The following is a 57,671-nucleotide window of genomic DNA, read 5'->3' as shown; positions in this document are numbered from 1 at the left end:
CGCCAACGACGCCTCTACGTTGCACAACGGGAAGGTGCAGTACTCGGCGCTGCTGAACGAGCGCGGCGGCATCGTCGACGACTTGCTGATCTACCGGTTCGATCCCGATCATTACCTGTTGGTGGTCAATGCCTCCAACATCGAAAAAGACTGGGCGTGGATTACGCAGCACAATACGCAGGGCGTTAAACTTCACAATGCTTCCGACGACTACTCTCTCTTTGCGGTGCAGGGGCCCAAAGCCACCGCGACGTTGCAACCGTTGACGGACGTGGACCTGGATTCCATCGCGTATTACTCGTTTAAAGTGGCACCTTTTGCGGGCGTGGCTGACGTGATCATCTCGGCGACGGGCTACACGGGCGCAGGTGGTTTCGAGATTTACGTGCGCAACAAAGACGCCAAGGCGGTGTGGGATAAAATTATGGAAGTGGGGCTGGCGTTCGCCATTCAACCCATCGGGCTGGGGGCACGCGATACCCTGCGCATGGAAATGGGGTACTGCCTGTACGGCAACGACATTTCAGACGAAACCAATCCGTACGAAGCCGGGCTGGGCTGGATCACCAAACCGAACAAAGAAGGCGACTGCATTGCCGGGGAGCACCTGCGGACGTTCAAAACCGCTGGCACAGTGCGGAAACTGGTGGGCTTCACGATGCTCGACCGGGGCATTCCGCGAAGCCACTACCCGCTGGTCAATGCAGCCGGGGAGGTGATCGGAGAAGTGACGTCCGGCACGCAGTCGCCGAGTCTGAACGTGGGCATCGGCATGGGCTACGTGCAGAAAGCCTACGCCACACCCGGCACCGAAATTTTTGTTCAGATTCGCGACCGCAACCTGAAAGCGCAGGTCACGAAGTTCCCGTTTTACCAGCCTGCCTGATGCGTAAAATTGACGTTTGTCTTTCTCCTGAACTGGTCGGTAGTTTCGACCTCTCGGGCAAATTGGTGGTGGTCGTCGACATTCTGCGCGCCACTACGTGTATGGTAACGGCGCTGGCGCACGACGTCGCGCAGATTCTGCCGGTCGCGACGCTGGAAGAATGTCAACCTTACTGCCAGCGCGACGGCTTTGTGACCGCGGGTGAGCGCAACGGCATTCAACTGGCGTGGATGGACCTGGGCAATTCGCCTTTGGCGTATACTTCCGGCGACTACGCTGGCAAAACGGTGGTGATGTCGACCACCAACGGAACCCTGGCGCTGGACCGCTCCCGCGCGGCCGATCAGGTAATTGTCGGAGCCTTTGTCAACCTGAAGGCCGTTACCGAGTACGTTAAGGCGCAATCGCGCGACGTGCTGATCGTCTGTGCTGGTTGGAAAGGCATGGTGAATCTGGAAGACAGCCTGTTTGCCGGGGCGTTGGTCGACCGCGTGGAAGGAGAGTTTCAACACGAAACCGATGCACCGCTCGTGGTGCAACTTATGTACCGGCAGGCAGCGGCCGATCTGTCGGGGACGGTGTATCGCTCTGCGCACGTTCGTCGGCTGCACAACCTGGGTATCAAAGACGACATCGATTTCTGCCTCACGCCTAGCTTGTTTTCGTTGATTCCGGTTTTGCAAGGCGCGGCTTTGGTGCCACTTTCCGATTAGCCTTACGATTTGGAGTTAAAGAATAAAAGCGCTTAAGAAGCGAGTTGTATAACTGTGTAAATTATGTTAATTAACACATCACTCGATCACAAACCTGATACCAACTGATCAAGGTCATGGTCTGTGTGAGCACTCGTCAGTACGAGGCGCGTGATGAGCGGATCGGCGGTGGTAGGATAGTGGAAACTGGGAACGAGAATCTGGCGCGCGGCCAAGGCTGCCACCAACTCATGCTGGTTGAACGCGAAAACGGGAAGCGGCTCAGTATGGCGATAGACAAACGATGTCGGAGCGGATTCCATAAACCGGCGGACGTTGTCTTGCAGCCGAAGGCGTTGGTGCTGATACAGAGCTTTGCTTTGCAGAAAGGCGTGCAGCCAGGCCGGACCGAGGGGCGAGGCGCCGTTGTAAACCGGGTGTTGCCGCAATTGCTCCAGGTGATGACGCGGGCCTGCAATGACGCCACCGGGAAGGCCCAAGGCTTTGTTGAGTGAAGCGACCACCACCAGTTCGATGTGAGGCGGCATCGACAGCACCGAACCAATGCCCCCGCCGTCCGGTCCGAGGAGTCCGATGCCGTGCGAATCGTCCACCAGCAACGTAAACGTGCGGTCAGTCGGCAGATCAGCCAGCCAATCGAAGCGCACCTCACGGGCAAAAAGCGGATCGACCGAATTGCAGAGCAGTACCCAGTGCGACTGCGGTTGTTGGGCCAGCGCCTTGTGCAACTGACTGAGCCATTCGTCGAACAGCCCAGCCGAAGAGCGCGTCTCCAAGCGGTACAGCGCCGGGTGGGTGCCCGGTGTGTGCCCCAGAGGCATTTCTTCAAACAAGCGTAGGGCTAATTGTCCGGCCAGGGTCCCGGACGAGACCAGGCAGGCGTCTTCCTGATGCATCCAGTGGGCTAAACGTGCTTCGGCCTGTTCAAAAAGTGGGGAAATCGGCGTAGAGCGTCGCGAACGTCCGTGAGAAGCGCCCCAGCGCAACATTCCTTCCCGAAGCGATTCCAGAAAAGCGGGGTGATGCGAAATGCCCAGATAGGCGGTCCCACCAAAGTAAATCCATTCTTTACCGCCGATTAGGAGGCTCCGACCGAAATCTGCCTCTACTTCGTTTGAAACAGGGATTTGTGCCGTAAGTGGGGTTTTTGAGGTGGACAATTTCCGTTACGAGATTTCTTACTATTTTTCGCGAATTTAAAGTCAATATTTGGTTCTTTCTATCCTTACTAACCTTATCTACTGTGCTACTTAGTACCTTCGACTGGATCATCATCTTTGCCTTTTTTGTCATCTCTTTAGGAATTGGGTTGTACGCCGCCCGAACGGCCGGCAGCAGTGCGGCCGAATTTTTCCTTTCCGGACGGAACATGCCCTGGTGGCTGCTGGGCGTTTCGATGGTGGCCACAACGTTTTCGTGCGATACCCCCAACCTGGTGACCGACATTGTGCGGCAAAGCGGGGTGGCAGGCAACTGGGCGTGGTGGGCCTTTCTGCTCACCGGGATGCTCACCGTCTTTTTGTTTGCGAAACTGTGGCGGCGCTCCGACGTCATGACCGACCTGGAGTTTTACGAACTGCGCTACAGCGGCGAAATGGCGGCCTTTCTGCGCGGCTTCCGGGCCATTTACCTGGGCGTTTTCTTCAACGTGATTGTGATGGCGACGGTGTGTCTGGCCGTGATCAAAATCGGTGCGGTGATGCTCCAGTGGCCTGCCTGGCTGACGCTGGCGGTGGTCATGACCATCACCGCGATTTACAGCAGCATCGGGGGCCTGAAAGGTGTCTTGCTCACCGACTTCTTCCAGTTTTTTATGGCCATGATCGGCTCGATCGGTGCGGCCTTCATCCTGACGCAGCTTCCGGAAGTCGGCAGTGTGTCCGAAATGCTGTCGCATCCTCAGGTAATGCCGAAACTAAACATGCTGCCGGATTTTGCCGATACGGACGCATTACTTTCGCTTCTGATTTTGCCGTTGGCGGTGCAGTGGTGGAGCGTGTGGTATCCGGGGGCTGAGCCGGGTGGGGGAGGCTATATTGCCCAGCGCATGTTGTCGGCCAAGAACGAAAAAGGTGCCGTAGGGGCCACGCTGCTCTTTAACGCCACGCACTATGCCCTGCGTCCCTGGCCCTGGATTCTGGTGGCGCTTGCCTCGATCGTGGTATTCCCAACGGTCGAATCCATGCGGGAAGCCTTCCCGAACGTCAACCCCAATCTGGTGCAGAACGACTTTGCCTACCCGGCCATGTTGAGCTTTCTGCCGAGTGGATTTCTGGGCCTGGTGGTGGCCTCGCTGATTGCCGCCTTCATGTCGACCATTTCCACACAGGTCAACTGGGGTTCTTCTTACATCGTGAACGACTTCTACCAGCGGTTTGTCAATCCGCAGGCGACCGACAAGCAACTGGTGGCCGTAGGGCGTTGGTCTACGGTCCTGTTAGTTGTAGTGACCAGTTTGTTCGCCCTGTTGCTGAGCAATGCGCTGCAAGGCTTTAACATTCTGTTGCAGGTAGGGGCGGGAACCGGCCTGATTTTTATTCTGCGGTGGTTCTGGTGGCGCATCAATGCATACACAGAGCTGGCCGGGATGCTCATTTCGTTCGTAGTGGCGGTTTACCTGGAAGTATTGCATGCCGATTACCTGGGATTCCCGCCGCTTACTTTTACCGCTAAGCTGTTGCTCGGGGTGGGCATTACGACCGTGGGATGGATCATTGTTACGTACCTGACCCGGCCCACGGACCAGGAAACCTTGTTCAAGTTCTACCAGAAAGTGCATCCGGGTGGCCCGGGGTGGCAGCCGGTGCTCGATGCCGCGGCGCGCGAAGGCAAGTCGCTGGAACTGAATAGTCAACGGCCCTGGGATGTGCCGCGAGCACTTCTGTGCATGATGGTAGGCGCGTTTGCGATCTACAGCGCCCTGTTCGCAACCGGTAACTGGATCTACGGCAATTTTACGTTGGCATTAAGCTTAACCGTGGCTTGCGGGGCGTCTGTCTACTTGCTGATGCGCTTGTGGACGCGTTTGGAAATGGACCAGGAATCCGCATAAATTAAGAAAAGCGACTGGATCATAACTCAGTCGCTTTTCTTAATACAAGTAATGTTTTATAAATTTTTATAGTTATGTTTAATTAACAAAAACACAAAAAAGCAGCAGTCGGCGTCAACGTCTGTCATTAGGAAAAAGGGGAGGTGCAACCTTTTATCGCATTGATTAGGAAATATTTGGAACCATTCACTACTTTTGCGTCTTATTTTGAAGACACGCGGAAATTACTGAGAACGCATTACGATGTATCTGACAAAAGAAAAAAAACAAGAGCTGTTCGCTGCACACGGCATTCAGAAATCGGCTACCGATACCGGTTCTGCGGAATCGCAAATCGCCCTTTTCACTCACCGGATCAATTTCTTGACCGACCATCTGAAAGAGCACAAGAAAGATAACTCATCCCGTAGAGGGTTGCTGCAATTGGTAGGGAAACGCCGTCGCCTGCTGGATTACCTGCAACGCAAAGACATTGAGCGCTACCGTGCCGTCATTGCTGATTTGGGTATTCGTAAGTAAGCCTGAAGTTTTTAGAAAGGGAATTCTACAGGAGGATTCCCTTTTTTCGTCTCCTTCCACGACCGTTGCTACGCCATCGGATTCACCCTACCTAATCTTTTCTTACTTTATTCATTACCTCCGATTACATGTCTAAACCTATTATAAATAAAACCATCACCCTACAGGACGGCCGGACCATCACCATCGAAACCGGACGCCTGGCCCGCCAAGCCGACGGCTCCGTTGTGGTGCGCATGGGCAACACCATGTTACTGGCCACCGTGGTCGCCACGCAGGAAGCCCGCGAGGGTGCCGATTTTCTGCCCTTATCCGTCGACTATCAGGAGAAATTTGCTTCGGCCGGCCGCATCCCCGGAAGCTTCTTCAAACGGGAAGGACGCCTGTCTGAGCACGAAATTCTGATCTCTCGTCTGGTTGACCGGGCACTGCGACCGCTTTTCCCGGACGATTACCACGCCGACACACAAGTCAACATCTTCATGATTTCGGCCGATGCCGACGCTATGCCCGATGCCCTGGCGTGTCTGGCGGCCTCTGCGGCGCTGGCTGTATCGGATATTCCGTTCAACGGTCCGGTTTCGGAAGTGCGCGTCGCCAAAATCGACGGTGAACTGGTCATCAATCCCTCCACCAAGTCTGCCAAAGAAGCTACGCTCGACCTGATTGTCGCCGGGAATGCGAAAGACATCATGATGGTAGAAGGGGAGATGAGCGAAGTCAGCGAAGCCGAAATGGTCGAGGCCATCAAGTTTGCTCACAAAGCCATTCAGCAGCAGTGCGCTGCCCTCGTAGAGCTTGCGGAAGAAGCCGGCACCACCCAGAAGCGTGAGTACTCGCACGAAACCCACGACCTGGCACTGAAGGAGCGGCTGCACCAGACGTACTACGAACGCATGTACGAAGTTGCCAAGCGGGGCATCGCTAACAAGTCAGAGCGCTCAGAAGCATTCAAAGCCATTCAGGCCGAATACATCGACGCCCTGCCCGAAGACCACGAGGAAGACCTGTCGCTGGTAAAAAAATATTTCCACGACATCCAGAAAGAAGCCGTGCGCAACATGGTGTTGACGGAGCGTCATCGTCTGGACGGACGTCAGCTCGACGAAGTACGGCCCATCTGGACCGCCGTCGATTACCTGCCGTCAGCCCACGGCTCGTCGATCTTTACCCGGGGCGAAACCCAGTCGCTGACCAGCGTCACCCTCGGCACCAAGCTCGATGAACTGATGATCGACAGCCCGCTGCACCAGGGCTACAACAAGTTCTATCTGCATTACAACTTCCCGGCCTTCTCGACCGGCGAAGTGCGCCCTAACCGCGGTCCAGGCCGGCGCGAAGTGGGTCACGGCAACCTGGCGTACCGGGCTCTGAAGAAAGTGATGCCGACCGACGACGAAAATCCATACACCGTGCGTGTGGTTTCCGACATTCTGGAGTCCAATGGTTCGTCGTCGATGGCGACTGTTTGTGCGGGCTCGCTGGCGCTGATGGATGCCGGACTGCCGATCAAGAGCGGCGTTTCGGGCATTGCTATGGGCCTCATTATGAACAAAGAGGGCAAATACGCGGTGCTTTCCGACATTTTGGGCGACGAAGATCACCTCGGTGATATGGACTTCAAAGTCACCGGCACCGAAAAAGGACTGACGGCCTGCCAGATGGACCTGAAAGTAGACGGCTTGCCGTACGAAGTATTGAGCGAAGCCTTGGAACAGGCTCGGCGTGGTCGGGCGCACATCCTGGCCGAAATGAAGAAAACCCTGAGCGAGCCTCGCAGCGAAGTGAAGCCGCACGCACCGCGTTCGTTCACACTCCGCATCGACAAAGAACTGATCGGCGCCGTGATTGGCCCGGGCGGAAAAGTTGTTCAGGAGATCCAGCGCGAAACCGGAACCACCATCGTGATCGAAGAGGTGGACAACGCCGGGTTGGTCAACATCTTTGCGGTAGACCAGGAAGCGATGGACAAAGCGGTCAATTGGGTACGCCGTATTGCTGCCACACCGGTGGTCGGCGAAGTGTATGACGGTATCGTTAAATCGATTATGCCGTTTGGCGCATTCGTAGAATTTATGCCAAATCGGGACGGGTTGTTGCACATCTCAGAAATTGACTGGAAACGTCTGGAAAGCATGGACAACGTCTTCAAGGTAGGCGAGGAAGTAAAGGTTAAATTGATCGAAATCGACAAAAAGACCGGCAAGTTCCGCCTCTCACGCAAAGCGCTGCTGGAAAGGCCTGAGGGTCAGCCCAAAAGCAACGGAAAGCCGCAGGGCCACAAGCCACGTGAGTAATCCGTAGAAAATTCTGCAAATTAGGAGCTTGACTTACAAGCTCTTTTCTGAATCCGCACCGAAACCCCTACTTGTGTTTTGGTGCGGATTTGTTTTATCTCCGCAGTTTAGGGAACTTTGGTCATACTCGTTCAGGTTCAACCTGTTACAACCATAAGATAACCTCTCTTTGTATTGCCCCACTTTACATCCCCTTAACTCAGCATGAGACAGCTCAAAATCAGTAAGCAGATAACTAACCGAGAGAGTCAATCGCTCGACAAGTATCTGCAGGAGATTGGAAAAGTAGACCTGCTTACGCCTGATGAAGAAGTGGAGCTAGCCAAACGTATTCGGGAAGGTGACCAGCGGGCCCTGGAAAAACTAACCAAAGCGAACTTGCGCTTTGTGGTTTCCGTGGCCAAACAGTACCAAAACCAAGGTTTGTCGTTAGGAGACTTGATTAACGAAGGCAACCTGGGGCTGATCAAAGCAGCACAGCGTTTTGACGAAACCCGAGGCTTCAAGTTTATCTCCTACGCCGTCTGGTGGATACGGCAGTCCATCCTGCAAGCTCTGGCCGAACAATCACGGATCGTTCGTCTCCCTCTTAACCGCGTTGGCTCGCTCAACAAGATCTCCAAAACCTTTTCGGAATTGGAACAAAAATTCGAACGTGAACCTTCACCCGAAGAACTGGCCGAAGTTTTGGAAGTCACCACTTCTGAAATTGTCGACACGCTGAAGATCTCGGGCCGTCATGTTTCGATGGACGCCCCCTTTGTACAAGGGGAGGAAAACAGCCTGCTTGATGTTCTGGAAAACGACAGCGAAGCCACACCTGACTACGAGCTGATCAACGATTCTCTGCGTCGCGAAGTGCAACGCGCACTGGCGACCCTCACCACCCGCGAATCGGACGTGATTGCGCTCTATTTCGGTCTTAACGGCGGCCATGCCATGACGTTAGAGGAAATCGGGGAGAAATTCAACCTAACCCGCGAACGGGTTCGACAAATTAAGGAAAAGGCCATCCGGCGCTTGCGGCACACGTCGCGTAGCAAAGCCCTGAAGCCGTACCTGGGATAAAATATTTCGGTGATTTTCCGTTATAAAGGCCTTGGAGCACATGTGCTTCAGGGCCTTTCGCTTTTGAAAGGCGTTTCTAGCCAGCGCAGGCCGTAAACGAACCGGCATTCGGTATGAACTGTTTTAGAAACCAATGTTGTTTGTATTTTTGCCTCTTAATTACGCGATTTTATGACACAAGAACACCTTCAGTGTTTAATATTAGGGTCCGGACCAGCAGGCTATACGGCCGCGATCTATGCAGCCCGCGCCGGTCTGAAACCCGTCCTTTACCAGGGCGCTCAACCCGGAGGACAATTGACCATTACCAACGACGTAGAAAACTATCCGGGTTACCCGGAAGGCATACAAGGTCCGCAGATGATGATGGACTTCCAGAAGCAGGCCGAACGCTTCGGTACGGATGTACGCACCGGCATGGCGACAGCCGTTGATTTTTCGGGTCCGGTGCATCGGGTGACCATCGACGATCAGTATACGCTGACAGCCGATACAGTCATCGTTTCGACCGGTGCTTCTGCCAAGTGGCTGGGACTTTCGTCCGAAGAGCGGCTGAACGGCCGGGGTGTTTCTGCCTGTGCGGTCTGCGACGGCTTTTTCTTCCGGGGACAGGACGTAGCCATTGTCGGTGCGGGCGACACCGCCTGCGAAGAGGCCTCGTACCTGGCGAAACTCTGCCGCAAAGTGTACATGCTGGTCCGACGCGACGAAATGCGTGCCTCCCGCATCATGCAGGAGCGTGTGAAGCGTATGCCCAACATCGAAATTTTCTACAACACCGAAACGCTCGAAGTACTGGGCGACCATGAGGTGACCGGCGCCCGGATCATCAACAACCAGACGGGACACGAAAGCACGTTGGACATCACCGGCTTCTTTGTGGCCATCGGCCATAAGCCCAACACGGAACTTTTCGTGGGCAAGCTCGATATGGACGAAAACGGGTACCTGAAAACCGTAAAAGGAACGACGCTTACCAACGTGGAAGGCGTTTTTGCTTGTGGCGATGTGCAAGACCACGTGTACCGGCAGGCCGTAACGGCCGCAGGCACCGGGTGCATGGCTGCCCTCGACGCAGAACGTTTCCTCGTAGCTAAAGAGCTGGTATAGCGGATGCGTTGGTTGGTAATTATTCTCCTATTGGTTACCACCGGCAGTTGGGCGCAAAACCGACCTCGCGATTTTCGTGATGTAAAAGCGCCCCCCATCAAGACCTACACACTTCCCGATTCCATTGCAGAAATCGGAGATACCACTGAGGTGGTGGAAGAGGAGTTGGATGATGCTGGTGAAGCTTCTGAGGAACTGCAACGTGAACTCTCGATCGTCAGTGAGGATACCTCCACCATCGACGAGGGTTATACGGGCATGGTCGAGATCTCAGAAGAATTGCAAATCGACAGCGTGTGGGTAACCTTGACGGAGTATTACTCCGTGTGGGACTCACGCCGGATCAATCCGTACGACATTGATGCGACCAAGTTCCGGGATACGGTCGATATTGAGTTGATCGACACCACGACCAGTCGGCTGTGGGCCATGCCCATGATTCGGGATACCACCTACGTAACGTCGGGCTTCGGCATGCGCGGGTACCGCTGGCATTACGGCTCGGACCTGAAGCTCTCGACGGGCGACACGGTCGTCGCGGCGTTCGACGGCATTGTGCGCATCCGTAGCTACGACCCGCGCGGGTATGGCTATTACGTACTGGTGCGGCACTACAACGGGCTGGAAACCCTCTACGGTCACATGAGTAAAATCCTCGTGAAAGTAGGGGATTTGGTCAAAGCCGGGGAAACGCTCGGTCTGGGCGGCAGCACGGGGCGTAGTTCCGGTCCGCACCTGCATTACGAAGTGCGCTATCAGGGAAACGCCATCAATCCGGAGCAGTTGTACGACTTTTCGAACCGGCAGCTGCTATACAATCAATTTCAAATCACGAACAACCAGTTCTCGTACCTGAAAGAGGTGCGTAAACTGGCGTACCATCGGGTGCGCTCCGGCGACACCCTGTCGGGCATTGCACACAAGTACGGCACGTCCGTACGCACGCTCTGCCGACTGAACCGCATCACGCCGCGGACCATCTTACGGATTGGCCAGCGCATACGGGTGCGGTAAAGACTACATACCATGAAATTAGACATTCTTGTGATAGCCGCCCACCCAGACGATGCTGAGCTGTGTTGCGGAGGTACCATTCTGGCCCATGTGCAACAGGGCTACAAAGTCGGAATCATCGATCTGACCCGGGGCGAACTGGGCACACGGGGCACACCCGACCTGCGGGAGCGGGAAGCCGCCGAAGCGGCCCGCCTGATGGGCATTCAGGTGCGGGAAAATCTCTGCTTTGCCGACGGCTTTTTCCGGAACGATGAAGCCCACCAGCGCGCCCTGGCGCGGGCCATTCGCGAATACCAGCCCGACATCGTGCTGACCAACGCCGTACACGACCGGCACCCGGACCACGGCCGCGGGGCCGAACTGGTGAGCGATGCGTGCTTTGTTTCAGGCCTTCGCCGTGTCGAGACCGAGAGTCGCGGCCGCAAGCAAGCACCCTGGCGGCCCACTGCCGTCTACCACTTCATTCAGGATCGGCACATCGTGCCCGATTTCGTGATGGACGTCACCCCGTTCTGGGACCGGAAAATGGAGTGTTTGCGCGCGTATGCCAGCCAGTTCCATGATCCGAGCAGCAACGAACCGATCACACACATTTCGACCGCAGATTTCTTTCCGTTTATTGAGGCGCGTGCACGCGAGTTCGGCCACGCCATTGGGGTTACGTACGGCGAAGGCTTCACCAAAGAGCGGTACCTGGGCGTCAGCAACTTATTCCACCTGATTTAAGTCCTTAGGGCGCCAGCCGCTCTATCATCCAGTCGTCGGTCGCCTGCCGCGTATAGACAAAACGATCGTGCAGTCGTCCGACGCGTCCCTGCCAGAATTCAATCCGGTGGGGCTGCAGGCCGTAGCCTCCCCAGTGCGCCGGCCGCGGCAGCGTACCGTTGCTCACACGCGCTTCGGCTTCCTGCCGCCGTTGCTCCAGCACATCGCGATCGGGAATCGCCCGGCTTTGGGGAGAGGCCCACGCACCGATGCGGCTTTCGAGCGGGCGACTGGCGAAATAGGCATCCGACATGGCGTCCGGCACCTTCGCTACCGTGCCTTCCACCCGTACCTGCCGCTCCAACTGAGGCCAGAAAAAGACCAGACAGGCTTTGGGTAAGTGGGTCAGTTCCTGTCCTTTGCGGCTTTCGTAATTGGTGTAGAAGACGAAACCCTCGTGCGGATCGATGCCCTTCAGCAGAACGATCCGCGCATCGGGTGTGCCTTCCGGCGTCACGGTAGCCAGCGTCATCGCATTGGGTTCCAGCACCTGGGCGGCGACCGCCTGGCTCAGCCATTGCTCGAACATTTTAACTGGATCCGCCTGTAAATCAGCGCGTTCCAGAGTGCTTTTTTCGTAACTATTTCGCAGTGATGCAATTCCGTCTCGGTTCATATTCACGCATTAATCGATAAAATTAGGGGCTTCTTGCAGTTGCCCGAATTTATATACATTTACGTAGAGGCGATGGTTTCGCCCGCATTTTCTCTTCTCGCCCATGGAAAACGATAAATCCGAGAGCCTTCAGGGACATTTCCTGATCTCAGAACCTTTCCTGCCGGATCCCAACTTTGAACGCAGCGTAGTGCTGATCTGCGAACACAGTTCGATGGGGGCGTTCGGATTGATCCTCAACCGACCTACGGAGGTAAACCTATACGATGCTTTAGAAGAAGACGCACCGTTGCTCGGTACCAACGAGCATCCGTTGTTTGTGGGTGGCCCGGTGGAGCCTAACACGCTCCACTTTCTGCACGCGTACGGCAACGAAATTGAAGGCAGCATCGAAGTAGTGCCAGGCCTGTTTTGGGGTGGCGATTTCGAACAGATCAAAGAACTGCTGGTGCTACAACGGCTGGATTCCCACAACATACGTTTCTTTGTGGGGTATTCGGGTTGGGGCAGCGGGCAACTGGAGCGCGAACTGGCGGAAGAGTCGTGGATCACCACACCCGCCCAGGCTTCCGACGCCTTTCTGGACCCACCGGAAAAGCTGTGGCAACAAATTCTGCGCAACATGGGCGGAAAGTTCAGGGCCCTTTCCAATTACCCGCGTGACCCACGTTTGAACTGATTCCCTTAAAGTTGTATTTTTACTTTTCACCACCACGACCACCAGACCACTACACCATGAAAGAGGAAGACAAGATGGCTGCGAATGGTATTAACGAGCACCAGACCGTAGAAGAGATGGAAGAACCTACCGCAGACGCGCACTCCGCCAACACGCCACCGAACCCAGAACAACCCGCGGCTCCTGCAACGCCTGCGGCCCAAACCACCTCTACACCTGAAGCGACTACCGCCTCGGGACACGACTCGGCGGATGAGTCGGAACACGAGGAAGAACATCACGACGAGCACCACCACCACGATTACAGCCACTACTCGAAAGCCGAACTGGTCGCAGCCCTGGAAGCGCTTGTTAAAGAACCGGAGCAGCCCCATGCCAACGCCATGGCGCGCGACATTCACCATGCGTTTCAGGATGTATACGCCGAAGAGCGCCGCGAAGCTCTGGAGCAGTTTACGGCGGACGGGGGCGACGAGGGCGACTTCGATTTTCGCGAAGACGACCACACCCAACGCTTCAACACACTGTATCATCAGTTCCGCGAGCAGCGGCGGCGACAGGCACGCGAACAGGAACAGAAGAAAGAATCGAACCTGGAGCGTAAAAGCGCCCTGTTGGAGCGCCTGCGCGAATTTGTCGACAGCGAAGAAAACAACACCTCGCTCTCGAGTCTGAAGGCCATTCAGGACGAATGGCGCGAAGTGGGGCCCGTGCCCGGCATTGCCGCAGCCGACCTGTATGCCCGTTACCATGCGTTGCTGGATCGCTTCTATAACAACAGAAGTATTTACTTCGAGCTGAAGGAGCTGGACCGGCGCAAAAACCTGGAAGCGAAAAACGAGCTGGTCGAGCGCGCGCAGCAACTGTTGGACGTAAGTTCGGTGAACGACGCCATCCGCGAGCTGAACGAACTGCACGAAGAGTTCAAGGCCATTGGCCCGGTACCGCGCGAAGAACAGGAAGAGCTCTGGAACCGTTTCAAAGCCGTTTCCGATCAGATTCACGACCGCCGCCGGGCGTACGTCGATGGCCTGAAGCAACAGTTTCAGGAAAATCTGGAAGCCAAACTTCAATTGGTAGAGAAGGTCAAGCCTTATACCGAATTCGATTCGGACCGCATCGACGACTGGAATGAGAAATCGCAAGAGTTGCTCAAGCTACAGGAAGAGTGGAAACAGATCGGCGGTATGCCCCGCAGCCAGGCCCGCGAAGTTTCGCACGAGTTCTGGCAGGCCTTCAAGCAATTCTTTCACCACAAAAACCTGTTCTTCAAGCGGTTAGAAGGCGAACGTGAAGAAAATCTTCAACAAAAAATGGCGCTGATCGAGCGGGCGGAAGCGCTCCAGGAAAGCGACGATTGGAAGGCTGCCGCCGAAGAAATGAAGGAGATGCAGTCTCAGTGGCGCACCATTGGGCACGTGCCGCACAAATACCGGAAAGACGTCTACAAGCGCTTCAAGCACGCGGTCGATCACTTCTTCCAGCGGCGGCGCGCGCACTACAACGAAGTCGATCAGGAGTTTGTCACCAACTTACAACAGAAGGAAGCCATTATCGCTCAACTCGAAGCCCATGCTCAGCAGGGCGACGCGACGGTAGAGCAGCTTCTGGAATTGCAAGCGCAGTTTTCCGACATCGGCTACGTGCCCCGCAAAGACATCTCGCGCGTCCAGCAGAAGTATACGGAAGCGGTGCAGCACAGCGTAGAAAAATCCAACTTGATTGATGAGGATGAGAAGTCCCGCGTCCTGCTCGAAATTCAGGTCGCCGGCATCCGCAACAGCCCCGGAGCTCAGCAACGCCTCAGCCGTCAGGAGTCGGAAATTCGTCGCAAAATAACGGCTCTGGAGAACGATATCAGCCTTTGGAAGAACAACCTGGAGTTCTTTGCCAATTCGAAAACCGCTGATAAATTACGTGACGATTTTGGGTCGCGCATCGAGGGCGCACAAGAAAAGCTTCGTGCGCTGAAAGAGCAGCTCAAAATAATTAACAGCCTCTGAACCGTAGCAATACTTTGATAATGAAAGCCTTATCGTTTGTCTGATAAGGCTTTTTTTGCAAACTGGAGTGAACCCTTTGGTGAGGTTTTTATGTTTTGCTTCGGTTACCTATCTTTACGTTTAAAGTACAAATTATTGAGGTTATTACATCGTCTGATTTGGCGTGGAGGATTACTCGTTGTGCTAGCTTCCTTATCGGGGTGTTGGGTCACTTTTTCGCCCCCCCGATGCAAAATTGCTTCTTGTGAAACACGCATGATTCATACGCACAATGGCGAGCCTTTTCGCGGAATGCCCTGGTGGCATCCTAACCAAAATCCAAAAGTGGGGCAAGGGCACTCAAAGATTAAACACGATCGTGGACCACGCGACCGATAACGGAACCTCCTATATTTGCGCTCTGAGCAAGATTATATATCATGACTGAAGATCAGAACATCATCCCCATTAACATTGAGGATGAAATGCGCGGTGCATACATCGACTATTCCATGTCGGTGATTGTGTCGCGTGCGTTGCCCGACGTACGAGACGGTCTCAAGCCCGTGCATCGGCGCGTGCTGTACGGTATGTACGAACTGGGTGTCGCATACAACAAACCTTACAAAAAATCGGCCCGTATCGTCGGGGAAGTGCTGGGGAAATACCACCCGCACGGCGATTCCTCGGTGTACGACACCATGGTCCGCATGGCCCAGGAGTGGTCGTTGCGGTACCCGCTGGTCGACGGACAGGGCAACTTCGGTTCGCTCGACGGCGACTCTGCCGCCGCTATGCGTTATACGGAAGCCCGTCTGAAGCGCATTGCCGACGAGCTGCTGGCCGATATTCATAAAGAAACGGTTGATTTTCAACCCAACTTCGACGACTCCCTGCAAGAGCCGGTCGTGTTGCCGGGCCGCTTGCCCAACCTGTTGGTGAACGGGTCGTCGGGGATTGCCGTCGGAATGGCGACCAACATGCCGCCCCACAACCTTACGGAAGTGGTGGACGGCATTGTGGCTTACATCGACAACCGGGAAATTACCATTGCGGAGTTGATGCAGCACATCACGGCGCCTGACTTCCCGACCGGAGGGACCATCTACGGTACCCAGGGCGTACGTTCGGCGTTCGAAACCGGACGGGGACGCGTGGTGATTCGGGCCAATGCCACGTTCGAAACCACAAAAGACGGCCGCGAGCGGATTGTCTTCACCGACATCCCGTACATGGTGAACAAAGCTACCATGATCGAGAAGATCGCGCAGATGATCAACGAGAAGCGCATCGAGGGCATCACCGGCTTGCGCGACGAATCGGACCGCGACGGACTCCGGGTGGTGTTCGACCTGCGGCGCGATGCCATTCCGAATGTGGTTCTTAACAACCTGTACAAATACTCGGCCCTGCAATCGTCGTTCGGGGTCAACAACGTAGCGTTGGTGAAGGGGCGTCCCGTGACGCTGAACCTCAAAGACCAGATCCGCTATTTTGTGGATCACCGGCACGAGGTGGTGGTACGGCGCACGCGTTACGAACTGCGCGAAGCCGAGAAACGGGCGCACATCCTGGAAGGGCTGCTCATCGCCCTGGATCACCTGGACGAAGTTATCGCTTTGATTCGCGAATCACGCGATCCGGAAACGGCGCGTAATGGCCTGATCGATCGCTTCGGCCTGACCGAAATCCAGGCACGCGCCATTCTCGACATGCGACTGCAACGCCTGACCGGCCTGGAACGCGACAAAATCCAGAACGAGTACCAGGAAGTTAAAGCGCAGATCGATTACCTCAACAGCATCCTGAACGACGAAGGGTTGCGGATGAACATCATCAAGGAAGAGCTGAGCGAACTGAAAGAGCGCTACGGCGATGCCCGCCGCACGCAGATCGTCCATGCTTCCGACGAAATCACCATGGAAGACATGATTCCCGACGAGGACATGGTGATTACGATTTCGCACAACGGGTACATGAAGCGGACGCCGCTGACCGAATACCGCACACAGGGGCGGGGAGGGGTCGGCTCGCGCGCTACGGGTACCAAGACCGACGACTTTACCGAACACCTGTTTGTGGCGTCCAACCACAACTACCTGCTGATCTTCACCGAACTGGGGAAAGTGTTCTGGCTGAAAGTGTACGAGATTCCGGAGGGAAGTAAAACCGCTCAGGGACGCGCCATTCAGAACCTGATCAACATCGAACGCGAAGACAACATCCGGGCGGTGATCAACGTCAAGAACCTGAACGACGACGACTACATCAACAACAACTACTTGATTATGTGCACCGAACAGGGCACAATCAAGAAGACTTCGCTCGAAGCTTACTCACGGCCCCGCCAGGCGGGCATCATCGCCATCACGATCAATCCGGGCGACCGTCTGCTCAATGTGCAGCTCACCGACGGCAACAGCGAGATCGTCATTGCGAAACGCTCGGGGCGCGCCGTCCGTTTCCACGAAGAACAGGTCCGTCCGATGGGCCGTACGGCAGCGGGCGTGCGCGGCATCAACCTGGAAGGCGAAGACGATGTGGTGATCGGGATGGTCTGCTTTGCCGACCAGAGCAAAGGACAATTGCTGGTGGTGTCTGAAAAGGGCTACGGCAAGCGTTCGCCAATCGACGAGTACCGCATCACCAACCGGGGGACCAAAGGCGTCAAAACCCTGAATACCACCGAGAAAACGGGGGCGCTGGTCGCGATCAAAAACGTGAACGAAGAAGACGAGTTGATGATCATCAACCGGTCGGGCATTCTGATCCGCATGGCGGTTTCCGATGTACGGGTGATCGGTCGTGCTACGCAAGGTGTCCGGTTGATTCGCCTCGCGGATAACGATCAGATTTCGTCCGTAGAAAAGATAGAAAAGGAGCCTTCTGACGAAACCGATATCGGACCCGATGCCGAGGTAGAACCCGACACCAACGGATCAGAGGCCCCCAACGATAATTAATTAGAACAATCCAATCCAATTTGACCTATGAAAAAAGTGATGATTCTATGTTTCTTCCTGGCGGGAAACATGGCTATAGCACAGAATTCGGCAGTGACCAACGCCATCTTTTATCAAAACGATGGCCTGCTGGATAAAGCGAAAGAGAAGATCGATCAGGCGGCAGCGCACCCCAAGTCGATGGAAAAAGCCAAAACGTGGGTAACGCGCGGCAACATCTATGCAGACCTGATGGTGAACCCGCTTGAAAACTACAAGCAGCTGGGCGGCGACAGCGCGGGCCTGGTGGCGTATGATTCGTATCGCAAAGCCATTGAACTGGACAAAGAAGGTGGCAGCTACGCCCAACAGGCCGAGGAAGGATTGCAGAACCTCTGGGGAAATCTGCTGAACCAGGCGTTCGAATTCTACAACAACAAAGATTACGCAACGGCCCTGAACATGAGCCAGAAGGCCATGGAAATCAAGCCGGAAGACACCACGGCGGTGATTTACGCAGCGGCGTTTGCTGAAACCAAAGAAGACTTCGATCTGGCTGAAAGCTACTACAACAAGCTGCTGGAAATGGACTACAACAAGCCTGACGTTTACCAGCGGTTGCTGTATTACGCACAGCAGCGCGACGATAACGACAAGGCGCTGGAGTACGTTCAGCAAGCCCGTGCGCAGTATCCTGACGATAAGAACTTTATGCTCGAAGAGCTGAACCTGTACTTCAAAACAGGCAGAACTGCAGAAGCACGTACCAAACTGGAAGATGCCATCAAAGCCGACCCCAGCAATTCGGCACTGCACTTTAACCTGGCAGCACTGTATGATCAGGAAGCCAGCGCTGAAGGTACTTCGGACGACAAGAAGAAAGAACTGCGTGAGAAGGCCATCTCTAGCTACAAGAGCGCACTGGAATCTGATCCGTCGAACTACGATGCCGCCTTTAACTTGGGTGCGGTGTATTACAACAGCGCGGCGGAGATCCTGAAGAAAACCAACGAAATGGATCTGGCCACGTACCGCAAGGAAGGCAAGAAATACGAAGATCAGGCGAAAGAATATTTCAAGATGGCCGTTGAGCCGTTCGAGAAAGCATACGCACTGAAATCTGACGATCCTAGCTTGCTCGGCTCGATGCGTACCGTCTATGCACAGCTCGGCATGAAAGAGAAAGCCGACAAGATGGACGCTGAATTCCAAAAACTTTCGCAGTAAGCGACACACACCAACGTGTTTGCCATCGCGACTTATCAAAAGCGACTTCCTGTCATAGGAAGTCGCTTTTTTCATGATAGAGCACAAGAAAGGGGATTCTAGTTAACTTTATTTATCATAATATAAATTATAAAACAAAAGAGGTAAATCAAATCAAGGCCCTAGGCTAAGTAAAATCTAGGCGTAGCACAAATGCAAAAAGTTTTTATATTGAGCACACCTTACCATTTTTTACGACCTTGGCCACCAAACCATCATCGGTTGCACCACACCTGCCGCTCACCACGTTGCAGCGGACCCTACTCTGTGTAGTGTTGGTTGCGCTGATGCTGGGCATAGTTCCGCAACACTGGCAGCATTTGCTCCGGCAGGCCAAGTGCATCACGCTGGCCACCGAAGATTACGACGGTACCGAAGATGCTTCCACCGACAGTACCGAAAAAGACGTGGAAGAACAGCCGCAGAAAGAACTCAACGACCGGCTTCTGACACAGCTTTTTACATTCCAGTGCATTCCTCATAGTTTGTTGCCGATCTGCTACGGCGACTCCCGTCCTTCCACGCTTCTGCAAGCGGAAACACCGCACGCCACGCCACCCCCTGAGCGCGGCTGATCTCAGCACGAGTTACCCATAGTTTACTGGTATTGTGGCGCATTGTACGCTCTGGCAGCGTCACAACGGCACCTATCTTCTACTTTCTTCTTCACCTCATTGTCTCTATATGAAACCCACCGCACGCAGTTCTTCGTCGTGGCGCGAGAACCTTAAATATGATTTTAAATCGGGATTGGTTGTCTTTCTGGTCGCCATTCCGCTCTGCCTGGGCATTGCGCTGGCTTCGGGCGCACCGCTCTTTTCGGGCATTATCGCTGGCATCGTCGGTGGTATCGTCATTGGCTCTCTGAGCGGCTCGCAACTCAGCGTGAGTGGCCCCGCAGCCGGCCTGACCGTCATTGTGTTCAGCGCCATCGAGAAACTGGGCACGTTCGAATCCTTTCTGCTCGCCACCATGCTGGCTGGCCTCATGCAGGTCGGTTTGGGCTACCTAAAAGCCGGTGTCATCGGCCACTTCTTCCCGAATTCCGTCATCAAAGGGCTGTTGGCCGCCATCGGGATTACGCTCATCTTGAAACAAATTCCGCATGCCCTGGGCTACGATGCCGACGCCGAAGGCGACTTTGTGTTCAGTCAGATGGATGGTGAAAATACGTTTACAGAGATTATCAACGCGTTTCTCAATCCCAGCCTGGGGGCGCTCCTCATCGCTGCCCTTGCCATGGCCATCCTGGTTTTGTGGGAACGGCCGCTCATCAAAAAAAGCGCCCTGGGTAGTCTGTTGCCGGGTTCGCTGGTGGCCGTTATTGCGGGCGTACTCATCAACCTGCTGTACGAAATGGTCAGTCCGGGTTGGGTCTTGTCGGGCAACCACCTGGTGAGCCTGCCCAAGGCCAATAATGCACAGGAAGTATTGAGTCTTTTTACCATGCCTGATTTCTCGCAAATCGGCAACGTACAAGTCTACATCTCGGCCCTCACCATCGCCATCGTCGCCAGTCTGGAAACGCTACTGAACCTGGAGGCCACCGACCGGCTCGATCCCCTCAAGCGCAACTCGCCGCCCAACCGCGAGCTAAAAGCCCAAGGGGTCGGCAATTTTGTGTCCGGCCTCATTGGCGGGCTGCCCGTTACGTCGGTGATCGTCCGCAGTTCGGCCAACGTAAACTCCGGCGCGCGTAGCCGCATGTCGGCCGTGATCCACGGCATTCTGCTGTTGGTCTGCGTCATTACCATTCCGGGTTGGCTCAACCGCATCCCGCTCGCAGCCCTGGCCGCTATCCTGCTCTTCATTGGCTACAAACTCGCCAAAATCAGCATCTTCCGGCAAATGTATCAGACCGGCCTTAGCCAGTTCATTCCGTTTGTGGTGACGATTCTGGCCATTCTGTTTACTGATCTGCTGATCGGCATCTGCATCGGCCTGGCGGTCGGCTTGTTCTTTGTGTTGCGGGCCAACTACCGCACCACGTACTTCTTCCACAAAGAGAAACAATCGAGCGGCGAAAAGATCAAAATCAACCTGAGCGAACACGTTTCGTTCCTCAACAAAGCCAGTCTGGTCCACATTCTGGACGATCTGCCCGAAAACAGCTTCGTGGAAATCGACGCCAGCCATACCATGTACATGGATCACGACATTCTGGAAACGATCGAGGATTTTAAGGAAACGGCACGCTCCAAGAACATTCAGCTCCAGTTCGTCGGCAAAGAAAAACTGATCAGTCAGGAACTCGACGAACCCCTACCGCTTCCGACGCCTACCTCAGGGGCCGACTTTGAAGCGTACCGCAAGTTGTTCGAGAACAACCGCCAGTGGGTGACCGAAAAGCTCAGCCTCGATCCGCAGTATTTCGAAAAGCTGGCGTTAGGACAACAGCCTAAGTTCCTGTGGATTGGCTGTTCGGACAGCCGGGTGCCCGCTACCGAAATCACAGGGACTTCGCCGGGCGATATGTTCGTGCACCGGAACGTCGCCAACCTGGTGGTACACACCGATCTGAACCTGATGTCGGTCTTGCAATATGCCGTAGAAGTACTCAAGGTCAAGCACATCATCGTCTGCGGCCACTACGGCTGCGGGGGCGTGCAAGCCGCGATGGAAGACAAAGACCTCGGGATGATCAACAAATGGCTGATGAACATCAAGGACGTGCACCGACTGCACCGCACCGAATTGACGCACCTCAACCAGAACGATCGGTTCAAGCGCCTGGTCGAACTAAACGTGATCGAACAGGTCTATAATCTGCACAAAACCTCGTTCGTGCAACGGGCCTGGGCCGAAAACGCCGATCTGCACATTCACGGCTGGGTGTACGACTTGCGCGACGGACGCATCAAAGACCTGGAAATAGACATTCACCAGTTGTTTGAAGAATACGACGAAGTCTACCGGTTTGGCAATGGTGCCACGGCTCCCCGAACCCTCAGTAGCACCCCTAATCCTCTGTTGCAAGGCAGCAACTCCTGAGTAACTCCCGTTCTGCTTCGCCCGCTCTTGCTTACCCCTGCGAGAGCGGGCTATTTTTTGAACTGCCACCGCCGCAGCGTGACCGGAGCTTCGTGCAGCGCCTGCATCAACGCCTGATCATCGGCGAACGTCAGTTGGTGCAACGCGCGCGTTTCAATCTCCACCCAAAAGTCATCTTCTTCGAAAGGCCACGGTTCCACCACCACAGACTGGTCGGCCCGCTGCCGGATAAAATGGTGCGTGCGGTCGGGTCCCTCCTCTACCTCTAACGCCCGTTCGCCGGGCGGAAGCTGCTGCTGTCCTAAAATCAGCGAACACTGGTCGCACCAACGCAGCAGACGGTACGCCGCCTCGACCTCTTTCTTGGTGTACCCCAGTTCTTTACGCCACTGGATCTGGTGCTGCTGCTGTTCATCCAGAAAGGCATCGATCGTGGCGTGTTGCCCCCGGAAACGCTCGTAGAGAAACGACAGGTGGTGCGAGATAAGCAGCGCGGTCCAGCGTGATTTGTAGCGCGAAACCAACGCGATGCGTCGGGCCTGTTCTTCAGGAAAATCTTGCTCGGCGAAGTTGAGCGGCGATCCCGCCTGGTTCAGATGCGCGCGGGCGTGCCATCCCTCCTGGCCGTCGTCGTGTTCGGTAATGGCGGCCAGCGTTTCGATCCAGCGCTCGGGGCGTTGGTCCTTGCGCCAGCGATGCGCCAGCTGCACAGCGAGCAGTCCGTGCGCCCGCTGAAAAATAATTTCCCAGCCGGTTGCAATAGGATTTACAATCATACGGACAGGTATACGGAAAGCCATTGCAAAGGGTGAAACTCCTCTTGTCTTGAAAGCTCTCAGAAGGACATATAAATTAGATAAGTACAATTATATAAGGCAGCAACGTTAAAACCTAAAATCCTCATTAATTATCCTAATAGAGCAAATAATCAGGATTTAAAAAGTGCCTGTACGGCAAGTGCACTTATAGGAAAAATGAAACTTATGCGCACAACGAAATGTTTATTTTATATGATTGCACAAGCGAACGAAAGAAAACTCATGACGGTGTCTTCCGCGGAAGAAACGCGCGAGGAGATCACCCCGGAATCGATTCCCGCTCAGGTGTTTCTGAATTATTTCTTCAGCCTGAACTACCATATTCAGTCCTCTGCCGATGCCATGGCGTTGTACAACGTGGTTCATTTCCTGAACCATCGCCCAACGTTGACGGAGGAAGACCAAGACGCGATCCGCAAGCACCTGCTTTACTGCTGGAGCACCGAGTATGCTCTGCGCTCGACCGGTGAACTCGGCGACGAACAGTACCTCAAACACGCCCTGCATTGGACTTTCCCGCAGGCCTACTACAGCGTGATGGCCGGTTTGCAAGCGTTTTTGCGCGTGCAGGGCATCAGTGGTACCCATCCCGAACTCATCCGTCGCGAAAGCAGTCGGTTGCTGGTCAAGGGAGCTTATCCCGAAGCCATCTCTTTTTATGGGGCGGGCCACGCCAGCGACAGCCGGATTTTCAACCTGCCTTTGTCGCACTACAAGCCAGGGCTGCAACTCGCCAGCAAAGCCGTTGAAGCACAGGCCCAGATTGGACAGTTTGTCCGCACCACGCGTCGACTACGGGCACAGAGCGTGCGTCAGCGCATCCAGAGCGATCCGGTGCTGGCGTTGCGCAACAAACAAGGGGACGTGTTGAAGCGCTTCAGCTACCAGCACTGGCAACAGCTTACGTGGCGCATCGGCTACACGACCGTATTCGACCTGATGGGACGGCTGCGCATTTCGGCCAACCACCGGGAAATCAAGCGGTTTGTGGAAGCCGACATCGACTTCAAGTTGTTCCACACGTCGCTGGCCGGTGTCGTCAGCTACCTGAACTTTCTGCACGAAGCCTACGTGGCCAAGGCCGTCGGGCTGAAAACTTACCAGACGTGGGTCGACGCGCTGCCCCCGCACCTGCGGAACGGGTTTGTGCAGGAACGGCTAGATCGGTGGGTAGCGCCGGTGTTGCAGGGCGAACCGCCGGCCCTCAATGCCCTGCCGATTTCGGCATAAGGCGCACAGGATACAGCGGATTCAACCACAAAAGGTCTTTTATGTACCTTGCGTAGCTGGTTGTATTTTCATTCCAAATCCGCTGTATCCGCTATGCCTGCTGCCCCTCGCAATCTGTTACAAGAAAGCGACTACCTTTCTGCACCGGTCGACCTGACCAACTGTGACCGGGAACCCATTCACATTCCCGGTCAAATTCAGCCTCACGGGTTGCTGCTGACCTACGACCCAACGCTTCAGACCATCCAACAAGTCAGTCAGAACTGGGATACATATGGCCCTGGAATGGCCCAGAATCTGTTACAGGCCCCTATGGCCCAAGTGTTTACATCCAGCGCCTGCGCGACGCTGCAACGCTTCGTAGAACAGGCACATCAGGAAGCACGGGGCAGTACGCTGGTTACCCTGCACCTGATCGGCAAAGAGGCGCCTTACGAAGCCGTAGTTCATCTGAGCGAAGGTTTGGTAGTGGTGGAGTTGGAAGAAGTAGCGTCGCAGGATCAGCCGCTTCCATTTTCTCGCATCAACAACATTTTCACCTACCTGGAAGAAGCCTCTTCGGTCGAGGTGCTGTGCCAGCGGGGGGCCGATACCCTGCGGGACTTGACGGGATTCGACCGAGTAATGGTCTACAAATTTCTGGAAGACGACCACGGCTGGGTGATTGCCGAGGCGAAAGACCACGCGCTGGAGCCTTTTCTGGACCTGCATTACCCCGCGTCCGACATTCCGGTGCAGGCCCGTGCGCTTTACCTCCGCAACCGCCTGCGTTTTATTCCCGACATCCATTACACGCCTCAGGCGATTCTGCCTGCAGAAAATCCGCGGACCGGTCATCCGCTCAACCTGACCTTTTCGGTACTGCGCAGTGTGTCGCCCATCCACATCGAGTACCTGCGCAACATGGGGGTTGGGGCTTCCATGTCGGTGTCAATCATCAAAGACGGCAAGTTGTGGGGGCTTTTTGCGTGCCATCATAGCAAGCCACACCGTGTCCCGCAGCACGTACGCCAGGCATGCGAGCTGTTTAGCCACACCTTTGCCGCCCGGCTGGCCGAACGGCAGACCGAAGAAGAACGAGGCTACCATATAAAGGCGCGGATGGTACAAAAGCAGCTGCTCCAGCAAATGACCCAGGCGCCGGTGTTTACGGACGGATTGTACCGCGATGAAACCACTTTGCTGGACCTGGTCCGGGCCGAAGGCGCAGCCATCTGTTTCGAAGACCAGATCATTTCGTTGGGGCAAACGCCTGCCGAGCACCACATCCGGCACCTGGTCGAGTGGTTGCAACGGCGGAACCTGCCCGATGTCTACGCCACCCATGCCTTGTCGCACGACTGGCCCGAGGGCCTGGCTATGAAAGAGAAGGCCAGCGGCATCCTTGCTATTTCCATTTCCAAAATCCAGGGCGATTACCTGGTGTGGTTCCGGCCGGAAGTCCTCGAAACCGTCACCTGGGCAGGGCAACCGACCAAAGGCGAAGTCGCGGAAAACGGCGAGGTCAGACTCTCGCCCCGGCTCTCGTTTCAGGCCTGGAAACAATCGGTCGAGCACCAGGCCCAACCCTGGCTGCCGTACGAAATCGAATCGGCGACCGCCTTTCGCAACATCGTGATTGGCATCATCCTGCGGACCTCCGGCGAACTGAAGCTAAAAGCGGACATCCTGAGCCGTCTGAACCGGGAGCTGGCCCAAAGCAACGACGAACTCGATTCGTTTGCGTACATCGCGTCGCATGACCTGAAGGAACCGCTGCGGGGCATCCGCAACTACGCGAACTTTCTACTGGAAGACTACGGAACCCGCTTCGAAGAAGACGGCCACTCGAAGCTACAAACCCTGGTGCGGTTGTCGCAACGGATGGAGGAGCTCATCAATTCGCTGCTGGAATTCTCGCGGGTGGGGCGTCTGGAGCTTTCCATTCGCAGCATCGACTTAAATCAACTGGTGCACGACAGCATCGATTTTCTTCAGGTATTCATCAAAGAACATGGCGCTCAAGTCACTGTCAGCCAGCCACTTCCTACCGTCACCTGCGATCCGATCCGGGTCAGTGAGGTCTTTACCAACCTCATCACCAACGCCATCAAGTACAACGAGACCGATCAACCTTCCGTAGAAATCGGATATTTGGCGGCAGAATCGCCGGAGGGCATCCCGACGTTTTACGTAAAAGACAACGGAATTGGCGTGTCGGAACGACACTTTGAAAGCATCTTTCGTATTTTTAAGCGGCTACACGCCCGAGATCAATACGGAGGGGGTACGGGCGCTGGTCTGACGATCGTCAAAAAAATTATTGACCGACATGGTGGCAAAATCTGGCTCCGTTCGTCGCCAGGCCAAGGCTCAACTTTTTTCTTTCAACTTCAACCCGCGTAAGCACTCCATGAAGCACCCCATCATCGTTATCGAAGACAGCGAAGAGGACTTCTACACGCTTCAGCGTACGTTTCAGAAGGCTGAGATCACGCACCCGATCCAGCGCTTCTCGAACGGCGACGAAGCCCTGCACTATTTTCTGGAAACCACCCAGGCGACCGATTCGCCCGCGCTTATTCTGCTGGACCTGAACCTGCCGGGCACCGACGGGCGTCAGCTCCTTCAGGAACTCAAAACCAACGCCCGCTGGAAAATTACGCCGGTGATCGTGCTCAGTTCGTCGATCAACCCCAAAGACATTCAGGACTGTTACCAGCTCGGTGCCAATGTGTACATGGCCAAATCGCTCGATCTGGCTACGTTCCGTGAACAAATCCAAACGTTGAAACGCTACTGGCTTGACTTTGCAAAGCTGCCTCAGCCGTACTTTGCAAATTAACTACCGATCCCTTGACAGAAGAGACGCTCACGATCCTTATCATCGACGACAACGAAGAAGACGTTCTGATTTTTCGTCGTTATTTGACCTATGCTACCATTTTGGGACGTACCGTGCGTTTGGTGCGTGCCGCTACGGGTGCCGAAGGCATGGACCTCCACGACGAACACAACCCGGATTGTACCTTTCTGGATTACCGTTTGCCCGACATGACGGGCGAAGAGCTGCTGAAGATCCTGATGCAGCGTAAAAAACACAATGCGTGCTTTGTGATGCTGACCAGTTCGGGAAACGAGTCGGTCGCCGCCTCGGTGATGAAGCACGGCGCGCTCGATTACCTCAACAAGGCCTGGATTTCGGAAGAGCAGCTTATCAAAACGGTGGAGAGTGCCCTGCAGCGGTATCAGCTCCAGCAGGAACTTGAACGGCAACGCAACCGCCTGCAGAAAAGCAACAAAAAGCTTCGTCAGCAGCAGAAAGAGATGGAACGGCTCCTGACGCTTCTGGAACAGGACAACCTGCGCAAAACACAGGAATTGCAGGCGGCCCGCCAGTTGCAACTTTCGATGTTGCCCCAGCAATCGCCCCGGCTCGATTTTCTGGACATCGCCATGCACATGAACACCTGCGACGAAGTGGGCGGCGATTACTACGACTTCAAGATCGATGCTGACGGGCAACTGTACCTGGCGGTGGGCGATGCTACCGGCCACGGTTTTCGGGCCGGGGTGGTCGTAGCGACCGTGAAGAGCTACTTCCATTCGCTGGCCGGGCGGATCCCTTCCGTCGAGCTGATGAAGGCTATCTCGCAAGGGATCAAGAACTTACAAACCCGCGGCATGTACATGGGTCTTCGTTTGGTGCAGATCGGTCCCACACGCTTTGTCAGCACCGCCTCCGGAATGCCCCCCCTCCTCTACTATCAAGCCGCGGCGCAGCGGGTCCACATCATCGAGCAACGCGGACTTTTTTTGGGCTCAGGGTTGTCGCACGACATTCCTTCGCAGCGCTTTTCCTGGGAAAAAGGCGACGTTCTGCTGGCCTTGACCGATGGCATGATCGAACTGTTCAACGCCGATCGGGAACAACTCAGCCTTGAACGGATCATTGAGCGTTTTCAGCAATCGGTTCACCACTCCGCTGCTCAGATTATTGAGCATATCGTAGCCCTTGGGCGTAGTTGGTCACAAGGGTTGCCGAACGAAGACGATATCACTCTCGTGGTCGTTAGGTCAGCTTAATGGATAGTATAACTACTTTATTTATCATAACTTTAATCATTTATAAAACGTCAAACTTCCTGTCAGGATCTTCGTATAGCACTCTATAAGAGAAGATTCTATTATGAAACTACACATAAAAAACTTCAAACTCTCGCACTTGTGGAGCTTGTTGAAGGAGACGTACAAGGAGTGGAACGATGACGAACCCTTCCGCCAGAGCGCAGTAGTAGCCTACTACGCCATTTTTTCACTTCCCGCGCTGATGATCATCATCGTTAAACTTGCGGGTTACTTTTATGGAGAAGAAGCAGTACAAGGCAAAATCTCCGGACAGATCAGCCAGGCCATTGGGCCGCAGGCAGCAGAAGGCGTGCAAGACATGATCGCCAACTCAGCGACCGAAGGCAGCACGACCATTGCCATCATCATCGGGGTAGCAACGTTGTTGTTTGGTGCAACAGGGGTCTTTTACCAATTGCAACAGACACTCAACTACATCTGGGAGGTACGGATCGATCCGAAATCGGGCATCAAAAAACTGGTTGTGGACCGCGCTACGTCGTTAGGGCTGATCATCGCCATCGGTTTTCTACTGCTGATCTCGCTCGTGCTTACCTCTGCCCTTTCGGCTTTCAGCGACTGGATCGAACAATATGTGCCTGACTTCCTGATGGCCGTGTTCTTTGTCGCTGAGTTTGCCCTTTCGTTCGGGGTGGTGACGTTGCTGTTTGCTATTATCTTCAAAGTGCTACCCGACGTCGAAATCGAATGGCGTACGGTGTGGGTGGGCGCGCTGATGACCGCGTTTTTGTTCGTGGTCGGCAAATTCGCGCTGGGCATCTACTTCGGGAAAGCTGACCCCGCCTCGGCCTACGGCGCGGCAGGCTCGGTCATTCTGATTTTACTGTGGGTTTCGTATTCGTGCCTGATCTTGTTTTTCGGGGCCGAATTTACGCAGGTGTACGCCCGACGTTACGGTCACCGGATTACGCCGTCGAGCCACGCCATTCCGATGCCCGATTTTTATGCGTCGCGTCAGGATCGTCGCACCAACAACGCCGCTCAGCGTTCTGCCCCCCAAAACCGGCAACAGGAACGCCCGGAAAAAACGAATGGAACCGCGGCTTCATCACCGCAGCCGGTAGTAACGGGACAGGCACCTTCGTCCGGAGTACCGCTGCACAAAAATCCGCATTCCCGGCTCTCTTAAAACCAGCCTTGTAGGCTGGTCGAGCTTTCGAGGGCGACCTCTAGGTCATCCGGCAGTTGTGGAAAAAAGTCGAGTCCGGTGCGTTGTTCTACAGAATCGATCGACACGACAAACGAAGAAAGTTCTTTCTGAGAACCCCGGTTCGGCAGCAAAAAAGCGATGGCTTTTAGCTCGGGACCGCGCGCATCCAAAACCACTTTGTAATAGAAACGAGGCACAGACACACCGTTTGTGCCTATTTTTTTGAGTCCTGGCTCCAGCACCGGTCCGGTTACGATGTACAGATCGCCCTCTTTCTCGGCCCAGTTGCGGACCTTCTGTTCCAGTTCGTTCCAAATGCCGCGGTTGAAGGCAGGGGCCTGCGGGCTCATGTTGGAGTAATAGAACGTTTCGGACATCGCTTTCTTCGACCATTTCATATCTCCGGCGGGCGCCATGTGTCCCCGGTCATAGCCCGAATTGCGGTAATCGGATGCTGCAGCAGAGCCCGTTTTGATTTGGTCGTCTTCCCGGAAATTGTCGGTGCGTTCTACCTTTCCGCGCACTTCACTTTTGGTCAGTTGATAAGCCACCCAGGCGGCCTGTTCGTCGGCTTCACTGTAGCTCAGCGTATAGCCGGTATAGCGCACAATCTGCTGCCCGGGCACCGGACGAGGGTACTCGAATCCCGGCGCTTTGGTGAAATCGTAGCCCGTATAACGGATGGGGCCTCCGGTGGGATTAACGGTAATTTCGGGGTTGGGCGAAGTGGTAGAAGCCGGATCGCGCATGCGCTCCTGCACCTGTCCGAAGGCAGACGTATCGACCGAGGGCACTTCGGGAGCGGTTGCGGGTTGTGGTTGTTCCGCACGGGCCCGTTCCTGCCGTTCGTGACGACGCACGTCCCGCGTGTGGCGGTACCAGTACCAGAGCCCAAGCACCACCACCAGCACGATGAGAAACACAACCAGCCAGGTGCCAAAGCCATTACGCTTATTTTGTGAAGCCATAGTGCAAACAAAACTAAGCTTTTCACCCACAATCGGGAACTATCCCGCCGGGCTTTTCGCTTGGCTGACAGATGAGTACTCTTCGTATTGCCGTGATCGGTGGCGGCGCGGCCGGTTTTTTCGGCGCTCTGGCGTGTGCCCAGACCAATCCCGAAGCTGAGGTCCACATTTTTGAGCGTACACCAAAGCTGCTGAGCAAAGTCCGGATTTCGGGTGGGGGCCGCTGCAACGTTACCAATGCCCAGACCAACCCCCGACGCCTGTCCGAACACTATCCGCGCGGCGGACAAGCCCTCCGCAAGGCGTTTCAACAGTTCGGCTCCCGCGAAACGATGGACTGGTTCACTCAACGCGGCGTTTCGCTAAAAAGTGAGGCCGACGGTCGGGTGTTTCCTGTTACCGACCAGTCGGAAACCATTGTGCACTGCCTCATGCAAGAGGCACACGACCGCGGCATTCGCCTGCATACGAAGTGTGGCGTAACGCAACTTATGCCTCTGCAACCGGGCTTTCGCCTCTCGTTCAGCGACCTGCGTACGCAGGACTTTGACCGCGTGTTGATTGCCGCCGGTGGTCACCCGCAGGCCCGGGCATACGATTGGCTCCGCCAGCTCGATCTGCAGGTCGTAGATCCCGTACCATCGCTCTTTACGTTCAACGTGCCGGTGCATCCCCTCAAATCGCTTTCGGGAGTATCCGTGCCGACCGCCCAACTGCAACTCCTCGACAGTGCACAACCCAAAAAGGCCGTTCAGCTGGGCCCGCTGCTGGTTACGCACTGGGGATTCAGCGGACCGGCAGTCATTAAACTATCAGCCTGGGAGGCACTTCAGCTACACGAGCTAAACTATCACTTTAAGTTCCGCATCAACTGGATTCCGGAGTGGCACGAAGAAAAACTGCGGGCACACTTCCACGAGATGCGGCAGCTGCATGCCCGCAAACAAGTCACGACGCACGCACTTTTCCAACTGCCCAATCGCCTGTGGCAGGCGCTGGTGCATCAGGCCGAAATTCCCGAACAGGTGCGCTGGTCCGAGCTACCGGCCAAAGCCAGCCATGCCCTGACGCAAATGCTGCTGTATAATACTTATGAGGCCCGCGGCAAAACGACGTTTAAAGAAGAGTTTGTTACCGCCGGGGGCATCGACCTGGCCGAAGTCGATCTGTCGACCGGCGAAAGCCGCCGTCACCCGGGGCTACACTTTGCAGGCGAAGTGCTTAACATCGATGGCGTAACAGGCGGATTCAATTTCCAGGCGGCCTGGACCACCGGCTACTTAGCCGGCGTCCATATGGCCCACGTCGGTTAATTCATCGCATGAACAGAAGTTCACGGTACTTCATCAGCGGCCAGTCTTCGTCGTCGACCATCTGTTCCAGTTTGTCCACGTGGTAACGAATGCGGTTGAAGTAACTCGCCACCTCATCGCAATACAGAATGGCCCGCTCCCGGGCGTCTTCCACTTTGTTGGCCCGTTTCCGCGCCTCGACCATCTCTTCCACCAGCGTACGGATACTCGTGATGTGCCCGGCGATGTCTTTGATGCCGGCGATTGCCACTTCGGCATGGGGTTGGTCCAGCCCGAGTTCCTTCAGCCCCCGGACGTTGTCGATCAGCTTGTTCTGGTACGCCACGGCCGTCGGGATGATGTGGTTGATGGCTAGGTCACCCATAACGCGTGCCTCGATCTGAATCTTTTTCTGGTACGCCTCCAGCCGGATTTCGTGCCGCGCTTCCAGCTCGCGTTCGGTAAATACCCCCAGCCGTGAAAACAAGTCTCGGGCCTGCTTGGTGATCATGAAATCGAGCGCGCGGGGCGTATCGGTTACGTTCGAGAGTTTGCGCCGTTTGGCTTCCTTCATCCACTCTTCTGCGTAGTTGTTGCCTTCGAAACGGATTTTCTTCGAGGCTTCAATGTACTCGCGCAGCACGTTGATGATGGTCACCTCTCGCTTGGTGTTATCATTGAACTGACGCTCTACTTCTTCCTTAAAATCAAGGAGTTGGTTCGCCACAATGGTATTCAGCACGACTACCGGATCGGAGATAGTCGCCGAAGCACCGACCGCCCGAAACTCGAATTTGTTGCCGGTGAAGGCAAACGGCGAGGTACGGTTGCGGTCCGTGTTGTCCAGCATGATTTCGGGAATCTTGTTGATGCCCAGCTTCAGGTACACGTTATCGCCCTTGTCGAACTGCATCTCGGCCGTCTCTTCCAACGAATCGAGCATGTTGGAAAGCTGCGAGCCGATGAACGCCGAAATAATGGCGGGGGGCGCTTCGTTGGCACCCAGTCGGTAGTCGTTGCCGGCCGAGGCCACCGACGCGCGCAGCAGATCAGCGTAGTCATGAACGGCTTTCAGCGTGCAGACGAAGAAGGTCAGGAACACGAGGTTTTCTTTCGGACGGCGGCCCGGCGCCAGCAGGTTGCGTCCGGTGTTGGTCACCAGCGACCAGTTGCAGTGCTTGCCGCTGCCGTTTACCCCCGCAAAAGGTTTCTCATGAAACAGCACTTTCAGTTGATGGCGCTCCGCTACCTTTTCCATCAGGTCCATCAGGAGTTGGTTGTGATCGACGGCGACGTTCACCTCCTCAAACGTCGGAGCGCATTCGTACTGACTCGGCGCCACTTCGTTGTGGCGGGTGCGGATCGGAATGCCAAGTTTATGCGCCTCCACCTCGAATTCCATCATAAAATGGTGAATGCGCTGCGGAATTGAGCCAAAATAGTGGTCGTCCAGCTGCTGCCCTTTCGCGGGCGAGTGCCCGAATACCGTGCGCCCGGTCAACATCAGGTCGGGTCGGGCAAAGAACAAGGCCCGGTCAATCACAAAGTATTCCTGTTCTGGACCCAAGGTTGGCTTTACATAACTAATATCTTTATCAAACATCTGGCAGACTGCCGTCGCCGCTTTGTCGATCAGTTCCATCGAGCGCAGCAACGGAGCCTTGTGGTCGAGTGCTTCGCCCGTATACGACACGAAAACCGTAGGAATGCAAAGCGTTTTAGCCCCGCCGTTCTCGTACAGAAAAGCGGGCGACGTAGGGTCCCAGGCGGTATAGCCGCGCGCTTCGAAGGTGGTGCGGATGCCGCCGCTGGGAAACGAAGAGGCATCGGGCTCCTGTTGCACCAGCGCCGAAGCCTGAAAGCGTTCGATGGCCCGCCCCTCCGAAATCTCGAAAAAGGCATCGTGCTTTTCGGCCGTCGCGCCCGTCAGCGGCTGAAACCAGTGCGTGAAGTGCGTAGCGCCTTTGTCCATCGCCCAGCGTTTCATGGCCGTCGCCACTGCATCGGCCGTATCGTAATCGATCTTTTCGCCGGAAGCCATCGCCTGGGTCAGCCGTTTGTAGGTATCGGCCGAAAGGCTGGTCTGCATGGCATCGGCCCCAAAAACGTTGGTGGCGAAATAGGCCGAAATGGGTCCTGAAGGTAATTTGATTTCAACAGGCTGGCGCTGACCGAGTTGGTTCAGGGCACTGAAACGAATACTTGGCATATAGTTAGGTTATGGTGTCGGTGCAGAGAGCACTGCAAAGCGCTGCGTTTTCAAAAGCGAGTTTACGAAAATCTTGGGAAGGCACGGCGGCGCGGATACGAAAAAGGGCTGCCTCCCCAAGGAAGCAGCCCTGCACAAAGGCAATAGGATGGTCGAACAGTCTTGCGGCTTAGCCTTTCACCGTTTTGATGATGCGGCCGGCCACTTTGTATGGATCGGCGTTCGACGCAGGACGACGGTCTTCCAACCAGCCCTTCCAGTTATTTTCGACCGTTGCGATCGGAATACGGATGGAAGCACCGCGGTCGGAAACGCCATAGCTGAACGTATCGATCGACTGAGTTTCGTGCTTACCGGTCAGACGCATGTGGTTGTCTGCACCGTATACAGCGATGTGTTCTTTCAGGACAGGCGCAAATTTCTGGCAGATTTCGTCGTAAACGGCTTTCGAACCGGCTTCGCGCAGCGTTGCGTTCGAGAAGTTGGCGTGCATACCGGAACCGTTCCAGTCGGTAGCGCCCAGCGGCTTACAGTGCCAGTTGACCGATACGCCGTATTTCTCGGCCGTTCTTTCCAACAGGTAGCGGGCTACCCAGATCTGATCGCCGGCGCTCTGTGCTCCTTTGGCGAAGATTTGGAACTCCCACTGCCCCGCCGCTACTTCGGCGTTGATCCCTTCTACGTTCAATCCAGCGTCCAGGCAAAGGTCCAGGTGCTCTTCTACGATTTCGCGTCCAAACGCTTTGGTCGCACCAACAGAGCAGTAATAAGGCCCTTGGGGTGACGGATATCCCTGCGCGGGGAAGCCCAGTGGCTTGCTGGTTTCCGGATCCCACAGGAAATACTCCTGCTCGAATCCGAACCAGAAATCGTCGTCCGGATCGTCGATGGTCGCCCGGCCGTTCGAAGGGTGTGGAGTGCCGTCGGGGTTCATCACTTCGGTCATGACCAGGTAAGCATTTTTACGTCCCGGATCGGGGAAAATGGCTACTGGTTTTAACAAACAGTCAGAAGAACCACCTTCAGCTTGTTCTGTTGAGCTTCCGTCAAATGACCACATCGGGCAATCTTCCAACTTACCGCTAAAGTCTTCCTTAACGATTTTGGTTTTGCTCCGCAAGCTTTGTGTTGGAGTATAGCCATCAAGCCAGATGTACTCAAGTTTTACTTTTGACATGGAGTTAAATTGAAGGTTAGATTAAGTAATCGAGATGGTTGGTTCGGGGTGTAAGGTAAGCGATCCTCACGCAATGTGGGGGCAAATAGTAAAAAGCACGCTCTTCTAATAGTACATAAACGGTGCAAGGCGGGGGCTTCTTCTTCTTGAGATAGTCAAAGTCTAAAAACGACCATGCTCCCGCCGAATAACTCCGCAAATTAAAGTCATTTCGCCAAAACAAGTCAATAATTCCGAAAAATATCTTCATTTCGGAAGGCATTTTCCGGAAATTAGGTGTTTATTCGAGAAACCAGAAAAAAATTTGGAGTCATTTGTTGACTTTTACATTCACGCCTCCTATGTTCGTAGCTTGAAATAGTGAAACATTTCCACCTTACATCTTACATGCATGAAAAAAATTGAGGCAACCATTCGTTCCTCCAAGTTTGATGACGTCAAAGAGGCGCTCCATCGCATCGACATTGATTATTTCACCTTCTTCGAAGTAAAAGGGGTTGGCAAAGAAAAGACGCCCGAAGGCTTTTACCGGGGCGCGTATTACGACCTCGGCTCCATTCCCCGCATCATGCTGGAGCTTGTAGTTCCCGACGATCTGGTGGACAAAGCGGTTGAATCAATTTTAAGCTCTGCCAAGACGGGCGACATCGGCGACGGCAAAGTTTTTATCTACGACGTGCTGAGCGCCATCCGCATCCGGACCGGCGAAGTCGGAGAAGCCGCCCTGTAGCCTTTCGTTTTCTTACCCCCTTCTGATTGCGGAACCACCACCACTCCAGGTTCTGACGGTTGCCTCGCTCGTGTGGCAACACCCCTACTGCACGCAAGTGCATCCCCCATCTGAATAGCCTACAAGTACCGCTACACCAAACCCCTGAAGCTGTGTGCCCCAACGCATGGTTTCACCCTGTTGACTTGTTTATTCATTCACTTTAACAATAGTCTACTACTACAATGGAGAAAGCAGTACTTGAAGTATTATCAAGCGCTATCAATCTGGCAGTGATGGCCGCTGAAGCTACAACGGAGGTAGCGACGGCCGCCGCAACCGCTGCCACGGCGCAAGACGTAGGTGCCGATGCCATGTTCACGGTCAACAACGTCTGGATGATGGTGGCTACCGGCCTGGTATTCATCATGCACCTTGGTTTCGCCGGAGTCGAAACCGGACTGACTCGTTCTAAAAACACGGTCAACATTCTCTTTAAAAACACCATTACGCCGGCCATCGGTCTGCTGACCTATGCGCTGGTTGGGTTCAACCTCATGTATCCTGGTTTCGCCGAAGGCGACGCCGGCATTTTCGGGTTCGCCGGGTTCGGCCTTCCTTTCCCTGAAGGCGGTGGCACGGCTGCCTACAACCCGGGCTACACGTACTGGACCGATTTCCTGTTCCAGGGTATGTTTGCTGCCACAGCCGCTACCATCGTATCGGGTGCAGTAGCCGAGCGCATCAAGCTGGAAGCGTACATTGTCTTCACACTGATCTACGTCAGCCTGGTGTATCCCATCGTCGGTAGCTGGAAATGGGGAACGGGCTGGCTGGATTCCCTCGGTTTCTACGACTTCGCCGGTTCTACGCTGGTACACTCGGTCGGTGGCTGGGGCGCGTTGGCCGGGGTGCTCATCCTCGGTGCGCGGGTCGGCAAATACGTCGACGGCAAAATCAACCCGATTCCGGGACACAACATGCCGCTGGCAGTGATCGGCGTCTTCCTGCTGTGGCTGGGCTGGTTTGGCTTTAACGGAGGTTCGGTCCTTTCTGCCGATCCTGAGCTGGTGTCGCTGGTACTGGTGACTACGTCGCTGGCCGCCGCCGCCGGTGCCATCGGTGCGATGCTGGTTTCGTTCATCATCTTCAAGAAACACGACCTCAGCATGACGCTGAACGGCATCCTGGGTGGTCTGGTTGGCATTACGGCCGGCGCGGACCAAATGGGTGTGCTCGACGCCGTTCTGATCGGCGTGATCTCGGGTGGCCTGGTGGTTGTGGCAGTTATTTTCTTCGACCGTGCTAAAATCGACGATCCGGTCGGTGCGCTGTCTGTACACCTGGTGTGCGGTATCTTCGGTACCCTGGCGGTCGGCATTTTCGGTGCCATGGCCGGCTGGAACCAGTTCATCAGCCAGTTGATCGGCGTAGCTGCGGCGGGAGCCTTCTCGTTCGTATCTGCGTACGTTATCTTCTTCGTGCTGAGCAAAACCATGGGCATCCGGGTTTCCAAACAAGAAGAAACCGAAGGTCTCGACGTCTTCGAACACGGCATGTCGGCTTACACAACGCCGATGGCCAGCGAAGTACAGGTGTACCAATAAGCCCCCTCTCTTCACACGTCACTGTGATGGTCTCGACGCAAACGCGTCGGGACCTTTTAACCCCCTTGTTGCATTTCGTGTCCATTACGCCAAGCCATGCGCCTTTGCATGCGCTGTACACTACACTCTTACCCTAACTACTACCTAATCACTTCACACATGATTAAAAAATCTATCGGTTTACTCTGCCTCACGGCCCTTACGACCGGCCTTGCCCAGGCACAGGACTCTACCTCCACGTCTCCTCTGGAGATCTCGGGCTCGGTCGACCTGTATTACAAGGCTGATTTTGCAGGCGTTCCTAACATTGAAACGAGTTTCGCCGATGAAAACAATTCCATCTCTATTGGGATGATTGATATTGCTTTATCGAAAACGGTGGGTAAAGCCACCTTCGTCGGTGAAGTAGCGTTTGGCCCGCGCGGGCAGTACCAGTCCATTCCGAACTCAGGCGTCGATAACAATTCGTTTCATATCCAGAATCTGTACGCTTCTTATGCGGTAACCGACATGGTTTCGATCACGGCGGGCTATATGGGCACCTTCGTGGGTTACGAGGTGATCTCCCCGACCGGGAACTACAACTATTCGACCAGCCGCATGTTTACCAACGGTCCGTTCCAGAACGCCGGGGTGAAAGTGGACCTGGCAATTTCGGACCGGGTGGGGCTGATGGTCGGCCTCTTCAACGACTGGAACGTGTACCAGGATCTGGATGGTCTTTCCGACTTCGGCGCGCAGCTGTACCTCTCGCCCGTCGACGGATGGGATGCGTACCTGAACCTGATCACGGGTGGAACGGCCTACGGCTACGGAACCGAGATCGACCTGACCACCGGATATCAGATTACGGATGCCTTCTACCTGGGCCTGAACGCCGCCAGCCTGACGTTGAGCGACGCGGCCGCAAGCGACAACACGACCAAAGGGTTTTATGGCGTGGCGCTTTACCCACAGGTAGCACTCACCGAAAGTTTCGGGCTGGGGCTTCGCTTCGAACACTTCAAGTGGAAAGATCTGGAAGAGGGCGGTACAACACTTGAAAATCCGTCGTACAACTCCATTACCCTTTCAGCGAACGTCAAGGCGGGTCCGCTGACCATCATTCCGGAATTCCGTTTCGACGGTTCCGATCAAAATGTTTTCTATAGCTCGGCTGATATCATGAACAGCGAAGCGGGCTTCGATAGCAAAAGTGCCTCCCAGGTTCTGGTAGGCGTCGTCTACGGCTTCTAATTCTCCATTGGTAGGCCATTTTGATGGGGCGTCTCTTCCTTGTGAAGAGATGCCCTTTTTGCGTTACCTTTGTACTATGAACCGGAAAGTGGCTTTTTATACGCTGGGCTGTAAACTCAACTACTCGGAAACGTCGACCATTGCGCGGCAGATGGAAGAACGTGGTTTTCAGCGCGTTGGCTTTCAGGAACACCCCGATGTGTACGTCATCAATACGTGCTCGGTGACCGACAACGCCGACAAAAAATGCCGGAAAGTGGTTCGCGAAGCGCGCCGCCATGCCCCCGATGCACTGGTGGTGATTGTAGGGTGTTATGCCCAGCTGAAACCGCGCGAAATTGCAGAAATTCCTGGAGTGAATGCTGTGCTGGGAGCCGCCGAGAAGTTCCGTCTGCTCGACCACCTCGAAGACCTCACCCGCGCCCAAACCCCACAGGTACTGGCCAGCGAAGTGAGCGAAGCACGTCAGTTTCACGCCTCGTATTCGCTGAACGATCGCACCCGCACGTTCCTGAAAGTGCAGGACGGGTGCGACTACGGATGCAGCTTCTGTACAATTCCGCTGGCGCGGGGCAAAAGCCGCAGCGATACGCTCGACCACCTGGTGGCGTCGGCGCAAGACATCGTTGCTTCCGGAGTAAAAGAGATTGTGTTGACGGGCGTCAACACCGGCGACTGGGGAATCATCGACGGCAAACGGCAGGGGCGATTTATTGAACTGGCCCGTGCGCTGGATGAGGTCGAAGGGCTGGAACGCATCCGGATCTCGTCGATCGAGCCCAACCTGCTGCACCACGACATCATCGACTTTGTGGCGGAATCACAACGCTTTGTGCCTCACTTCCACATTCCGCTTCAGTCGGGCAGCAACCGGATTCTGGGCCTGATGCGGCGTCGCTACCGTCGGGAGTTATACGCCGCGCGGGTGGCGCACATCAAAGAACGCATGCCACACGCCTGCATCGGTGTGGACGTGATCGTCGGCTTTCCGGGCGAAACCGATGAAGATTTCCGCGAAACGTACCAGTTTCTGAACGAACTGGACATTTCGTACCTGCACGTCTTTACCTATTCGGAACGGCCCAACACGCTGGCTGTTCAGTTTGAGCAACCGGTCCCGGCCGCCGTTCGGGCCGAGCGCTCCCGCATGCTCCACATTTTATCGGATAAAAAGCGACGTCATTTTTACGAGTCGCAGGTAGGTTCCGTGCGGCAGGTGCTTTTCGAGGCCGACGTGGAAGACGGTTCCATGCACGGTTTTACCGAAAACTACGTGCGCGTTCAGGCCAAGTACGATCCTCTGCTGATCAATGAAATTAAAACGGTACACCTGACCGGCATCAACGCCGAAGGGTTTATGGAAGTAACCGAGCCTGAATTCCAACCCCTTGTGCACTCGTAATCAACGAACGTTGAAGGCCTCGACCTGATCGTCGACGCTTAAAAAGTACTGGCCGGGCGTCAGGGTACTGATGTCCACCTGTGTCCCCTCTCCTTTCAACATCGACGCGCCATAGGCATCGAGTACTTCGAAGGCACTGGCCCGCGAAAGTTCGATGGCGTTTTTCACCCGGCGGGTCGAAAAGTGCACGGGTGCGGCTTCGTTCGTGAACGTCGCGACGGGCGAGTAATGGACCGCTCCGCTTTTCAGCAACGCCTTGATGCGGTAGGTATTTTCGCCGGCAGCATGGGCTACTTCCGTGGAATAGTGCATGGCGCTGGCCTGCCCGGCACTGGCGATGGCCGGCGAAATCACCACCCATTTCTCCTGCACCTGTTTTTCAACGAAGTAGAGTGCCTCCGGCTGATCGCCCCGAACGTTCCAGCGGATGGCTGCGGGCGCCAGCGTCACAGTCGACAATTGATAACCGGTTTCCTGCATCAGCACCTGAGGGTTGACCACCGTAGGACGACAGTCGCCACCGTGTACGATCCGCACGTGTACGGTCGAGGTCAATCCGTGCGCCGACAAGTCGATTTCGTAAGCGCTTGCGCGCACATCTGTCAGCCACAGTTGGTCGTTCACATACACTTCGCGGGTGCAGAACGACTTTTCTTCCAGGTTGTAAGGATTCCGTACGTACAGGTTTTTGCCTGTATAAGCGCCTGAAATGACTAATTCGCCGGCTTGAGCAACCTGGGCCAGACCCAGCATCAGGAAAATATAGTAGAGTGGCTTCATCGCTTGTTCTTAAAAAAGATAATTTAATCTTGATTTAGAACAAATGTAACGATTCTATATTTTTTTTTCTTTTTTTTATGTGAAATCGAGAAATCGCACGGTGAATGGTAGCTTATTCGTAGCGGAGCGATTCGATCGGATCTAACCGCGAGGCTTTCCAGGCGGGGTAATACCCGGACAACAGGCCCACGCCCACGCAAATCACGAAGGACAGGAGAATCCAGCCCCACGGTACCAGAAACGACTGCATTCCGACCAGGCTCGCCACCAGGTTACCGATGCCGATGCCCAGCACAATGCCGAGACTTCCGCCCAGCACACAAATCAGAATGGCTTCGATCAGAAACTGTTGCCGGATGCGTTGGGGCGTAGCCCCCAGCGCTTTGCGCACGCCAATTTCGCGGGTCCGTTCGGTGACCGATACCAGCATGATGTTCATCAGGCCAATGGAAGCACCCAGCAGCGTAATGAACCCGATGCCAAACCCGGCCAGCCGCAGCATGCCGGTAATGGAGTCGAGCGATTGGGAAAGCGATTCGCGTTTTTCGATGCTGAACGATTCCGGTTCGCCGGGACGGTCGCCGCGGATTTGCCGCATCATGCCGGTCGCTTCGCTCAGTGCGTAGTCGAGCTGCTGCTGGTCGGGCACCATCACCGTAAGCTCGTAGGTCAGTTCCCGGTCGGTGGCCAACTGCGAAGCGTTGTCGATCGGAATCAACGCCATGCGGTCGCGACTGCTGCCACCAAAAACGCCTCCGGTTTCTTCCAACACACCGATGATCCGGAATTTGGTCCCGAGCATCAGCAGTTCCTTTCCCACCGGCTCTTCGTTTTCGTCGAACAGAGTCTTGAGCAATTCCTGCCCTAAAATGGCCACTTTGGCCCCGTAGCGCAGCTCCTGCGGCGTGAAGTTGCGTCCGGAAGCCAGGGTAAGACCAGCGGCATCCAGGTAATTTTCGTCGCTGCCCGTAATGCGACTGTTGGGGTTGGTTTTTTTCGAGCCCCGCTTCAGTTCGGCGTTAAAGGTCACGTTCGTCACCAGGTTGACCGTGCCCTCGTCGGCGAACAACGTGCGGAAACGCTTGGCCTCCGCGTATTTGATCGGCGGGTACACCTTCTCCTGCACGCCCCCCTGCCGGCGGTTCTGCGAGTCTTTCTCTTCGATTTCGAACGAGTTGGCCCCTAACTGCGACAAGTTGGAATTGACCGAATCGCGAATGCCGTCGATCGAGGTCAAAATGCCGACCAGTGCCGTGATGCCGATGGCGATGATCAGGGCGGTCAGGATGCTGCGCAACAGGTTGGAGCGCACCGAACGAAAACCTTCCTGAATGTTTTCTTTGATATTCATCTGAGCCGAAAACTAGCGGGTTCTTTTGCAGAAAGGTACCCCAAATGCCGGAAAGATGATCAAAAGTTACATCACCGGTCAATATTCAGGTTCAGCGTACGCACGCTACAATGAAACCTTTCCGGCCCGCGTTGCTTACTTACAGGAAGACCTCCACGCGGTGGCTTTATTATTGGTTGAGTTTGTGTAACTTAAAGCTACCTGAATCACTCTGACACGATGCATAGATTTTTGTTTTTGCTGCTGTTGATGGGCAGTAGCCTCCCTGGTCTGAAGGCCAATTACCTGCTGGTCCCGATGGACGAGTCGCAAACCAACCACCTGAAGGCGTACGGCATTACCTACTGGGTGCTTTCGCAGGATGTCTCGGCCGAATGGCTGCTCAATTACCGGGGCGGCAGCTTTATGTTTCCGCACATGACGCCGATCGAAAACGAGCTGATTGTCAGGGGAGTAAGTTACCAGGTGATTTCCGACGCGCAGCACCAGCAGATTGCGGACGAAATCAGCAGCCCGGACGTCAACATGGACCTGATGAAACTGGACAAAGCGCCGAAAGTAGCGGTCTATTCTCCCAAAGGCAACCAACCCTGGGACGACGCCGTGACGCTGGTGCTGACCTACGCCGAAATTCCGTACGACGTAGTTTACGACGACGAAGTGTTGTACGGCGAGCTTCCCAAATACGACTGGCTGCACCTCCACCACGAGGACTTTACGGGCCAGTACGGTAAATTCTACCAGTCGTTCCACAACCAACCCTGGTACATTGCGCAGCAGCGCGATGCCGAGGCCATGGCCGCCAAGCACGGGTATAATAAGGTATCGCAAATGAAACTGGCGGTGGTAAAAAAGATCCGCGAGTTCTGCATGGGCGGCGGGTTTATGTTCGCGATGTGTTCGGCGACCGATACGTACGACATCGCCCTGGCGGCCGACGGAGTCGACATCTGCGAATCGATGTACGACGGCGATCCGGCCGATCCGGCCGCGCAAAGCAAGCTGGACTTCACCAACACGTTTGCCTTTGAAAACTTCCAGATCAGCATGGACTGGCGCGAGTATGAGTACTCCACGATCGACAATCAGATGATGGACCGGGGAGCGATGAACGAACGCAACGACTTCTTCACGCTCTTTCAGTTTTCGGCCAAATGGGACCCCATTCCCACCATGCTGACACAGAACCACGAACGGGTCGTCAAAGGCTTTATGGGTCAGACCACGGCGTTCAAAAAGCGTCTGATCAAATCGGATGTGCTAGTGATGGGCGAAACCAAAGCCGCCCACGAGGCGCGCTACATCCACGGCACCATCGGCAAAGGATTCTGGACGTTTTACGGCGGACACGATCCGGAAGATTACCAGCACCACGTGGGCGATCCGCCGACCGACCTGAACCTGCACCCCAACTCGCCGGGCTACCGCCTCATTCTCAACAACATTCTGTTTCCGGCAGCCCGGAAGAAAAAACAGAAAACCTGATCGATTCCTTACATTCATTTCAAGGCCTGTCGTTCCGACAGGCCTTTTTTTTCCTATCCTTATAACCTCCTGTCCCGTATACACGTATATAGCTGGTGCTCAACACACTAACTACATTTTTTACACTACAACCTATACGTTTATCATGGCACCCACCACCTCACCTACCGCCGCCAGGACGATTATCCGTAGCCAACACGTCATCATTGAATACAGCGAAGCGGAGAATGTCATCATCATGACCGCCACGCGTCCTTTTATCCCGGAAGACGAGTTCCGGGAAATGCTGGCCCAGCTGGAAACGTTCCTGCGGCAACAGCCCGTTCGCAAGCTGATTTTCGACCAGCGTCATCTGCGCCATTTCCACGCCCGTTCGTTCGAATGGCTGTTTTGCCACTGGCAACCCCGCATGCAACACCATGCGTTGGTGCAATACTGTTACCTTCTGCCCGAAGACACCTTGTTCCGTTCCGAATTCCGGGCGTTTCTGCGGAAGATCCGGGAAGAATACCCGCCCAACCTGTTTCACGAAATGCAACTGCACTTCTGCGACTCGTTTCTGGAAGCGTTGGAACGCTGATCGGGTCGAACACTTTATTTGGCTGAGGCGCTGGTACAGCGCCTTTTTTTATGGCTGAAACCTGATTTATCAATATCTTCGTGCAGTATTTCTTACATGACGTATCATTCTTTTTTATAAAATAATTCCTCTATTATGAAGATTCGTAAGCTCCTGGTGGCCAACCGGGGCGAAATCGCCATCCGTGTCCTGCGCGCCGCCTCTGAATTGCGCATCCGCACGGTAGCACTTTATACGTACGAAGACCGTTACTCCCTCCACCGCTATAAAGCCGACGAAGCGTACCAGATCGGCGCCGACGACGATCCCCTACGGCCCTATCTGGACATCGAAGAAATCATTTTACAGGCGAAAATTCACAAGGTCGACGCCATTCACCCGGGCTACGGCTTTCTGTCCGAGAACGTCACGTTTGCCCGGCGTTGCCGCGAAGAGGGCATCATCTTCGTAGGGCCCGACCCGGAAGTGATGGAGCAGCTGGGCGACAAGGTCCGCGCCAAAGCCGTGGCGCAAGCGGTGCAGGTGCCCATCATCGAAAGCAATCAGGTGCCGCTGGTGGACGTGCCCACCGCCCACAGCGAAGCCCGGCGCATTGGATATCCCGTCATCCTGAAAGCGGCGGCGGGCGGCGGCGGCCGGGGCATGCGGGTGCTCCATACGGAAGACCAGCTCGAACGCGCCTTTACGGAAGCGCGGCGCGAAGCCAAAAATGCGTTCGGTGATGACACCATCTTCCTGGAGAAATACATCGTCAACCCGAAGCACATCGAGGTGCAGATTTTGGGCGACCGCCACGGCAATATCTATCACCTCTACGAACGCGACTGTTCCGTGCAACGACGTTTCCAAAAGGTGGTCGAGGTGGCCCCCGCTCCCGGCCTGCAACCCGAAACCAAGCAGAAGCTCTACGACTACGCCCTGGCCATTGCCCGGCATGTGAACTACAACAACGCCGGTACGGTCGAATTTCTGGTCGACGAAAACGAGGACATCTACTTCATTGAGGTCAACCCACGGGTGCAGGTGGAACATACGGTGACCGAAGAAGTCACCGGCATCGACATTGTCCGCAGCCAGATCATCATTGCCGCCGGGCGGCCCATGAGCTCGTCGGGCCTGTATTTCAAAAGTCAGGAAGACATCACGTGCGACGGCTTCGCCATCCAGTGCCGCATCACGACCGAAGACCCCGAAAACAAATTCAAGCCCGACTACGGCACCATTCTCTTCTACCGCAACGCGGGTGGGTTCGGCATTCGGATCGACGAGGGCAGTTCGTACACCGGTGTGCGCATTTCGCCCTTCTTCGACTCGATGCTGGCGAAAGTGACGGCTTCGGGCCGGACGCTGAAAGGCGCCTGCCAGCGCCTGCACCGGACGCTGACCGAGTTCCGCATCCGGGGGGTAAAAACCAACATCCCGTTCCTGGAGAATGTGATCATGCACCCGGAATTTCAGGAAGGCAAAGCGCGCGTCAGCTTCATCGACACGCACCCCGAACTGTTCGATTTTTCGCGCAAGCAGGACCGTGGCACGCGCATCCTCCGCTTCCTGGCGGATACCACGGTGAACGGCAACCCGATCGTCAAGAACGTGGACCCGAGCCGCAAGTTCCGTACTCCGCGCATTCCGGCGTTCGACCGCTTCGCCGAGTACCCGGCCGGCACCAAGCAACGCCTCCAGGAACTGGGACGCGAAGGCTTTACGCAGTGGCTGCGCCAGGAAAAAGAAGTCAAGTTTACGGACACTACGTTCCGCGATGCCCACCAGTCGCTGTTGGCGACCCGCATGCGGACGCGCGATCTGCTGGCCGTGGCCGAAAGTTTCGCCAAAAATCATCCGCAGGTGTTTTCGGCCGAAGTGTGGGGCGGAGCTACGTTCGACGTAGCCATGCGTTTTCTGCGCGAAGATCCGTGGCAGCGCCTCCAACTGTTCCGCGAAGCCATGCCCAACCTCTTGTTGCAGATGCTCCTGCGGGGCTCCAATGCCGTGGGCTATACTGCCTATCCGGACAACCTCGTGGAGAAGTTTATCGAGAAAAGCGCGGAACAGGGCATCGACATTTTCCGGATTTTCGATTCGCTCAACTGGCTGGAGAACATGAAAGTCAGCATCCGGACCGTGCGAGAGCGAACCGAGTCGCTGGCCGAAGTGTGCCTGTGCTACACCGGCGACATTTCTGATCCTTCGCGCACCAAGTACACGTTGCAGTACTACCTCGACCTGGCCCGCCAGGTGGAAGACGAAGGCGCGCATCTGATCGCCATCAAAGACATGGCGGGGCTCCTCAAGCCTTATGCCGCCACGCAACTGATCACCGAACTGAAAAAGGCGGTCGACGTGCCGATTCATCTGCACACCCACGACTCGTCGTCGGCGCAACTGGCTACGTACATGAAAGCCATCGAAGCCGGGGTCGACGTGGTCGACATAGCCATCGGCAGCATGTCGGGGCTTACGTCGCAACCCAACTTCAACACGCTGGTCGAGACGCTCAAAACCTCACCCCGCGCCCCTCAGTTCGACATCGATTCACTCAACGACTTTTCGGACTATTGGGAGGTGATCCGTGAGTACTACTACCCGTTTGAGTCGGGCCTGAAGGCCGGCGCGGCCGACGTGTACCAGCACGAGATTCCCGGCGGGCAGTATTCCAACCTCCGCTCGCAGGCAACGGCGCTGGGTCTGGCGAACAAAATGCCGGAAATCCGGCGGATGTACGCGGCCGTCAACCAGATGTTCGGCGACATTGTGAAGGTAACGCCTTCGTCCAAAGTGGTAGGCGATATGGCGCTGTACATGGTGTCGAACAACCTCACGCCCGAAGACGTCTACGAACGAGGCGAACAGCTTTCGTTTCCCGATTCGGTGCAGAGTTTCTTCCGAGGCGAATTGGGGCAGCCCGTCGGCGGTTTCCCCGAAAAGCTCCAGCAAATTGTGCTGAAGGGTGAGCCGGCCTTTACCGACCGGCCGAACGCGCACCTGCAACCCATCGAATTTGAACAGGAATTCGAGGAGTTCCGCAAGCAGTTCGATTCCTCCCTCACGCTTCTCGATTTCTTGTCGTGGAAGTTGTATCCGACCGTATTCGAAGAGTACTTCGCCCACCACAAGAAGTTCGGGGACATCAGCAACGTGCCGACACTCCTCTTCCTCTACGGCATGAACCTGAACGAAGAAGCCATCATCGAAATCGATTCGGGCAAGAGCATCATCGTGCAATTGCAGTACATCAGCGAGCCGGACGAACGGGGCATGCGCACTGTCAACTTCATTCTGAACGGACAGTCACGCTCCATCGATACCAAAGACCGGTCGGTGAAAGTCGATAAGGCAGAGCACGTCAAGGTGAAGAAAGAAAACGAAATCGGCACGCCGCTGCAAGGCATGCTGTCGCGGATTCTGGTGAAACCCGGCACCGAAGTGCAGAAAAATACGCCGCTGTTCATCGTGGAAGCCATGAAGATGGAAACGACCATTACGGCGCCGCGCGAAGGCACGGTGGGGCACATCGAGTTGTCGGAAGGGACGCTGGTCGATACCGACGACCTGGTCCTGACGCTCGATTAAGGTACCGGAGTTCCTATAAAAAAAGCCGCTCTTTTTCGAAAGGGCGGCTTTTTTACTGCCAAAAAGAACGCGCCACCGGCCTAAGCTGATGACGCGTTCGAGTCGTCGTATCGTTTGCGGCCTCACGGCCGTAGGGTTTACAAATTAATGTCGTTCAGGATGCGGAACGATTCGCCCAGGTAGATGTCCTTTTGCAAGGCCTGCGACCAGCGGTTGTTCCGTTCGGTGGTCAGGCTGTCGGTAGGCATCGTCCGCAGAATCTCGTCCAGGGCTTCTACTTTCAAATCGTTCTTCTGGCTCAGGGCCTCAAACTCTTTGGCCTCTTCTTCCAGTTCTTCCTGGAACTTCTGGTACTTCTGCAGGTTCAGCGGATACTCGGTGATGTCGCTTACGCGCTTCACCCGACGGGCGTTGGCGTCAATCTTTTCGAACGTGGCGTCGGCCGTGGTGCGCGAACGGCTGCGGCCCACAATTGCGTCAAAATGGTTGCCGTAGGCATCGGCCGTGTGGTAATTCGCCTGCGGGATTTCGTCCCAGGCCATGGCAAAGTCCTGCTCACGCTCGCCGATCTCCAGGTAGGTGTAGTTGTCCGGCAGGATGATGTCCGGCGTTACGCCCTTCAGTTGCGTAGCGTCTCCGTTGATGCGGTAGAATTTCTGTGTGGTCAGTTTGATCGAGCCCAACGGTTTGTAGCTGTTGTACATGGAAGGCACCACGTTGTCGAGCTCGAAGAAGCGCTGCACGGTTCCTTTGCCGAATGTAGAGCTGCTGCCCACGATCAGCGCCCGGCGGTAGTCTTGCATGGCCGCGGCCAGAATCTCGGAAGCCGAGGCGCTGAATCCGTTGACCATGATCACCAGCGGACCGCCGTACACGACCGACGTATCACGGTCGGTCATTACATAAGGTGCGCTTTCGCGACCTTTCACCTGCACAATGGGGCCGTCTTTGATGAACAAACCGGCCATGTCAACCACGTCCTGCAACGAACCGCCACCGTTGTTGCGAAGGTCCAGAATAACACCGTCCACCTGCTGCTCACGCAGTTTGATCAACTCTTTCTTCACGTCTTCGGCGCTGCTGCGGCCACCCCGGCGGTTGAAGTCGGCGTAGAACTTCGGCAGTTTGATGTAACCGGCTTTCCGGCCGTTGCTTTCCAGTACAGCCGACGAAGCGTACGTTTCTTCCAGCACCACAATGTCGCGGATAATCGGGATGATGCTCGTAGTGCCGTCCAACTTCTTCACCGTCAGGCGCACTTCCGTGCCCTTTTTGCCACGGATCATCTTCACAGCATGGTCCACCCGCATGTCCACCACGTCGACCGGCTCTTCGTCGGCCTGCGCTACTTTCAGAATGATGTCGCCCTCTTTCAGTTCCCCCTGTTTCCACGCGGCACTGCCCGGCACCACACGTTGCACACGAATGTAGCCGTCTTTTTCGCTCAACGAGGCCCCGATGCCTTCCAACTGACCCGAGATGGCAATGTCGAAGTTGGCTTTGTCTTCCGGAGGGAAATAGCCGGTGTGCGGGTCGTACGTCTCCATGATGGAGTTCAGGTAAGCGGCTTGCCAGTCGGCTTCTTCAATTTTGTTGAGGCGGCTGAACAGATCGGCCTGGCTCTTGCGCACCTCTTCGCGTGCCTTGGCTTCCAGTTCCTTGTAAGACAGGATTTGCACGGACGTATCGCCGTCGGCTTTGGCCTGTTCCTGCCGCTCGAGCGAACGCGCCAAGCGGGTCAGCACCTGATACTTAAGGGATTGACGCCACCGCTCGCGCAATTCGGCCGGGGTGTTGACGAAATCCACTTTGTCGACGTCCAGCTCCACCGTTTCGTTCTTGTCGAAACTGAAAGGCTTGGCCAGAATCGTCTCGTAATAGGCTGACGCTTCGCCCATCCGCTGGGTAATCAGGTCGACCGAGCGGTGGTAAAAGTCAAAGCTGGGCTTGTTGATTTCGTCGTCGATCAGAAGGCGGTATTTGCTCAATTCCGTCACGTCTTTCTTCAGCAGAAATCGCTTGTTGTAGTCGAGCTTGTTGATAAACTGCGTAAACACCTCCGCAGAAAATTCGTCGTTAACGTCCCGCGGGTGGTAGTGGTATTTGGAAAGTCCTTCGACGATGAGTTGAAGAAGCAATCCACTCCGTTGGTCTTTTTCTTCCCCGAACGGGGTGTACGAGGTGAGCAGCAGGACAAAAAACAGAACGGCTGATAACGCTTTTTTCTTCATGTAATCGGTGTAATGAGCGACAGAACAAATGGGTAAAGTAAGTTAAAGCTAAAACGCTGGATTCCAAAACTATTGCCAAAAGCAAACCCAACCTTTCAAATAAAAAATTGAACTATATCACGTCGAGTATTTTCCGATTATGTGATGTTAAAAAGGTTTCCGTAGCAATCTTCATGTCGACGAACTACAGCGCTTCTTCCCTCCTTTCGTCTTCACAAAAGCCTGACAATCAATTTCTTGATCGTCGTAGACACCAACAGGGCTGATCTTTTGTGAGGTAAACCGCTGAAAAGCCGGAATTTGCTTCTCTCCTCTAAAAACAAAGGAAATATCGCCTTTTAGTTCCTGAGGGTATGAATTTCTATGGAAGAGGGCTTGTCAGGAAAAACAACTTTTCGTGAGATTTATCAACTCAATTATTAAACATAACTATAAATGTTTATACATCAGACAACATATCCGTTTCCGTGCTCACGCAAGTTGCACGCGATTCCCTATCTTGCTTCTTCAATTTTTCTGGTACATGAACATGATGACTCCCAAAAGCGAAATCCTTATTCAGGAAAAGCAGGCGTTCAAGCGCCTGATCCTTTATATGGAGATCGAAACGAACAAGCTGAAGAGCAAGGTAGACCTGGCCGATAACCGTGAGATGATGGCCGAAAGTCTGAATTTTATGGCCAATTACCTGGAGGAAGTGATTGGCAAAGCCGACGAAATCCGCGACCTGATTCTGGAAAACAACGCCCGGTTGAAAGCACCGCAGGATCGCTCCTAAGGCAAAGTTGGTGCAGGTTTGTCGCGTATTTTTTGTAACATTCAGCTTCACCAACTTTTCTGCGCCCCATGCCGCTCTCCATCCGCCTGCAACTCTCCGTCATGATGTTTCTCCAGTATTTTATCTGGGGCTCGTGGTACGTTACAATGGGCGCTTATCTGGATGTAACGCAGGGGTTTAGCGCCATCGAAGTCGGCACCGCGTACGGTGCCCTCTCCATCGCCGCCATGATCTCCCCCTTTTTCGTCGGGATGGTGGCCGACCGTTTCTTTGCAACGGAGCGCGTGATGGGCGTGCTGCATCTGGTGGGAGGCGTGCTTCTGTACCTGGCCGCACAACTCGATAGTTTTGCGACGTTCTACCCCTGTCTGCTGGCGTATACCCTTTGCTACACGCCTACCATGGCCCTGAGCAATTCTTTATCGTTTCAGCAAATGGCCGATCCGGGCAAGCAGTTTCCGACGGTGCGGGTGTTGGGCACGTTCGGCTGGATCGCCTCCAACCTACTGGTCAGTCAGCTCGGAATTGATACGCAGGCCTCCATTTTCCACGTAGGGGCCGCCGTTTCGGTAGCGCTGGGAATTTACAGTTTCTTCCTGCCGCACACCCCACCGAAAGCCAAGGGCACGCAGGCTTCGTTCCGGGAGATTTTGGGGCTGGACGCACTTAAATTGATGAAAAACGTCTCGTTCGCGGTGCTGGTCATCTCGTCGATGCTGATTTGCATTCCCCTCTCCTTTTATTATGCCCAGACCAGCCAGTTCCTGGTGGCTACGGGGATTAGCAACGCCGCCGCCACGTTGTCGCTGGGACAGGCCATGGAAGCGCTGTTTCTGCTGCTGATGCCGCTGTTTTTTGTGCAACTGGGCGTGAAAAAGATGATGCTGTTCGGCATGATTTCCTGGGTCATCCGCTACCTTCTGTTTGCCTTCGGCGGACCCGACGAAGCCATCTGGATGCTCTACGCGGGTATTTTGCTGCACGGCATTTGTTACGACTTTTTCTTTGTCACCGGCCAGATTTACGTCGACAAACGCGCGCCCGCGCACCTGCGCAGTTCGGCCCAGGGCATGATCACGTTTGCGACTTACGGGCTGGGCATGCTGATCGGCACCTGGTTCTCGGGCGTGGTGGTCGAAGCCTTCACGGCCGACGAACTGCGCGACTGGACGGCGATCTGGCTGGTACCGGCGGGCGCATCGGCGGTGGTTTTCCTGGTGTTCCTGCTCCTGTTCAAGGAGAAAGAGAGCAAAGCGGTGGCGGCACAGGTCGCCTGATCCGCGAAGTACTCCTACTTTCTACGCATTACCGATTATCCTATACCATCTACCCATTATTCGTTATGAAACTTGCCATGCTCGGCTCCGGCTTCATCGCCGATTTTTACACAGGGGCACTCCACGGCCAACGCAACCGCGACCGCGTGCACGTGGTGCAGTCCCGTTCTGAAGACAACCTGAAATCGTTTTGCCAGCGCTGGAACGTTCCCAAGTGGACCACCAGCATGCAGGAAGCCATCGAAGATCCCGAAGTGGAGGCCGTCGTCATTGCTCTGCCGAACCACCTGCATCTGGAAGCTACACTTCTGGCCGCCAAAGCGGGCAAACCCGTGCTTTGCACCAAGCCGCTGGGCCGCAACGCCGACGAAGCACGGCAAATGCTGGAGGCCGTCGAAGAGGCGGGCATTTTCCACGGTTACCTGGAAGACCTGGTGTATACGCCCAAAACCCTGAAAGCGGTCGAAGCCGTGCAAAAAGGTGCGCTGGGCCGCATTCTCTGGGCGCGCTCGCGGGAAACGCACCCCGGTCCCCACAGCGACTGGTTCTGGACCAAATCCATTTCGGGTGGCGGGGCCATTCTCGACCTGGCCTGCCATTGCATCGAGATCGGACGGCACTACATCGGCAAGGACATCAAACCGGTCGAAGTGATGTGCTGGGCCGATACGCTCGTCAAACCCATCGATGCCGAAGACCACGCCATCGGGCTGGTGCGGTACGAAACCGGCGCCGTCGCCCAATTTGAAGTGAGCTGGGCCTTCCGCGGGGGCATGGACCTGCGCGACGAAGTGTGCGGCACCGAGGGCACCATCTGGAACAACCACTTTCTGCGGACCGGGTTCGAAATGTTCACCTCCGGGGGCAAAGACGGCTACGTAGCCGAAAAGGCAGAAAGCAACGCGGGATGGCTCTTTCCGGTGGGCGATGAAGTGAACGACCTGGGCTACAACCACATGTTCACCGACATTCTGACGGCACTGGAAAACGGCACCGCCCCGCTGGAAACTTTTTACGATGGGTACGTGGTCAACGCCATTATGGACGCCGCGCTCAAATCGGCACAAACCAAGACGTGGGAACCCGTCGACCTGGCCGTGTGGCGCGGGCAGGAACTGGGCGGGGTGCAGCAGCACTTCACCGACTACGATGCCGACCATTACCTGGTGAAAGAAGAGGTGATGCCGGGCGGGCAGACCAAAATCATCTTGAAAGAAAAAGCTACGGGACGCATGGTGCAGCGCGTGGTAAATCCGCAGGACTAATCCGCCTTTTTCTCCTTGCAGCCCTCCGGTCTTTCCCCACGGCCGGAGGGCTTTTTTTTGCGCCTCAACGAAGCTCTAAAAAGCTGGTAGCCAGTGAAGTATGTTGGTTTCTCAATTCTTTCCTTACATCTCCGAGTGGCCGCCCGTCTCCGCCGCAGTTGACATACCCCGCCCCGCGTTTTAGCTTGACGGAATGAGAACGCGAGGAGGTGTTTCCGACCTGTTGATTTTTGCGTTTCTGCTCCTGTTGGGGTGGATTATCTTCCGCTGGTCGCCGCCGAAACCCCGCCTGAGCCTTTCGGAAAAGGTGGAGCACACTCGGTGATATCTTCCTGAAAATCAGGCAAATTCTTACGCATACGCAAATCGGTCAGGGAACAGGAAGCGCCTGATTTCGCTTACAGAGATAGACCGGCTTTTTCTGGCGCATCTGCGAGGAACTTTTACTTTTGTTCCTCAACATCAATTTATTATGAAAATTATCTGCATCGGTCGTAACTACGTTGAACACATCAAGGAGCTCAACAACGAGCGTCCCGACGAACCTGTCATCTTCACCAAACCCGATACGGCCCTTCTGAAAAACGGCGAGCCGTTCTACTATCCGGAGGTCTCCAAAGACATTCACCACGAAGTCGAGATTCTGCTGCGCATCGGGCGCGAGGGAAAAAACATCGAAGAACAGTTCGCACTCAAGTACGTCGATGCCATCGGGCTGGGAATTGATTTTACGGCCCGCGATCTCCAGAAAAAAGCCAAAGAAAAAGGGTTGCCCTGGGCGCTGGCCAAAGGCTTCAACGGCTCGGCTCCGATTTCCGAGTTTCGGCCGATCGAAGAATTTTCCGACCTCACCGACCTACACTTTCACCTGGAAGTGAACGGAGACGTCAAACAGCGTGGCCACACCCAGTTGATGATTTTCAGCTTCGAATACATTATCGCCTACATCTCGCGTTACTTTACGTTGAAAGCGGGCGACATCATTTTTACGGGCACCCCTTCGGGCGTAGGGGCGGTACACGTAGGCGACCGCCTGGATGCCTACCTGGAAGAAGACAAGATGTTGAGTTTTGAGATAAAATAACATGCACACGTTCGGGCGCAGCCCTCTGTTTCGCGTATTTTTCGTTTTTGCCGTTTTGCTTTCGGGTTGGTCGCTGGCCGACACGCCAGAAGTGCCGCGCGGCTATTTTCTGTACCCGATCAAACCCGGCCAGCCGAGCCAGTTGGCAGGCAGCATGGGCGAGATCCGGCCGAACCACTTCCACGGCGGGCTGGACATCAAAACCGATCAACGCACCGGCCTGCCCGTCTACGCCTCGGCCGAAGGGTACGTTTACCGGGTGCGGGTCGGCACCAGCGGCTACGGCAACGCCATTTACCTGCGCCACCCGAACGGCCTGCGCACCGTCTATGCCCACCTGGATAGCTTCTACGACGAGCTGGCCGACTACGTGCGTGCACAACAGTACAACGAGGAAAGTTTCGAGATTAACCTCTTTCCCGGACCAAAAGAGTTCGTGGTGAAACGGGGGCAGATCATCGCAGCTTCGGGCAATTCGGGAAGTTCGGGGGGGCCGCACCTCCACTTCGAAATACGCGATTCGAACGAAGCGGTATTGAATCCCTTGCAATACGGGTTCGACGAAGTGCGCGACCAAGTGCCGCCGGTGTTTCGCCGCATCGCCCTACGCGCGCTGTCGACCCAAAGCCGCATCAACGGCAGTTTTGGTGATTTTGAGGCGGTGCCGTTGCGACGGGGCCACCACTATTACCTCAACGATCCGGTTCAGGTACACGGCCTCATGGGGCTGGAAGTCGACATCTACGACCAACAGAACGGCTCGGCGAATCGCAACGGGGTGCAGTGCGTGGAGGTGAAAGTCGATGGCAAGGAAGTGTATACGCACCACATCGACCGGTTTACCTTCGACCAGAACCACACCATCAACGTTCATGTCAACTACGAAGCGTGGCAGGGCTCCGGCCGGCCGTACCAGCGGTGTTACGTGGCCGACGGCAACGACCTCGGGTTTTACCACACGCCGCAGCGCGACGGCAAAATCCTGATCGACGACAACCGCCCGCACCAGGTGGAAGTGAAGTTGTGGGACACGTACCAGAACATGTCGCAGTTTTCGATGACGCTCCAGGGCGTTTCGCCCGAAAAGATCATCGATCCGGTGCTGGAAACGCAGGGTACGCCGACGTTTTCGTACGAACTGCACGAGAATTTGCTGAAAGTCACGGCCCGTCACCTGCCGCTCGACAGCCGCCCGGCCATCGTCTACGCCGGAAACAACGCCTCGGTGCTGCCCCCGGCCTACGCAAACGGCGCTTCTACCGTGTTTCTCTACGACATGCGCCAAGGTCTGCCCGATTCGCTGGACCTGAACGGCGATAACCTGGAGCTGCCCTACTGCGCCGCCGTTCCGGCCGGTGTGGCGTACCAGCATTGCCAGAAGGGCCTGGACCTTTCGTTCGGAGCGGGCACATTGTATGACACCCTCTACCTGACCACGCGCGTCAGCGCCGACCGACTGGACATCTGTGCCCAGCAGCAGGTGCCCCTGGCCGAGGCCGTCGAAGTGGTATGGCATCCAGAACAACTGCCTTCCGACCTGGACAAGACCGTTGTCTACATGCAGGACTCGCGGGGGCGCAAAAGCTTTGAGGGCGGCACCTGGAAAGAAGGCGCCATCCATTTCCGCACGCGGCGGTTCGGGTCGTTCGTGCTGGCAACGGACGACAACGCTCCCAGCGTACGTCTGTTGCGCGCCAACCACGACGAAGCCCTGTTTCGCATCCGCGACGACCTGGCGGGGATTGCCAGTTTCCGCGCGACCGTCGACGGAAAATGGCTGTTGATGAATTACGATTACAAAACCGGGCTGTTAAAATCGGAAAAAAAGGATTCTCGCTTACCTTTGCGAGGGGAGCTTGTGCTGGAAGTCACCGATCAGGTAGGCAACCGCACCACCTTCCGGCAGAACCTTTAATATATTCCGATATACATGGCACAACCCACATTAGCCCCCGGCGATCCGGCTCCGGCGTTTGAAGGACGCGACCAGAATGGCCACCTCATCCGACTGGCCGATTACCAGGGGAAAAAAGTAGTTCTCTATTTCTATCCCAAAGACGACACCCCGGGCTGCACGGCCCAGGCCTGTAACCTGCGCGACAACCGGGAACGGCTCTCCGCACAAGGCTACGAAGTGATCGGCGTCAGCGTCGACGACGAAAAGTCGCACCAGAAGTTCATCGAGAAATACGACCTGAATTTTCCGCTGGTCGCCGACACCGACCACACGATTGTGGAAGCCTACGGCGTATGGCAGGAGAAGTCCATGTACGGACGCAAGTACATGGGCATCGTACGGACCACCTTCCTGATCGACGAACAGGGGACCATTTCCGAGGTCATCAGCAAGGTCAAAACCGGCGACCATACCGAACAAATTCTGGCGGGGTAGCACGTGCGTAACCCCATGGCTCTTTTGCCTTTATCCTTAAAACTCTTTACTTCTAACTCCCTTACTTCATGGCTGAGAAAACTGTTGATGAACTGAAAGATTTAGCGACCCAGGTCCGGCGCGACATCGTGCGCATGGTGCACAGCGCCCAATCGGGTCACCCCGGCGGTTCGCTGGGCTGCACCGAGCTGCTGGTGGCGCTCTATTTCCGTGTGATGAAACACAACCCTGATTTTCAGATGGAAGGCCAGGGCGAAGACCTGTTTTTTCTATCAAACGGCCACATTTCGCCGGTTTGGTACAGCGTGCTGGCGCGGGCCGGCTACTTCGATGTTGCAGAACTGGGTACCTTCCGGCAAATTGATTCGCGCCTGCAGGGCCACCCCGCCACGGCCGAGCACCTGCCGGGCATCCGCATTGCGTCCGGTTCGCTGGGACAGGGCCTTTCGGTCGCGATCGGTGCCGCGCAAGCGAAAAAACTGAACGGCGACGACCGCAACGTCTTCGTGCTGATGGGCGACGGCGAGCAGGAAGAGGGCCAGGTGTGGGAAGCGGTGATGTACGCCCCCAACCGCCGGGTCGACAACCTGATTGCCATCGTAGACCGTAACGACCAGCAGATCGACGGGCCGGTCAACGAAGTGATGCCGCTGCACGATCTCGGTGCCAAGTGGGCCGCTTTTGGCTGGCACGTGCTGGAGCTGAAAGACGGGAACAACCTAGAGGCCGTTGTCGCCACGCTGGAAGAAGCCGTCAGTCTGACGGGCCAGGGCCAACCGATCATGATTGTGATGCACACCGAAATGGGCTACGGTGTCGACTTCATGACGGGCTCACACGAGTGGCACGGCATTGCCCCGAACGACAAGCAGTTGGATGCTGCCCTGGGGCAACTGCAGACTTCACTGGCCGACTATTAAGCAAGTCCCCGGAAACGGGAGACGCGCAACGATGCACAAGAAACGGTTTTCAACCGTTATGCTATAAAATATCGCTGACGGCGGGTACTGGCCTGCCGTCAGTTTTTCTGGTTTGCAACCACATACGTA

Annotated in this window: 45 protein-coding genes (1 of these 45 cut by a window edge); 36 read left to right on the top strand and 9 right to left on the bottom strand. The window is 55.4% G+C overall.

Going from position 1 to position 57,671, the window contains the following annotated elements; all coding sequences use genetic code 11:
- Both gcvT and BLR44_RS15985 read left to right on the top strand, forming a co-directional pair.
- Positions 1-886, top strand: partial view of a glycine cleavage system aminomethyltransferase GcvT gene (gene gcvT, locus BLR44_RS15990; RefSeq protein WP_089683770.1) — the 3' portion only. It extends 206 nt beyond the left edge of the window; the window shows 886 of its 1,092 coding nt (coding positions 207-1,092); the start codon falls outside the window, past its left edge; its stop codon occupies positions 884-886.
- Positions 886-1,599: a 2-phosphosulfolactate phosphatase gene (locus BLR44_RS15985; RefSeq protein WP_089683768.1), complete on the top strand. Its 714-nt coding sequence runs from the start codon at positions 886-888 to the stop codon at positions 1,597-1,599. The genes gcvT and BLR44_RS15985 overlap by 1 nt, the downstream gene beginning before the upstream one ends.
- A gap of 86 nt (positions 1,600-1,685) precedes the next feature.
- On the opposite strand, the gene BLR44_RS15980 is transcribed toward BLR44_RS15985, so the two are convergent.
- Positions 1,686-2,759 carry an aminotransferase class I/II-fold pyridoxal phosphate-dependent enzyme gene (locus BLR44_RS15980; protein WP_089683766.1) on the bottom strand — a complete coding sequence of 358 codons (1,074 nt, stop codon included), beginning with the start codon at positions 2,757-2,759 and terminating at the stop codon, positions 1,686-1,688.
- Positions 2,760-2,842: 83 nt separating this feature from the next.
- Here BLR44_RS15980 and BLR44_RS15975 point away from each other — a divergent pair, with 83 nt between their 5' ends.
- From BLR44_RS15975 to bshB1, 7 genes are all read left to right on the top strand, one after another.
- Positions 2,843-4,651, top strand: coding sequence for a sodium:solute symporter family protein (locus BLR44_RS15975; RefSeq protein ID WP_089683763.1), 1,809 nt, complete (start codon positions 2,843-2,845; stop codon positions 4,649-4,651).
- Positions 4,652-4,894: 243 nt separating this feature from the next.
- Positions 4,895-5,170: a 30S ribosomal protein S15 gene (gene rpsO / locus BLR44_RS15970; protein ID WP_089683761.1), complete on the top strand. Its 276-nt coding sequence runs from the start codon at positions 4,895-4,897 to the stop codon at positions 5,168-5,170.
- A gap of 128 nt (positions 5,171-5,298) precedes the next feature.
- Positions 5,299-7,467, top strand: coding sequence for a polyribonucleotide nucleotidyltransferase (pnp, locus tag BLR44_RS15965; protein ID WP_089683759.1), 2,169 nt, complete (start codon positions 5,299-5,301; stop codon positions 7,465-7,467).
- 204 nt (positions 7,468-7,671) lie between these two features.
- Positions 7,672-8,535 carry a sigma-70 family RNA polymerase sigma factor gene (locus tag BLR44_RS15960; RefSeq protein ID WP_089683757.1) on the top strand — a complete coding sequence of 288 codons (864 nt, stop codon included), beginning with the start codon at positions 7,672-7,674 and terminating at the stop codon, positions 8,533-8,535.
- A 171-nt stretch (positions 8,536-8,706) separates the two neighbouring features.
- The gene (gene trxB, locus BLR44_RS15955; protein ID WP_089683755.1) at positions 8,707-9,645 is read left to right on the top strand and encodes a thioredoxin-disulfide reductase; all 939 of its coding nucleotides are present in this window, start codon (positions 8,707-8,709) and stop codon (positions 9,643-9,645) included.
- 3 nt (positions 9,646-9,648) lie between these two features.
- Positions 9,649-10,659, top strand: a complete 1,011-nt coding sequence (locus BLR44_RS29315; protein ID WP_089683753.1) for a peptidoglycan DD-metalloendopeptidase family protein — start codon at positions 9,649-9,651, stop codon at positions 10,657-10,659.
- A 12-nt stretch (positions 10,660-10,671) separates the two neighbouring features.
- Positions 10,672-11,388 carry a bacillithiol biosynthesis deacetylase BshB1 gene (gene bshB1, locus BLR44_RS15945; protein WP_089683750.1) on the top strand — a complete coding sequence of 239 codons (717 nt, stop codon included), beginning with the start codon at positions 10,672-10,674 and terminating at the stop codon, positions 11,386-11,388.
- A 4-nt stretch (positions 11,389-11,392) separates the two neighbouring features.
- Here the strand turns inward: bshB1 and pdxH are convergent, their stop codons facing one another.
- Positions 11,393-12,043 (bottom strand): pyridoxamine 5'-phosphate oxidase, encoded by a 651-nt coding sequence (pdxH, locus tag BLR44_RS15940; protein WP_089683748.1) that lies wholly within the window; start codon positions 12,041-12,043, stop codon positions 11,393-11,395.
- A 103-nt stretch (positions 12,044-12,146) separates the two neighbouring features.
- Here pdxH and BLR44_RS15935 point away from each other — a divergent pair, with 103 nt between their 5' ends.
- The 6 genes from BLR44_RS15935 (at position 12,147) to can (ending at position 21,903) form a co-directional block, all read left to right on the top strand.
- On the top strand, positions 12,147-12,722 hold the full coding sequence (locus BLR44_RS15935; RefSeq protein WP_089683746.1) for a YqgE/AlgH family protein: 576 nt from the start codon (positions 12,147-12,149) through the stop codon (positions 12,720-12,722).
- A gap of 56 nt (positions 12,723-12,778) precedes the next feature.
- A complete protein-coding gene (locus BLR44_RS15930; RefSeq protein ID WP_089683745.1) occupies positions 12,779-14,725 on the top strand; it encodes a DUF349 domain-containing protein in 1,947 nt (648 codons plus the stop codon).
- A 419-nt stretch (positions 14,726-15,144) separates the two neighbouring features.
- Positions 15,145-17,667 (top strand): DNA gyrase subunit A, encoded by a 2,523-nt coding sequence (gene gyrA, locus BLR44_RS15925; RefSeq protein WP_089683743.1) that lies wholly within the window; start codon positions 15,145-15,147, stop codon positions 17,665-17,667.
- Positions 17,668-17,736: 69 nt separating this feature from the next.
- On the top strand, positions 17,737-18,873 hold the full coding sequence (locus BLR44_RS15920; RefSeq protein ID WP_218127100.1) for a tetratricopeptide repeat protein: 1,137 nt from the start codon (positions 17,737-17,739) through the stop codon (positions 18,871-18,873).
- Between the two features lie 239 nt (positions 18,874-19,112).
- Positions 19,113-19,487, top strand: a complete 375-nt coding sequence (locus BLR44_RS15915; RefSeq protein ID WP_143017324.1) for a hypothetical protein — start codon at positions 19,113-19,115, stop codon at positions 19,485-19,487.
- Positions 19,488-19,596: 109 nt separating this feature from the next.
- Entirely contained in the window at positions 19,597-21,903 is a 2,307-nt protein-coding gene (gene can / locus BLR44_RS15910; RefSeq protein ID WP_089683737.1) for a carbonate dehydratase, read from the top strand.
- 50 nt (positions 21,904-21,953) lie between these two features.
- Here can and BLR44_RS15905 read toward each other — a convergent pair whose 3' ends face one another.
- The gene (locus tag BLR44_RS15905; protein ID WP_089683735.1) at positions 21,954-22,679 is read right to left on the bottom strand and encodes a DUF3891 family protein; all 726 of its coding nucleotides are present in this window, start codon (positions 22,677-22,679) and stop codon (positions 21,954-21,956) included.
- 264 nt (positions 22,680-22,943) lie between these two features.
- On the opposite strand from BLR44_RS15905, the gene BLR44_RS15900 reads away from it, so the two are divergent.
- The 5 genes from BLR44_RS15900 (at position 22,944) to BLR44_RS15880 (ending at position 29,208) form a co-directional block, all read left to right on the top strand.
- The gene (locus BLR44_RS15900) at positions 22,944-23,951 is read left to right on the top strand and encodes a hypothetical protein (protein WP_245706083.1); all 1,008 of its coding nucleotides are present in this window, start codon (positions 22,944-22,946) and stop codon (positions 23,949-23,951) included.
- 93 nt (positions 23,952-24,044) lie between these two features.
- Entirely contained in the window at positions 24,045-26,336 is a 2,292-nt protein-coding gene (locus tag BLR44_RS15895) for an ATP-binding protein (protein ID WP_089683731.1), read from the top strand.
- Between the two features lie 7 nt (positions 26,337-26,343).
- Positions 26,344-26,775 (top strand): response regulator, encoded by a 432-nt coding sequence (locus BLR44_RS15890; RefSeq protein WP_218127099.1) that lies wholly within the window; start codon positions 26,344-26,346, stop codon positions 26,773-26,775.
- An 11-nt stretch (positions 26,776-26,786) separates the two neighbouring features.
- The gene (locus BLR44_RS15885; protein WP_089683729.1) at positions 26,787-28,016 is read left to right on the top strand and encodes a PP2C family protein-serine/threonine phosphatase; all 1,230 of its coding nucleotides are present in this window, start codon (positions 26,787-26,789) and stop codon (positions 28,014-28,016) included.
- 103 nt (positions 28,017-28,119) lie between these two features.
- The gene (locus BLR44_RS15880; protein ID WP_089683728.1) at positions 28,120-29,208 is read left to right on the top strand and encodes a YihY/virulence factor BrkB family protein; all 1,089 of its coding nucleotides are present in this window, start codon (positions 28,120-28,122) and stop codon (positions 29,206-29,208) included.
- Here the strand turns inward: BLR44_RS15880 and BLR44_RS15875 are convergent.
- A complete protein-coding gene (locus BLR44_RS15875; RefSeq protein WP_218127098.1) occupies positions 29,205-30,197 on the bottom strand; it encodes a DNA/RNA non-specific endonuclease in 993 nt (330 codons plus the stop codon). The two genes, BLR44_RS15880 and BLR44_RS15875, sit on opposite strands and share 4 nt — an antisense overlap.
- 71 nt (positions 30,198-30,268) lie before the next feature.
- Here BLR44_RS15875 and BLR44_RS15870 point away from each other — a divergent pair, with 71 nt between their 5' ends.
- Positions 30,269-31,510, top strand: a complete 1,242-nt coding sequence (locus BLR44_RS15870) for a BaiN/RdsA family NAD(P)/FAD-dependent oxidoreductase (protein ID WP_089683726.1) — start codon at positions 30,269-30,271, stop codon at positions 31,508-31,510.
- Position 31,511: 1 nt separating this feature from the next.
- On the opposite strand, the gene BLR44_RS15865 is transcribed toward BLR44_RS15870, so the two are convergent.
- Both BLR44_RS15865 and BLR44_RS15860 read right to left on the bottom strand, forming a co-directional pair.
- On the bottom strand, positions 31,512-33,698 hold the full coding sequence (locus BLR44_RS15865) for a glutamine synthetase III family protein (RefSeq protein WP_089683724.1): 2,187 nt from the start codon (positions 33,696-33,698) through the stop codon (positions 31,512-31,514).
- 169 nt (positions 33,699-33,867) lie between these two features.
- The gene (locus BLR44_RS15860; RefSeq protein WP_089683722.1) at positions 33,868-34,875 is read right to left on the bottom strand and encodes a glutamine synthetase beta-grasp domain-containing protein; all 1,008 of its coding nucleotides are present in this window, start codon (positions 34,873-34,875) and stop codon (positions 33,868-33,870) included.
- 391 nt (positions 34,876-35,266) lie between these two features.
- Here BLR44_RS15860 and BLR44_RS15850 point away from each other — a divergent pair, with 391 nt between their 5' ends.
- From BLR44_RS15850 to mtaB, 4 genes are all read left to right on the top strand, one after another.
- Positions 35,267-35,605 (top strand): P-II family nitrogen regulator, encoded by a 339-nt coding sequence (locus BLR44_RS15850; RefSeq protein WP_089683717.1) that lies wholly within the window; start codon positions 35,267-35,269, stop codon positions 35,603-35,605.
- Between the two features lie 275 nt (positions 35,606-35,880).
- The gene (locus BLR44_RS15845; protein ID WP_410493091.1) at positions 35,881-37,191 is read left to right on the top strand and encodes an ammonium transporter; all 1,311 of its coding nucleotides are present in this window, start codon (positions 35,881-35,883) and stop codon (positions 37,189-37,191) included.
- Positions 37,192-37,350: 159 nt separating this feature from the next.
- Positions 37,351-38,427 carry an outer membrane beta-barrel protein gene (locus tag BLR44_RS15840; protein WP_089683713.1) on the top strand — a complete coding sequence of 359 codons (1,077 nt, stop codon included), beginning with the start codon at positions 37,351-37,353 and terminating at the stop codon, positions 38,425-38,427.
- A 76-nt stretch (positions 38,428-38,503) separates the two neighbouring features.
- Positions 38,504-39,829, top strand: a complete 1,326-nt coding sequence (mtaB, locus tag BLR44_RS15835) for a tRNA (N(6)-L-threonylcarbamoyladenosine(37)-C(2))-methylthiotransferase MtaB (protein WP_089683711.1) — start codon at positions 38,504-38,506, stop codon at positions 39,827-39,829.
- Here the strand turns inward: mtaB and BLR44_RS15830 are convergent, their stop codons facing one another.
- Both BLR44_RS15830 and BLR44_RS15825 read right to left on the bottom strand, forming a co-directional pair.
- Positions 39,830-40,609 (bottom strand): hypothetical protein, encoded by a 780-nt coding sequence (locus tag BLR44_RS15830; protein ID WP_089683709.1) that lies wholly within the window; start codon positions 40,607-40,609, stop codon positions 39,830-39,832.
- A 112-nt stretch (positions 40,610-40,721) separates the two neighbouring features.
- On the bottom strand, positions 40,722-41,960 hold the full coding sequence (locus BLR44_RS15825; protein ID WP_089683707.1) for an ABC transporter permease: 1,239 nt from the start codon (positions 41,958-41,960) through the stop codon (positions 40,722-40,724).
- Between the two features lie 219 nt (positions 41,961-42,179).
- On the opposite strand from BLR44_RS15825, the gene BLR44_RS15820 reads away from it, so the two are divergent.
- From BLR44_RS15820 to BLR44_RS15810, 3 genes are all read left to right on the top strand, one after another.
- On the top strand, positions 42,180-43,445 hold the full coding sequence (locus BLR44_RS15820) for an asparagine synthetase B (protein ID WP_089683705.1): 1,266 nt from the start codon (positions 42,180-42,182) through the stop codon (positions 43,443-43,445).
- Between the two features lie 145 nt (positions 43,446-43,590).
- A complete protein-coding gene (locus BLR44_RS15815; RefSeq protein ID WP_089683703.1) occupies positions 43,591-44,025 on the top strand; it encodes a hypothetical protein in 435 nt (144 codons plus the stop codon).
- A 135-nt stretch (positions 44,026-44,160) separates the two neighbouring features.
- Positions 44,161-47,595: a pyruvate carboxylase gene (locus tag BLR44_RS15810; RefSeq protein WP_089683701.1), complete on the top strand. Its 3,435-nt coding sequence runs from the start codon at positions 44,161-44,163 to the stop codon at positions 47,593-47,595.
- 137 nt (positions 47,596-47,732) lie between these two features.
- On the opposite strand, the gene BLR44_RS15805 is transcribed toward BLR44_RS15810, so the two are convergent.
- Positions 47,733-49,826, bottom strand: coding sequence for a carboxy terminal-processing peptidase (locus tag BLR44_RS15805; protein WP_089683699.1), 2,094 nt, complete (start codon positions 49,824-49,826; stop codon positions 47,733-47,735).
- A 529-nt stretch (positions 49,827-50,355) separates the two neighbouring features.
- On the opposite strand from BLR44_RS15805, the gene BLR44_RS15800 reads away from it, so the two are divergent.
- The 8 genes from BLR44_RS15800 (at position 50,356) to BLR44_RS15770 (ending at position 57,542) form a co-directional block, all read left to right on the top strand.
- On the top strand, positions 50,356-50,604 hold the full coding sequence (locus tag BLR44_RS15800) for a hypothetical protein (protein WP_143017323.1): 249 nt from the start codon (positions 50,356-50,358) through the stop codon (positions 50,602-50,604).
- A 68-nt stretch (positions 50,605-50,672) separates the two neighbouring features.
- Entirely contained in the window at positions 50,673-51,881 is a 1,209-nt protein-coding gene (locus BLR44_RS15795) for a nucleoside permease (RefSeq protein WP_089683694.1), read from the top strand.
- 65 nt (positions 51,882-51,946) lie between these two features.
- A complete protein-coding gene (locus tag BLR44_RS15790) occupies positions 51,947-53,146 on the top strand; it encodes a Gfo/Idh/MocA family protein (protein WP_245706082.1) in 1,200 nt (399 codons plus the stop codon).
- A 193-nt stretch (positions 53,147-53,339) separates the two neighbouring features.
- Positions 53,340-53,471 (top strand): hypothetical protein, encoded by a 132-nt coding sequence (locus tag BLR44_RS29280; RefSeq protein WP_262482293.1) that lies wholly within the window; start codon positions 53,340-53,342, stop codon positions 53,469-53,471.
- 147 nt (positions 53,472-53,618) lie between these two features.
- Positions 53,619-54,230: a fumarylacetoacetate hydrolase family protein gene (locus BLR44_RS15785; protein WP_089683690.1), complete on the top strand. Its 612-nt coding sequence runs from the start codon at positions 53,619-53,621 to the stop codon at positions 54,228-54,230.
- 1 nt (position 54,231) lies between these two features.
- A complete protein-coding gene (locus BLR44_RS15780; RefSeq protein WP_089683688.1) occupies positions 54,232-56,145 on the top strand; it encodes a M23 family metallopeptidase in 1,914 nt (637 codons plus the stop codon).
- A 15-nt stretch (positions 56,146-56,160) separates the two neighbouring features.
- Positions 56,161-56,622 (top strand): thioredoxin-dependent thiol peroxidase, encoded by a 462-nt coding sequence (gene bcp, locus BLR44_RS15775; protein ID WP_089683686.1) that lies wholly within the window; start codon positions 56,161-56,163, stop codon positions 56,620-56,622.
- Between the two features lie 68 nt (positions 56,623-56,690).
- The gene (locus tag BLR44_RS15770; RefSeq protein ID WP_089683683.1) at positions 56,691-57,542 is read left to right on the top strand and encodes a transketolase; all 852 of its coding nucleotides are present in this window, start codon (positions 56,691-56,693) and stop codon (positions 57,540-57,542) included.
- The last annotated feature ends 129 nt before the right edge of the window (positions 57,543-57,671 follow it).

The organism is Catalinimonas alkaloidigena, from assembly GCF_900100765.1.
GTDB lineage: Bacteria > Bacteroidota > Bacteroidia > Cytophagales > Flexibacteraceae > Mooreia > Mooreia alkaloidigena.
This window is presented reverse-complemented; position numbering and strand designations above follow the sequence as displayed.

Coding starts and splice junctions, on each gene's coding strand:
- BLR44_RS15880 (WP_089683728.1), top strand. CDS start 28,120: ATGAAACTACACATAAAAAACTTCAAACTCTCGCACTTGTGGAGCTTG.
- bshB1 (WP_089683750.1), top strand. CDS start 10,672: ATGAAATTAGACATTCTTGTGATAGCCGCCCACCCAGACGATGCTGAG.
- bcp (WP_089683686.1), top strand. CDS start 56,161: ATGGCACAACCCACATTAGCCCCCGGCGATCCGGCTCCGGCGTTTGAA.
- BLR44_RS29280 (WP_262482293.1), top strand. CDS start 53,340: ATGAGAACGCGAGGAGGTGTTTCCGACCTGTTGATTTTTGCGTTTCTG.
- BLR44_RS15825 (WP_089683707.1), bottom strand. CDS start 41,960: ATGAATATCAAAGAAAACATTCAGGAAGGTTTTCGTTCGGTGCGCTCC.
- BLR44_RS15870 (WP_089683726.1), top strand. CDS start 30,269: ATGAGTACTCTTCGTATTGCCGTGATCGGTGGCGGCGCGGCCGGTTTT.
- BLR44_RS15960 (WP_089683757.1), top strand. CDS start 7,672: ATGAGACAGCTCAAAATCAGTAAGCAGATAACTAACCGAGAGAGTCAA.
- BLR44_RS15860 (WP_089683722.1), bottom strand. CDS start 34,875: ATGTCAAAAGTAAAACTTGAGTACATCTGGCTTGATGGCTATACTCCA.
- pnp (WP_089683759.1), top strand. CDS start 5,299: ATGTCTAAACCTATTATAAATAAAACCATCACCCTACAGGACGGCCGG.
- BLR44_RS15935 (WP_089683746.1), top strand. CDS start 12,147: ATGGAAAACGATAAATCCGAGAGCCTTCAGGGACATTTCCTGATCTCA.
- BLR44_RS15800 (WP_143017323.1), top strand. CDS start 50,356: ATGATGACTCCCAAAAGCGAAATCCTTATTCAGGAAAAGCAGGCGTTC.
- BLR44_RS15905 (WP_089683735.1), bottom strand. CDS start 22,679: ATGATTGTAAATCCTATTGCAACCGGCTGGGAAATTATTTTTCAGCGG.
- BLR44_RS15810 (WP_089683701.1), top strand. CDS start 44,161: ATGAAGATTCGTAAGCTCCTGGTGGCCAACCGGGGCGAAATCGCCATC.
- BLR44_RS15770 (WP_089683683.1), top strand. CDS start 56,691: ATGGCTGAGAAAACTGTTGATGAACTGAAAGATTTAGCGACCCAGGTC.
- BLR44_RS15900 (WP_245706083.1), top strand. CDS start 22,944: ATGACGGTGTCTTCCGCGGAAGAAACGCGCGAGGAGATCACCCCGGAA.
- BLR44_RS29315 (WP_089683753.1), top strand. CDS start 9,649: ATGCGTTGGTTGGTAATTATTCTCCTATTGGTTACCACCGGCAGTTGG.
- BLR44_RS15780 (WP_089683688.1), top strand. CDS start 54,232: ATGCACACGTTCGGGCGCAGCCCTCTGTTTCGCGTATTTTTCGTTTTT.
- BLR44_RS15795 (WP_089683694.1), top strand. CDS start 50,673: ATGCCGCTCTCCATCCGCCTGCAACTCTCCGTCATGATGTTTCTCCAG.
- gyrA (WP_089683743.1), top strand. CDS start 15,145: ATGACTGAAGATCAGAACATCATCCCCATTAACATTGAGGATGAAATG.
- BLR44_RS15895 (WP_089683731.1), top strand. CDS start 24,045: ATGCCTGCTGCCCCTCGCAATCTGTTACAAGAAAGCGACTACCTTTCT.
- BLR44_RS15930 (WP_089683745.1), top strand. CDS start 12,779: ATGAAAGAGGAAGACAAGATGGCTGCGAATGGTATTAACGAGCACCAG.
- pdxH (WP_089683748.1), bottom strand. CDS start 12,043: ATGAACCGAGACGGAATTGCATCACTGCGAAATAGTTACGAAAAAAGC.
- BLR44_RS15875 (WP_218127098.1), bottom strand. CDS start 30,197: ATGGCTTCACAAAATAAGCGTAATGGCTTTGGCACCTGGCTGGTTGTG.
- BLR44_RS15845 (WP_410493091.1), top strand. CDS start 35,881: ATGGCCGCTGAAGCTACAACGGAGGTAGCGACGGCCGCCGCAACCGCT.
- trxB (WP_089683755.1), top strand. CDS start 8,707: ATGACACAAGAACACCTTCAGTGTTTAATATTAGGGTCCGGACCAGCA.
- BLR44_RS15985 (WP_089683768.1), top strand. CDS start 886: ATGCGTAAAATTGACGTTTGTCTTTCTCCTGAACTGGTCGGTAGTTTC.
- BLR44_RS15785 (WP_089683690.1), top strand. CDS start 53,619: ATGAAAATTATCTGCATCGGTCGTAACTACGTTGAACACATCAAGGAG.
- BLR44_RS15840 (WP_089683713.1), top strand. CDS start 37,351: ATGATTAAAAAATCTATCGGTTTACTCTGCCTCACGGCCCTTACGACC.
- BLR44_RS15790 (WP_245706082.1), top strand. CDS start 51,947: ATGAAACTTGCCATGCTCGGCTCCGGCTTCATCGCCGATTTTTACACA.
- BLR44_RS15865 (WP_089683724.1), bottom strand. CDS start 33,698: ATGCCAAGTATTCGTTTCAGTGCCCTGAACCAACTCGGTCAGCGCCAG.
- BLR44_RS15890 (WP_218127099.1), top strand. CDS start 26,344: ATGAAGCACCCCATCATCGTTATCGAAGACAGCGAAGAGGACTTCTAC.
- BLR44_RS15820 (WP_089683705.1), top strand. CDS start 42,180: ATGCATAGATTTTTGTTTTTGCTGCTGTTGATGGGCAGTAGCCTCCCT.
- mtaB (WP_089683711.1), top strand. CDS start 38,504: ATGAACCGGAAAGTGGCTTTTTATACGCTGGGCTGTAAACTCAACTAC.
- can (WP_089683737.1), top strand. CDS start 19,597: ATGAAACCCACCGCACGCAGTTCTTCGTCGTGGCGCGAGAACCTTAAA.
- rpsO (WP_089683761.1), top strand. CDS start 4,895: ATGTATCTGACAAAAGAAAAAAAACAAGAGCTGTTCGCTGCACACGGC.
- BLR44_RS15805 (WP_089683699.1), bottom strand. CDS start 49,826: ATGAAGAAAAAAGCGTTATCAGCCGTTCTGTTTTTTGTCCTGCTGCTC.
- BLR44_RS15815 (WP_089683703.1), top strand. CDS start 43,591: ATGGCACCCACCACCTCACCTACCGCCGCCAGGACGATTATCCGTAGC.
- BLR44_RS15850 (WP_089683717.1), top strand. CDS start 35,267: ATGAAAAAAATTGAGGCAACCATTCGTTCCTCCAAGTTTGATGACGTC.
- BLR44_RS15830 (WP_089683709.1), bottom strand. CDS start 40,609: ATGAAGCCACTCTACTATATTTTCCTGATGCTGGGTCTGGCCCAGGTT.
- BLR44_RS15920 (WP_218127100.1), top strand. CDS start 17,737: ATGGCTATAGCACAGAATTCGGCAGTGACCAACGCCATCTTTTATCAA.